The 57,671-nt window shown below is 40.1% G+C and carries 43 protein-coding genes and 2 pseudogenes (1 of these 45 running past the window's edge); 30 read left to right on the forward strand and 15 right to left on the reverse strand.

The window, feature by feature from the left end; all coding sequences use genetic code 11:
• On the reverse strand, positions 1-2,162 hold a 2,162-nt coding region (locus tag H5232_RS06715; protein ID WP_404936399.1), incomplete at its 3' end, for a two-component regulator propeller domain-containing protein.
• 222 nt (positions 2,163-2,384) lie between these two features.
• On the opposite strand from H5232_RS06715, the gene H5232_RS06720 reads away from it, so the two are divergent.
• From H5232_RS06720 to H5232_RS06730, 3 genes are all read left to right on the forward strand, one after another.
• Positions 2,385-2,963, forward strand: a complete 579-nt coding sequence (locus H5232_RS06720) for a hydrolase (RefSeq protein ID WP_259400106.1) — start codon at positions 2,385-2,387, stop codon at positions 2,961-2,963.
• 99 nt (positions 2,964-3,062) lie between these two features.
• On the forward strand, positions 3,063-5,219 hold the full coding sequence (locus tag H5232_RS06725; protein ID WP_182830682.1) for a TonB-dependent siderophore receptor: 2,157 nt from the start codon (positions 3,063-3,065) through the stop codon (positions 5,217-5,219).
• Positions 5,220-5,236: 17 nt separating this feature from the next.
• Positions 5,237-6,430, forward strand: coding sequence for a PepSY domain-containing protein (locus H5232_RS06730; protein WP_182830683.1), 1,194 nt, complete (start codon positions 5,237-5,239; stop codon positions 6,428-6,430).
• 13 nt (positions 6,431-6,443) lie between these two features.
• Here the strand turns inward: H5232_RS06730 and H5232_RS06735 are convergent, their stop codons facing one another.
• Positions 6,444-7,001, reverse strand: coding sequence for a TMEM165/GDT1 family protein (locus H5232_RS06735; protein WP_145236272.1), 558 nt, complete (start codon positions 6,999-7,001; stop codon positions 6,444-6,446).
• 686 nt (positions 7,002-7,687) lie between these two features.
• Here H5232_RS06735 and H5232_RS06740 point away from each other — a divergent pair.
• The 12 genes and pseudogenes from H5232_RS06740 to H5232_RS06795 all read left to right on the forward strand — a co-directional run bounded on the left by H5232_RS06740 (position 7,688) and on the right by H5232_RS06795 (position 24,794).
• Positions 7,688-8,407 carry a YwqG family protein gene (locus H5232_RS06740; protein ID WP_182739574.1) on the forward strand — a complete coding sequence of 240 codons (720 nt, stop codon included), beginning with the start codon at positions 7,688-7,690 and terminating at the stop codon, positions 8,405-8,407.
• Positions 8,408-8,618: 211 nt separating this feature from the next.
• A pseudogene (locus H5232_RS06745) lies at positions 8,619-9,243 on the forward strand (hypothetical protein).
• 292 nt (positions 9,244-9,535) lie between these two features.
• Positions 9,536-9,958: a DUF2262 domain-containing protein gene (locus H5232_RS06750; RefSeq protein WP_182739575.1), complete on the forward strand. Its 423-nt coding sequence runs from the start codon at positions 9,536-9,538 to the stop codon at positions 9,956-9,958.
• A 1,075-nt stretch (positions 9,959-11,033) separates the two neighbouring features.
• Positions 11,034-11,450 carry a hypothetical protein gene (locus H5232_RS06755; protein ID WP_220496059.1) on the forward strand — a complete coding sequence of 139 codons (417 nt, stop codon included), beginning with the start codon at positions 11,034-11,036 and terminating at the stop codon, positions 11,448-11,450.
• Positions 11,451-11,671: 221 nt separating this feature from the next.
• A complete protein-coding gene (locus H5232_RS06760) occupies positions 11,672-12,625 on the forward strand; it encodes a S66 peptidase family protein (RefSeq protein WP_182717807.1) in 954 nt (317 codons plus the stop codon).
• A gap of 458 nt (positions 12,626-13,083) precedes the next feature.
• Positions 13,084-13,710, forward strand: a complete 627-nt coding sequence (locus tag H5232_RS06765) for a YceI family protein (protein WP_259400107.1) — start codon at positions 13,084-13,086, stop codon at positions 13,708-13,710.
• Between the two features lie 529 nt (positions 13,711-14,239).
• On the forward strand, positions 14,240-16,354 hold the full coding sequence (locus tag H5232_RS06770; RefSeq protein WP_182717809.1) for an EAL domain-containing protein: 2,115 nt from the start codon (positions 14,240-14,242) through the stop codon (positions 16,352-16,354).
• Positions 16,345-17,265 carry a diguanylate cyclase gene (locus H5232_RS06775; protein ID WP_182830686.1) on the forward strand — a complete coding sequence of 307 codons (921 nt, stop codon included), beginning with the start codon at positions 16,345-16,347 and terminating at the stop codon, positions 17,263-17,265. The genes H5232_RS06770 and H5232_RS06775 overlap by 10 nt, the downstream gene beginning before the upstream one ends.
• Before the next feature lie 107 nt (positions 17,266-17,372).
• Positions 17,373-18,641 carry a PotD/PotF family extracellular solute-binding protein gene (locus H5232_RS06780; RefSeq protein WP_182717811.1) on the forward strand — a complete coding sequence of 423 codons (1,269 nt, stop codon included), beginning with the start codon at positions 17,373-17,375 and terminating at the stop codon, positions 18,639-18,641.
• Positions 18,642-18,650: 9 nt separating this feature from the next.
• Entirely contained in the window at positions 18,651-20,918 is a 2,268-nt protein-coding gene (locus H5232_RS06785; protein ID WP_182830687.1) for an ATP-binding protein, read from the forward strand.
• A 16-nt stretch (positions 20,919-20,934) separates the two neighbouring features.
• Positions 20,935-24,411, forward strand: a complete 3,477-nt coding sequence (locus tag H5232_RS06790) for an ATP-binding protein (protein WP_182830688.1) — start codon at positions 20,935-20,937, stop codon at positions 24,409-24,411.
• A 188-nt stretch (positions 24,412-24,599) separates the two neighbouring features.
• Positions 24,600-24,794 carry a (2Fe-2S)-binding protein gene (locus H5232_RS06795; protein ID WP_145236256.1) on the forward strand — a complete coding sequence of 65 codons (195 nt, stop codon included), beginning with the start codon at positions 24,600-24,602 and terminating at the stop codon, positions 24,792-24,794.
• A gap of 95 nt (positions 24,795-24,889) precedes the next feature.
• On the opposite strand, the gene bfr (H5232_RS06800) is transcribed toward H5232_RS06795, so the two are convergent.
• From bfr (H5232_RS06800) to H5232_RS06825, 6 genes are all read right to left on the reverse strand, one after another.
• Positions 24,890-25,354 carry a bacterioferritin gene (gene bfr / locus H5232_RS06800; protein WP_182739583.1) on the reverse strand — a complete coding sequence of 155 codons (465 nt, stop codon included), beginning with the start codon at positions 25,352-25,354 and terminating at the stop codon, positions 24,890-24,892.
• 10 nt (positions 25,355-25,364) lie between these two features.
• On the reverse strand, positions 25,365-25,838 hold the full coding sequence (gene bfr, locus H5232_RS06805; protein ID WP_149980077.1) for a bacterioferritin: 474 nt from the start codon (positions 25,836-25,838) through the stop codon (positions 25,365-25,367).
• 222 nt (positions 25,839-26,060) lie between these two features.
• On the reverse strand, positions 26,061-28,199 hold the full coding sequence (locus tag H5232_RS06810; protein ID WP_182830689.1) for a TonB-dependent receptor: 2,139 nt from the start codon (positions 28,197-28,199) through the stop codon (positions 26,061-26,063).
• 121 nt (positions 28,200-28,320) lie between these two features.
• Entirely contained in the window at positions 28,321-28,602 is a 282-nt protein-coding gene (locus H5232_RS06815; RefSeq protein WP_149980079.1) for a hypothetical protein, read from the reverse strand.
• Positions 28,603-28,891: 289 nt separating this feature from the next.
• Positions 28,892-29,965 (reverse strand): PepSY domain-containing protein, encoded by a 1,074-nt coding sequence (locus H5232_RS06820; RefSeq protein WP_182830699.1) that lies wholly within the window; start codon positions 29,963-29,965, stop codon positions 28,892-28,894.
• 112 nt (positions 29,966-30,077) lie between these two features.
• Positions 30,078-30,941, reverse strand: coding sequence for a cation diffusion facilitator family transporter (locus H5232_RS06825; RefSeq protein ID WP_182830690.1), 864 nt, complete (start codon positions 30,939-30,941; stop codon positions 30,078-30,080).
• Positions 30,942-31,107: 166 nt separating this feature from the next.
• On the opposite strand from H5232_RS06825, the gene H5232_RS06830 reads away from it, so the two are divergent.
• The 12 genes and pseudogenes from H5232_RS06830 (at position 31,108) to H5232_RS06885 (ending at position 47,318) form a co-directional block, all read left to right on the forward strand.
• The gene (locus H5232_RS06830) at positions 31,108-31,488 is read left to right on the forward strand and encodes a hypothetical protein (RefSeq protein ID WP_182830691.1); all 381 of its coding nucleotides are present in this window, start codon (positions 31,108-31,110) and stop codon (positions 31,486-31,488) included.
• Positions 31,489-31,541: 53 nt separating this feature from the next.
• Positions 31,542-32,801 (forward strand): TolC family protein, encoded by a 1,260-nt coding sequence (locus tag H5232_RS06835; RefSeq protein WP_182730856.1) that lies wholly within the window; start codon positions 31,542-31,544, stop codon positions 32,799-32,801.
• A complete protein-coding gene (locus H5232_RS06840; protein ID WP_182830692.1) occupies positions 32,798-34,018 on the forward strand; it encodes an efflux RND transporter periplasmic adaptor subunit in 1,221 nt (406 codons plus the stop codon). The genes H5232_RS06835 and H5232_RS06840 overlap by 4 nt, the downstream gene beginning before the upstream one ends.
• Before the next feature lie 11 nt (positions 34,019-34,029).
• Positions 34,030-37,169, forward strand: a pseudogene (locus H5232_RS06845) (efflux RND transporter permease subunit).
• Between the two features lie 108 nt (positions 37,170-37,277).
• The gene (locus tag H5232_RS06850; RefSeq protein WP_182830693.1) at positions 37,278-42,029 is read left to right on the forward strand and encodes a PAS domain-containing protein; all 4,752 of its coding nucleotides are present in this window, start codon (positions 37,278-37,280) and stop codon (positions 42,027-42,029) included.
• Between the two features lie 27 nt (positions 42,030-42,056).
• Complete coding sequence (locus tag H5232_RS06855) at positions 42,057-42,548, forward strand: GNAT family N-acetyltransferase (protein ID WP_149980086.1); 492 nt, start codon at positions 42,057-42,059, stop codon at positions 42,546-42,548.
• A gap of 89 nt (positions 42,549-42,637) precedes the next feature.
• Entirely contained in the window at positions 42,638-43,144 is a 507-nt protein-coding gene (locus tag H5232_RS06860; RefSeq protein WP_182717821.1) for a hypothetical protein, read from the forward strand.
• 30 nt (positions 43,145-43,174) lie between these two features.
• Positions 43,175-43,801 (forward strand): superoxide dismutase, encoded by a 627-nt coding sequence (locus H5232_RS06865; protein WP_149980088.1) that lies wholly within the window; start codon positions 43,175-43,177, stop codon positions 43,799-43,801.
• 78 nt (positions 43,802-43,879) lie between these two features.
• The gene (locus H5232_RS06870) at positions 43,880-45,241 is read left to right on the forward strand and encodes a DNA-3-methyladenine glycosylase 2 family protein (protein ID WP_182830694.1); all 1,362 of its coding nucleotides are present in this window, start codon (positions 43,880-43,882) and stop codon (positions 45,239-45,241) included.
• Complete coding sequence (locus H5232_RS06875; protein WP_149980090.1) at positions 45,238-45,711, forward strand: methylated-DNA--[protein]-cysteine S-methyltransferase; 474 nt, start codon at positions 45,238-45,240, stop codon at positions 45,709-45,711. Before H5232_RS06870 ends, H5232_RS06875 begins: the two co-directional genes overlap by 4 nt.
• Before the next feature lie 76 nt (positions 45,712-45,787).
• Positions 45,788-46,639 (forward strand): amino acid ABC transporter substrate-binding protein, encoded by an 852-nt coding sequence (locus H5232_RS06880; RefSeq protein WP_246175464.1) that lies wholly within the window; start codon positions 45,788-45,790, stop codon positions 46,637-46,639.
• Positions 46,640-46,727: 88 nt separating this feature from the next.
• Positions 46,728-47,318 carry a thymidine kinase gene (locus H5232_RS06885; RefSeq protein ID WP_145236208.1) on the forward strand — a complete coding sequence of 197 codons (591 nt, stop codon included), beginning with the start codon at positions 46,728-46,730 and terminating at the stop codon, positions 47,316-47,318.
• On the opposite strand, the gene ltaE is transcribed toward H5232_RS06885, so the two are convergent.
• Both ltaE and rlmF read right to left on the reverse strand, forming a co-directional pair.
• Positions 47,295-48,308, reverse strand: a complete 1,014-nt coding sequence (gene ltaE, locus H5232_RS06890) for a low-specificity L-threonine aldolase (RefSeq protein ID WP_182717824.1) — start codon at positions 48,306-48,308, stop codon at positions 47,295-47,297. The genes H5232_RS06885 and ltaE overlap by 24 nt on opposite strands.
• Entirely contained in the window at positions 48,305-49,252 is a 948-nt protein-coding gene (gene rlmF, locus H5232_RS06895) for a 23S rRNA (adenine(1618)-N(6))-methyltransferase RlmF (RefSeq protein ID WP_182717825.1), read from the reverse strand. Before rlmF ends, ltaE begins: the two co-directional genes overlap by 4 nt.
• Before the next feature lie 123 nt (positions 49,253-49,375).
• Here rlmF and H5232_RS06900 point away from each other — a divergent pair, with 123 nt between their 5' ends.
• Positions 49,376-50,290, forward strand: a complete 915-nt coding sequence (locus tag H5232_RS06900) for an alpha/beta hydrolase (protein ID WP_145236199.1) — start codon at positions 49,376-49,378, stop codon at positions 50,288-50,290.
• Here H5232_RS06900 and H5232_RS06905 read toward each other — a convergent pair.
• The 3 genes from H5232_RS06905 to H5232_RS06915 form a co-directional block, all read right to left on the reverse strand.
• Complete coding sequence (locus H5232_RS06905) at positions 50,244-51,698, reverse strand: sulfotransferase (protein WP_182739588.1); 1,455 nt, start codon at positions 51,696-51,698, stop codon at positions 50,244-50,246. The genes H5232_RS06900 and H5232_RS06905 overlap by 47 nt on opposite strands.
• 107 nt (positions 51,699-51,805) lie before the next feature.
• Positions 51,806-54,382, reverse strand: a complete 2,577-nt coding sequence (locus H5232_RS06910; RefSeq protein WP_182830695.1) for a TonB-dependent siderophore receptor — start codon at positions 54,380-54,382, stop codon at positions 51,806-51,808.
• A gap of 311 nt (positions 54,383-54,693) precedes the next feature.
• The gene (locus H5232_RS06915) at positions 54,694-54,876 is read right to left on the reverse strand and encodes an oxidoreductase-like domain-containing protein (protein ID WP_182739590.1); all 183 of its coding nucleotides are present in this window, start codon (positions 54,874-54,876) and stop codon (positions 54,694-54,696) included.
• A 153-nt stretch (positions 54,877-55,029) separates the two neighbouring features.
• On the opposite strand from H5232_RS06915, the gene H5232_RS06920 reads away from it, so the two are divergent.
• Complete coding sequence (locus tag H5232_RS06920; RefSeq protein WP_182739591.1) at positions 55,030-55,479, forward strand: hypothetical protein; 450 nt, start codon at positions 55,030-55,032, stop codon at positions 55,477-55,479.
• Positions 55,480-55,573: 94 nt separating this feature from the next.
• The gene (locus H5232_RS06925) at positions 55,574-56,935 is read left to right on the forward strand and encodes a M17 family metallopeptidase (protein WP_182830696.1); all 1,362 of its coding nucleotides are present in this window, start codon (positions 55,574-55,576) and stop codon (positions 56,933-56,935) included.
• A 20-nt stretch (positions 56,936-56,955) separates the two neighbouring features.
• On the opposite strand, the gene H5232_RS06930 is transcribed toward H5232_RS06925, so the two are convergent.
• Together H5232_RS06930 and H5232_RS06935 are read right to left on the reverse strand one after the other, a co-directional pair.
• The gene (locus tag H5232_RS06930) at positions 56,956-57,342 is read right to left on the reverse strand and encodes a VOC family protein (protein ID WP_145236314.1); all 387 of its coding nucleotides are present in this window, start codon (positions 57,340-57,342) and stop codon (positions 56,956-56,958) included.
• Between the two features lie 55 nt (positions 57,343-57,397).
• Positions 57,398-57,671 carry the final stretch of a ketoacyl-ACP synthase III gene (locus tag H5232_RS06935; RefSeq protein ID WP_145236180.1) on the reverse strand. 803 nt of this gene lie beyond the right edge of the window, so only the last 274 of its 1,077 coding nucleotides appear in the window; the start codon falls outside the window, past its right edge; its stop codon occupies positions 57,398-57,400.

Here is a 57,671-nt window from a genome sequence, read left to right on the forward strand (position 1 = left end):
AGCTTAGTAAAAAAAACTTTATTATTGTTTAGCTTGTCATAACTTAATTTATTGGGGCCGGTTAATGACACCTTATAGCGTGTTCTATCTACATTTTGAAAATCAAAGTTAGAAAAACTAACTTCTAAGCCCACATCTTCATCAGTTAGTTGTAAAGGCTGGTTGGCGTATTGCAATGGATGATAATTAAGTGTACGGGAGAGTAACGATATATCGGTGATTTCAGTCACTGTGCTGTCACGATCATTAGGGACAGATAAAAAGTCTTGCGGGGCAAGTGTTAGCACGCCACGGGTACTGCCAAAAGCTAAGCGGCCATCGTTTAGCTGAGTATGTGAGTCAATATTAAATTCATTCACAGTTAAGCCATCTTTAACAGTATATGCATTTAATTGCATTGAACTTAAGTCGAGTCGATAGAGGCCATTTTTACTGCTGATCCATAAAAAGCCAAATTGGTCGATTTGCAAGGCGACAATTGTTTTCGTTTTAATGCCATTACTGAGGTTTATACGGTGTTTTACTTCGTAACTGTTGGCGTCAAGACCAATTAGTCCTTCTTGAGAAGAGGCAAGCCAAAGGGTATTGTTATAATCGATCACCCAATCATCGATAGTGACATAATTTATTGGGTTATAATTTTCGACTTCGTAGATCAAGGTGAGTTTTTGGCTGGACTCATTATAACGATATAACGCGCCAGATACGCTGATCAAGTAGTCATCGGGTTTATGGGGCAATGGTTTTAAAAAAGCGTGCACATTGACGGGATCTAACTGCTCTTTGAGACCTTTAATTACGTTAGTCTGACCACTGTTTCCATCATACAGGAAATAATCATTCTCGCTAAAAAATGCAAAGGTATCAGTCGTGATTTGATGATATCCATAGCCTGGGCCGCTGTCGAGAATGGCTTGTGTATTGCCTTGCATTGGTAGAGCTATTTTTTGTTCGGTTTTTTTATCAAATAAAGCAAGACCATCATAGAGCAGTAACCACAAATAACGGTCTGGCTCATTTAAGTGCGCCGAGGCAATACCATACACAGCAAATTGGCCATAAAACGCTTTGCTGTCATCGCTGGCTAAGTAAGTTTTTTCGGTAGTCTCATCTAGGCGCATTTTGGCTAGGCCATTATCGGTGCCCAGCCACACGGCGTTATCGTCTTGGTAAACAGCAAGGATCACATTGCTGTGCAATTTATCATTACTGGTGATTTGAATATTGCCAAAACGCCTTGCTAAAGTGGACCAAGTAAAAACGCCTTGCGAGCGCGAGGCAAGCCACATAAGCCCTGTTTTATCAACCATCACATCTAAAATAGTGTTGTCGGTCATGTGAAATTTACTTTGATCAAAACGTAAAAGAAACTCATTGTGATCAGTATGGCGATGGTATTGATAAAGGCCATCCTCAGTGACTATAAATTCACCATAAGGGGTATTAACATAATCCCAAATATTATGTTCCGCGAGTAGCGTTTTTACGTTATTGAAGTCTAATAACTCATTGTTATTAAAAGCAATAGAATAAAATCCTTCGACTGTGCCAACCAGTAAACCAAGCTGCGAGTCGATGGATAAAAATTTGATATTGTTATTATCTGGATTGAGCTTGTCTTTGGCAACTAAAGGTATTTTAGTAATATGTTCATCAATTAATGATTTAGAGTACAACCCATCAGTGGTGGCAATATACAAAAAGTCATTATGAACAGTAATTGCGCGGACAGAATTATCATCTTTACTGATTGAAAACTCATGGGTATAGGTATTTTTTTGTGGATCAAAGGCATACACATGTTGATTAATGGCGTAATAAAACAGCTGCTGATGTTCGGCGATGGCAAAAATAGGAGAAAAGTGTTTATCTTCAGCGTTTAACTTACCTGAATAAATTTTACTAACTTTGAGTGTCACAGGATCTATAAGAAACGCACCAGAATACTCAGTTGATACAAAAATATCGCCGTTGTGTGTTTCGAACAATACAATAATTGAGAGTTGATCCAGTGAGTATTCACCAGAGAATATTTTTACCTCATAGCCATCAAACCGGTTTAAACCCTGTAATGTACCGATCCAAATAAATCCCAGTTTATCTTGCAGTGTGCTAGTTACGTGGCCTTGTGATAACCCTTCATCCGTGGATAAGCGTTGCAATTGCTGAGCATAGCTTTGAGCACTGGAATTAACACTAAACCAAGTGCATAAAATACTAAATAAGATGAAAAAAAAGTTTCTCAATCGCACTTAAGGTACTGCTCCCCTGAGATAAAGTGGTTGTTAGCCGTTAGTAAATATAGCATAACAATTTACAGTTGAATTAAAGAATTAGCTATATAAGATATACATTTGTATAACAAATCACTTATGCTGTTAGTTATGTTTAGATCACGGATGTTCACATTGCCTCATTCATTTAATGCTCACACCATGCAAAGTCTGCTGTTAGTTGTCGATATTCAAGACAAATTAAGTCCTGCGATGCCTCGTTATGAACAAGTAAAACAGGTCACAGTGCAATTAGTAAAAGCTGCACAATTGTTGCATATTCCTATTTTAGTCACTGAACAATATAAACAAGGGCTTGGCGAAACTGATCAGCAATTAAAAGCTCAGATTGGGCAAGCTGAGTTCTTTGATAAAACCCACTTTAGCGCGTGTAAAGAGGACGGTTTTTTAGAGCTTATTGCTAGCTATAAACGCCCGCAAATTATTGTAGTTGGTATGGAAGCGCATGTATGCGTATTACAAACTTGTTTAGATTTACTGGCGCAAGGTTATCAGATGTTTTTAGTCATGGATGCGGTTAGTTCGCGTAATGATCTGCACCGCGATTTAGCTATAGCTCAGCTAAGACAAGCAGGTGCTGTGATCAGCTGCGCTGAAAGTGTGATTTTTCAATGGACCGAAGTGGCAGCGACACCTGTATTTAAAGAGATTTTAAAGATTGTTAAATAAGCTTGGCAACAAGAAGAGAATAATTTCACTTCAGCATTGTAAATGATAGTGGTTTTTATTATCATGCCGTAAATTATTTTGATTGCTGTATAAATATCAATGAAACCTTCTTTAATAGCATTAGCCCTAAGTTCTATTACCATGACGCCTGTTGTCGTTGCTGCGCAAACAACAGCAGCAGGATCTGCAACTGATGAGTCTACTGTTGTAAAAAACGACATAGAAACCATTTCAGTCGTTGGACGAGCGTTTTCACTGTATCGCCCAACAGAATCAACGTTTGGTACTCGTACCGATACGCCGCTAGAGAAAATTCCACAGTCAATCCAGGTTATTCCGCAAGCGTTAATCAGCGATCAGGCTGCACGTCAAGTAACTGATCTGTACAGCAATATTGCGGGTGTTAATGGCTTTAGTTACTCAGGTGTTACGTTTCGTGGTTTTCGCCAAGATGAAATTTTATACGATGGTATAAAAGGTGACCCATTTAGTGGTTTTGCGGTACCACAGTTGTTTAATATTGAGCAAGTGGCTGTTTTAAAAGGCCCTAGTGGCGCTGTGTACGGCAGTGGTAACCCTGGCGGGATCATTAATTATATGACCAAAAAGCCCAGCTATGATAGTAAAACAACCGTTGCAGTTGAACTGGGTAATGATGATTTTTTTAGTGCCGCAGTCGAATCAACGGGCAGTGCCAATGACGCACAGACCCAAGCCTACCGTGTTGGTGTTTATAAAGATTCAGATAAACCATTTCGTGAAAATACCAGCGAAGATAATACTATTATTGATTTAGGCTATCGTTTTGATTTTAATAACGACACTAATCTGGTATTGCAATATACCCATGTTGATCAAGATTTAGGCGGCGCTAGATTACGTGGCGTGCCAGTGGATAAAAACGGTAACTTTATTGCCGACATAAGCTGGAATCATAATGAAGCAACGGATTATCAAACCGTTATTGCTGACGTGTTTCAAGCAAGTTTTCAGCACCAATTTAATGAGGTATTTCGCAGTGATATCACTGCGCGTTATTTTAGTAACGATGCCAATCAAAACTATCATGAGCCGCGTGGACTAAGTGACACAGATGGCGATGGAGTACTGGATTGGAGCGAGCGCGAATTTCGTGATCAACAACGCGAAAATACCGGGCTTAGTTTTACTGCCAATTTAATTGCTGACACTGAGCTTGCCGCTATGCAACATGTGATGCTGGTGGGTGTAGATTGGTATAAGCATGAGTTTGAATCTGCATATAGAACAGCTGTACAAGCCAGCAAAGGCGGCCCAGTGCCAGGGATCTCAATATTAAATCCTGTGTATGGACTGACTTCAAAAGATGATTATGATTTAGCAAACGTAACACCGCGTTTAGCAAGTACTGAGTCAACACGTATTGGCCTGTATGCACAAGACCAAGTTGATGTTACCGATAAATGGAATGTTACGGTTGGCTTACGGTACGATCGTTTTGAAGACACCGATGTGCTTAATAACACCGAGTTTTCAGACAGCGATGTGACGTATCGTATTGGCACAAGTTATAACTTAAACGATACCTTTTTCCCTTATGCGCTGTATGGCACAGGCTTTATGCCACAATCGGCCAGTAATCAAAATCAAGATGTAGGCGGGCCATTTAAACCAGAGCACAGCAATATTCGTGAACTTGGTTTACGTACTAAGTTACTTGATGACTCGTTGGCTGTGAATATGGCAACGTACCGCATTATCCGTAACAATATTTTACAAGCCAGCACTGAGTTATCAGACACCGGCGTTGATCAAATGGAAGCGTTAGGCGAAGTTGACAGCCGAGGCTTTGAACTTGAGATTGTTGGCGATGTCACCGAACGTTTAGTGATCACAGCAAGTTACGCATACAACGACACGCGTATTGTTGAGCAAAGTGAAAAATTTTCCGCGCAAGCAAAAGGCAGCGATAAATTTGCCAATGCGCCACAAAATACCGCAGGGTTGTGGACGCGTTATGAGTTACCGCAGTTGCACTCATCAATCGCGGCAGGTCTTGATTATGTTGATGAACAAGTCAGTTTAGACGGTGATAAAGTACAGCCGTATACCGTTTATAACATGGCTTGGAAGACTGAATATCAACAATGGGTTTGGCAGCTCTCAGTTAAAAACGTGTTTGATAAAGAGTATGCATCAAGTGGCTTTATAACTCGTGCTGGGCATTTCCCGGGGGAACCACGCCGCGTCTATTTGTCGGCTAAGTACACATTCTAAACTGACAATTTCGTACTATGAAAGCAAAGCAGTGGTTTAACTTACATGCTTGGGCAGGGCTCTTGGTTGGCAGCTTGTTATTGATAACGTGTTTATCTGGCACGTTGGCAACCTTGAGCCACGAAATTGAATATCTTAGTGATAGTAAATTTCGTGCTCTCTCGCATTCCCCTAATACTGACTTTGCTGCAATTGAGAATACACTTGCCCAGCGTTATCCTGGCAGCCAAATCATTAGCATATTGCGCCATCAGCAACCTTACTTAGCAACCGAAGTGTCGCTTAAGTGGCAGCAACAGTTTTTGTTTGTGTATGTTGATGGTGCGACGGGGCAATGGCTTGGCGAAGGTCAGTGGGGGCGAGTATCGCGCTTTTTACGTAACTGGCACATGAATCTATCGATGGGTTGGACAGGTAAGTTGATCGTCACGAGTTTAGCCATTCTCTTGGTTATTTTAGTGGTTACTAGTCCGATTGTTTATCGCCAGTGGTGGCGACATTTTTTAAAAAAGCCACGGCAATTAAAAACAACCAATCGTAGCAGCTGGGCTGATTGGCATAAATTACTGGGGCTTTGGAGTTACTGGTTTATTGTGGTCATGGCTATTACTGGCGTGTGGTACTTAGTTGAACACACCTTACAAACAGCCAAAATTGACCATTATATAACCCCCCCCGCAGAGGTTACGGATCTACAAACTGATGTCGCGCATCCGCCAGCGATAAGTGCCATGGTAAACGCGGCGCAATCAGCGTTTCCAAGTTTACATATTCGCGCTATACAATACCCAAGCAAAGCAAATAAACCGGTTTTGGTACTGGGCGATAATGATGACATTTTAGTACGTTTACGAGCTAATAAAGTGTATTTAGATCCAGCTTCAGCAGATGTACTGGCAATTCAAAAAGCCGCAGATTTACCTATTGTCGCGCGCATTAAAGATACCGCCGATCCTTTGCATTTTGGCAACTTTGCAGGGCTAGGTACGAAGTTAATTTGGGCTGTATTTGGTTTTTTTATGACCTGTATATGTATGGCTGGATTGTATATGAATTGGCTGAGAGTAAAGCGTAAGCAGCCTTCATTATTGCAATGGTTTGGTATCATGGGTGCAGTTAGTGTTTTATTAGTATGTTGTTCGCTACTTCTCACAACGCAAACATTTAGTGTACGCCAAGCACCAGCAAAACTATATTCGCCGGTGCTGTAACGTGCAGATAAAGTTAGCTAGTAACTAGGCCGTAACAACCCAAAGCAACAAACACTATTGCAGCAAGCATTCTTACTTTTGCCATTGGAATACGTTTTAGCAAGGCATTGCCAGCATAAATAACCGGCACATTGGCAAGTAACATACCTACAGTGGTTCCTATGGTTACCCACAACACTGATTGATACTGAGCGCCAAGCAATACTGTTGCTATTTGGGTTTTATCGCCAATTTCGGCAATGAAAAACAGCACCAAGGCAACTAAAAAAGCCCCGTATTGATCGTATTTATTGCTTACTTCTTCATCTTTATCTGGGATCAGTAGCCATAAGCCAACGACAATAAAACAGCCGTTCACAATCCAAGGCAGGTACGAAGAGGTAAAGCTTTGCGATAAATAATCGCCCAACCATGCAGACAAACCATGATTGATAATAGTAGCGACTAAAATACCTAAAATAAGTGCAGGTTTATTGGCAAAGCGGGCAGCTAACAACAGGGATAAAAGTTGCGTTTTATCGCCTATTTCAGCTAAAGCAACGGTGACGGTTGATGTGATAAATGTATCCATTTTACTTCTATAAGGCGGGAACATTAAACCAAGGTAAACGCCTATCTCCCGCCATGAGGATAGTGTTTACCCAGGTCTTGCCGATAATGCTTGCTACATTACAAACTTACCATGCACATGAGGTGCAATTATGTTGATAAGTTTACTTGCTGCGCTTTAAGTTAAAAGGCATCAAGCAGGCTACTCCCCCGAGAAGTGCGCACTTTGCCACATTTCTTTTTTAGAGTAAAGGTACAACAACAGGTTTTGTGGTGCGGCTGAGGGTGAACCCTGTAATTGAATATAAACGTATGCTTCACGCGCAGTACAGGAGCTAGAATACAATCAAGACTACAGCGAGTTTGAAAAAGACTACCAGTTCCCTGATATGCCTTTACCATCTATTGGCATCACAATTAATTTTTAAAGATGATAATCCTCTTACTCTAAGTGTGAGAGGGTTGAGCATCTGAAATATAAATTTAGCATTTTATGTGAAAGTCAGTTGTCGATTGAATCAAAATAGGAACTAGGCTATGGTTGAAGCATTAATCAAAATAAAATAAAAGCGAATAATTCTACAGGCTCGTTAGATAAACAAAAGCCCTTCAAGGGTTTGGATAGTGGGTTAAGTTAATAACCCGTTGAACATATACATAGACACGGAATGAACGCCGGTTGTGTTTGCGTTATAAAAGGAGAGTTGTTTGAACCCTAAAATTTTGGAAGACTTTATTAGCACTGATGAAGATTTTTCCCCTCATAAGGCTTATTTGGATTCGATCAGTAAATCCAGCGTTGATATTTTGTTTTTAGATGGTGTCGCCAGTGACTCTGGGAGTCGGTTTGGCGGTAATCCTCTGGTTGCAAAGGACTTTGTCTGGCCAGAACATAACGTTGGCGAATACCGGTTTTTAGGCCAGATTAATTTTTCTGAAATCCTCGATTGTCCTGAGCCGCTGCCCAAATCCGGTTTGCTATCACTCTTCTATGCTTATGATCACGACGGTGAAATTTTCTGGGGTGCTGAAGGATATGTGATCGCTTACTATTATCCGGATATTAATGATTTAGTTATGTTTGAGCAAGCAGCTGTACCGCAGGAGGCAAAGTTAATCCGTTTGGAAACCGGGCTGGAAATCCCCAAACATGAAGAGTTACGCAGTGACTGGCCTTTCGATACTAATCTTTTGTATGAACTGCCTTATCTAATAGGCCATCGCGAGAACTACATGCTGGGCTATCCGTCATTTTGTTCGCTTGCTTATGACCCGACCCCTGGTGATGAATGGCTTCCGCTGCTCACTCTGGCATCTCACGATGGGCTTGGCTGGTGTTGGCATGATGGGGATAAGCTTATGGTATTTATTGAGAAAGAAAAGCTTAAAAATGCCGACTTCAGCTGCCTGAAGACCGATGCTGGGTAGCCGCATAATTAAAGTCCACCTTATTAATACTGTTATAAAATAGGCTTTTTGGATTGCTCTGAAGTGACTATTTTTGTTTAAAGCGAGTGTAAACCGTTATCCGTGTTTAAAAATAACAAGGAAAAAATAACAAAGACATCCAGTTTAATTTTGTATTTTGTGAAACGAAGTACTAAGTTTTATTAAGTGCAAAAAATGAGCAGGGTGTCTTATTGAAATCGCAAGAAAGCGTCAAGTAAGTTTGGTTGATACAAAATATTATCACTGTATTTCACGTTGCGTACGGCGTGCATTTTTATGTGGCGAAGACCACTTTACCGGTCAATCCTACGGGCACCGCAGAGGGGGAGGGGGGATTTAGGTCACAAGCACTACTTGATGAAGCAGCATTAGCAGCCTGCATGGCATATGTTTATTTAAATCCGATTAGAGCTAAGATGGTAAAAACACCTGAAGAGTCAGGCCATATTAGTGTTAAAAAACGTTTAACATGCGCCAAAGATGGTAAGCAACCAAAACAACTACTTCGCTTTGCAGGTATACCACGTCAAATCATGCCAAAAGGGTTACCGTTTGAGCTTAAATCGTAGCTTGAATTCGTTGAGCTAACAGGACGTTGTATATGGTAAAGCAAGCGAGGGTATATTAAAAGTACACACTTACCTTTACTAGAAAGAGTCAATATTTCTCCAGAAAACTGGTTAGAACTCACCACGTAATTTACGCGCGTATTTCACGGCGCAGTAGGCAGGCTGTCTTCACAATAACGTTACGGTGAAAACTTAAATCGGAAGCGGCGTGCAAATATCAGTAATTGTAAAAAACTACTGGCATAGCGCTTGAATTACTCAGTAAAAAGTTAAAAACTGATGTCATTTTATGCATGTAATTTAGGTTTAAGAATGCTAATGACTTATTTAATGGATGAAGTAAAAGTAACCCTGTAGTAAAAGATAAATTCTTAACCTAAAAAGTAATTTTATTGTAACGGCTGTGTTTGTTCAATTAGAGTGACTGTCTTGTTTAGTTTCATTGAATCAAAATAGGAACTCGGCTATGGTTGATACATTAATAAAAATAAATTAAAAACGAGTTATTCTACAGGCTAGTTAAACGTCAGAGAGAGTTATGTACGAGAAAGCGTTAGATAATCTAGAAATGGATGAAAGAATTGAAGGTACCTACAAAGGTAGTTTCAATTTTAAAGGAGATGAAGTTCGCATTCATGTTGATCCAGATGGAGAGAAGTTAGAAGACACGATTACTCTGGCCAAAAGGATTCTTTCTTCTTTGGATGCATACGACAAGAAAGCCAGAGGCTACATAATAGAAAACAGCCTGCAATCGTACAATGAAGACTGGCGGGAAGATGATGAACCAATACTGACAGCCATGGAGTTCGATAAAAACCTGCGATTGGATGGAGTAAATTTCTTATCCTCTGATAGCGTTGATTTTTTCTACAGCGAAAATAACATGTTTGGAGGCCATTCATTAATTCCACAAATCTTTGATAGTGAGAACTTTGAATATTTGCAAATGTATGGGTAAAACGTTTAACACATATGAGCCTTAACACTATCAATAGGCACTAGTAGTCTTTTTGACCGTTTTATATAATGGCGGTCAACTCTAAATCAATAAACAAATTTGTTTACTTCGTCTGTCGATGCGGCTGTTAAGCAAGTAGCTTACGGCAAACACATATAAGGAGCGCTACGCAATAATATTTACATTATTAGCACTGCATTTGCTTATATTCTTCTAAAGCGCAGCGTTTCTGAACCTCTTTGTGAATAATTCAATTAAATATTTTTTGCACAAAGAGCAGAGAAAGAGAAGTAAATGAGAACTAACTTGAAGGCTAATATTAGCAGCGTAAAATACGATGCATTAATAAAGGTAAGCCCTTACATCTTAAAATAAGCCATTAAGCACCTGTAATACCTTCCAAAACGCCAATTAAAGCAACAGCAAATCCTCCTTTATATTTTATGTGAAAGTCAGTTGTCGATTGAATCAAAATAGGAACTAGGCTATGGTTGAAGCATTAATCAAAATAAAATAAAAGCGAGTAATTCTACAGGCTCGTTATGTTGGAGATCTTCGGGAGCCATAATATGAACTTGCCAAGTAAAAATGATTTTCCTGAAGGCTCCAGATTCTATATCAAAGAATTTGATGTACCACTAGTCCAGATACTAGACGGTAGTCTTTCTAAGTGGTTTAATTGGTTTGGCGGCAAGCCGAAAGAATACGCCCCAGACCTGGCAACAATTGGGAAGCAGAGTCATTTAGTGAGTGGCAGAAAATTGTGAAAGAATCACTTTAAACTATGAATTATATTCCGCCTAAAGCTATTGAGTGTTGGAGAGTCGATAATCCAGGGGGGGAATTATATGAAACCTCAATCATGGATAATTATACGGTGATATCGGCATATGGAAGGTATGCTCATTGCTCGGGATGTAAGATAGTTTCATGGCAAGAGTTTCTAAGTGGTGAATTGAATGAGCTCGGTACCAAAACAATGGGGAGTGAAGTATTAAATGAAATTCATCATAAATTACGCTCAATCACATAACAAAAAGCTGCAACATGACTCCGTAAGTTGGCGTTATGTGTCATGGTAGATATGGAAACACTTCAAGAAAAAAATAATAAATACGCTAAATACCACAGAAATGATTCTTGGGGTGTCTTTGTAGCATTTACAATCATGTCACCTTTATTATTCAGTTATGGATATGAATTTTTCTATTGGTTTCAGGGTGAAATAATTGAAGTTCCTCATCCCTCTTTTGTGTTAGTTGGAGCATTGTTTTATGGTGGTATAATGGTCGCAATGGTCGATATCATTATATTTCCCAAACTACTCAAAGTATTCTCGCTTATTGCGGTTATGTGCTGGTTTAGCTATTTTTGGGTTGTGCTTAATCTATCTTGGCTTGCTTTTGCACCCTTAGTTCCTGTTTTTATACTTTTACAAATTCAAATGCCAAGAATTAAAGCTAACTCAAACAAATGTGGCGATGACACATAACAAAGCAATAATGAAAGGGACGCAAAAAGCTTAGCCCGCGTCACTTCGTTCCTAATTTTAGCCAAGCTTTTCTGCGCCACATATTGCGGCTAGGAGCGACAAGCCGAAAGTATTGAGTTAGGAACTATTTATTGAAAGCTGTGAAGTTCGCTCAATTTTGATGTGCATGCTGTTTAGAGTATCTTGTAGGAGGTAAATTGATAATACCCAATAAGTTAAAAATGAATGATGAAGTTAGGATAATTGCGCCTTCAAGAAGTTTATCAATTATTGACCAAGAGACGCGAGAAATAGCAAACACAAGGTTTGAAGAGCTTGGCCTCAAATTGTCATTTTCAAAAAACTGTGAGTCGATAGATGATTTTTCGTCTTCATCTATAAAAGAAAGAATTGAAGATTTACATGAAGCATTCCTAGATAAAAAGGTAAAAGCTATCTTTACTGTTATCGGGGGCGATAATGTAAATCAATTACTAAAGTATATTGACTATAATATTGTTAAAAAAAATCCAAAAATTATATGTGGGTATTCTGATACTACAGCTTTATCAAATGCCTTATTTCATAAAACCGGACTAATAACTTACTCAGGGCCTGCATATTCAACTTTGGGGATGCTTAAAGGTATTGATTTTTCAATAAATTATATTAAAAAGTGTTTATTCTCAAGTGATCCTTATGAAGTTATAAACCCCGAACAATGGAGTGATGATTCATGGTTTTTAGATCAGGAAAAAAGAAGCTTTTATAAAGACAATGGCATAAAAGTTTTAAATCATGGTAAAGCTGAAGGAAAAATACTTGGAGGCAACCTTTGTACTTTAAATCTGCTTCAAGGAACTGAATTTATGCCTGACTTAACAAATTCTGTACTATTTCTTGAAGATGACGAGTTAACATCCCCTTCAAATTTTGACAGAGATCTGCAATCATTAATTCACCAAAAACATTTCGACAGAGTTAAAGGAATAGTCATTGGGAAATTTCAATTAAAGTCAGAAGTATCTGAAGACTTACTTAAAAAGATTATACAATCTAAACAAGAGTTAGAGTCAATTCCCGTGCTTTATAACTTAAACTTTGGACATACAACACCCCATATATGCTTTCCTATTGGTGGACTTGTGAAGATAGATACGAAAAGTCGTAAACAAATAACAATAGAAAAACATTAGGTAAAGAATACTCGAGTAATTAGCTCAATTTCATAATAATTAATGGTTGCGGGTTTAATATTAAGAGTAAAGGGATTGCATCGCCCTTGCTTGACTGACTGCTCATTGCAATTTTGAGTAGTTCGGCTTTGATCGAGAAGTAAACATTCGAGGGTTTTCGCATCGATTGCAGGTTTGTTGAGATAACGGACGCTTCAAAACGCTAATAATTAATCATCAATTATACCAAAGGGTTAAATTTCATTCGCTCAAACCCCGTAACTCAAGTTATGTAAAAACGATTGATTAATAGACGAAAAATAGGCGGCTTCACTCCATCATGAATATAAAAGAGAGGTTAAAATGGAAAATATAAGGCATTATATATTTTGATTTTATGAAAAATGACGTTTTATTTTACCTACACTCAACACATCACTAATGGCTTAACTACTATGAACTCAGCGTCAAAGAATACAATGCGAACATTTATACATTCGGTCTCAGTTATGTGTGCTGCGCTGTTACTGACAAGTTGTGTGAGTTGGATTGCACCAACTGTTAAATCTGAGTTGATAGCGCTTCAAGCGGGCGAATATCAGCTAGACAGTCAACATGCTGCATTAATATTTAAAATCCAACATTTAGGGTTATCAACCTATGTAGGGCGTTTTAATAAATTTGATGCACAACTCAACTTTGATCCTAATAACATGACTGCCGCGTCATTAAACGCAGTGGTGGATATTAGCTCTATTGATATTAATAATGCTGACTTAGCAGAAACCTTACAAAATGACACTTGGTTTAACAGTGAGCGCTTTGCTCAGGCATCATTTACTAGCAACACTGTTACAGTTATATCTGATAACAGTTTTAATTTCTCAGGTGATTTAACTCTTAGAGGTGTTACCAAACCTGTGACGTTTAAAGCCACATTTCACGGTGGAGCAGACAACTGGATTACAGGAAAATACACCATTGGTTTTAGCGCGGTCGGTCAAATCAAACGTTCTGACTTTGGCATGGACAGTTATATACCGATTGTTGGGGATCAAATTGACTTAGAAGTTTATGCGGAATTTATTAATGTTGGTAAGCAATAAGAAGTAAGTGATAGCTACTAAATCGTCAATCAGTGACATTTTCAGATAGAATATAATCCCTGAATGACCGCTAGGGCACTTTTGTGAAGTTTGTCTAAAAAGCGAAATACGGGCTAAATATTTTTAGCATGTGTTTCCATTTTGGTCGACTTTACTTGTGCCACATACCTGTCTTTTTCTGAGCAACAATAGGCCTTGATTGGATTGTTTTACCATGTGCGATGTCATTTACTCACCTCCCCCCTCTTGGTTTACTATCGATAGCGAGGTTAAAAAGCGCCAGATCTCTTACTTTATAAAATAGTTCTAGTTGTATTCGAATAGCTCATATTTGTTGAAGTTTGAGAAGCAACCTTTGTCCTACAGGCTTATTTTTATTCCAACCCTCTTTAGGATTATATAGTGATTTGAGTTGTTTCCACTTATGTGGATGATAATTCAATATATATTAAAACTGGGCTGTATCGCTTTTCATAGAGATTAGGACTATCTTTAATTATAGGCAAATTAGATTATGGAGAGCGTTTAAATGGCAGAGCTTTGTAAAATTCTCGTTATAGATGATGAAGAGATCAACACCTTGCAACTAGAGCATGTTCTGGACGATGTTGGGTTTATTTGTTCATGTAATAAAAGTGAGGATGCCATCGCTCTTATTGAAGAGTTTATACCAGATATACTTTTACTCGATCTAGAAATGCCCAATGTTAGTGGATTTGACATATTACTAGAAATACAAAAAAGACCTCATCTTGGTGATTTACGCGTTTTGATCATCACTTCTCATAATGATCCTGACATCGAGCAAAAAGCGCTTTCATTGGGAGCGATTGATTTCATATCTAAACCTTTGAATTTAACTTTATGTCGAATGAGGGTTGAAAACCATACAAAAATTCGAATTCAAGAAAAAACCATTCAGCGCACTAAAGCAGCTTTGGCTGCTGAAAAAGAGCACTTACGGATCACGTTAGACTCTATTGCTGATGGTGTTATTTCTACTGATGAGCATGCGTGTATAACTTACCTAAATCCAGTAGCGCAACGTCTAACCGGTTGGTCACAAATTGCGGCTAGAGGGCGACATATTGAAGAAGTAATGATACTTAGAGATGCCTCAACAAAAATACCTTCTATGAATCCTTTATCAGTTGCTCTGAAGGAAAATCGTCCTGTTGCTATGGCTATAAACACGCAGTTAATTAGCCGGCAAGGTATGCTGCACCGAGTCGAAGATAGTGCGGCTCCAATATTAGATAAGGATGGTAATAAGCGTGGTGCAGTAATGGTTTTTCAAGATGTTAGCGAAGTCCTTGCTATGTCAGTTCAAATGACTTATTTATCTCATCACGACCAACTAACTGCATTACCCAATCGCGTATTGCTTCATGACAGGTTAACTCAAGGAATAGCTAGAGCCTCATTTAATAATACTAAAGTGAGCCTGATGCTTCTTGACTTAGATAAATTTAAGTACATAAATGATGCTTTAGGACATCATATTGGTGATGAAATAATTGCCCATATAGGTCATAGCCTTGATAAATTTGCATGTAATGATATTACTGTTGCAAGAGTGGGCGGCGATGAATTTGCACTTGTTGTTCCCTATGAAAAAGACACATTCGGTCTTGAACCGCTTATTAGTCAAGTGCTAGATGTCATCGCTAAACCTTTCAGATTAGCTGATGAGCAACATGTCCTTTCAGCAAGCTTGGGGATAAGTGTGTATCCTGATGATGCATCAAGTGTAGAGGAAATGCTTCGTCATGCAGATTCAGCAATGTATAAAGCAAAACAAGAAGGCGCTAATAGCTATTATTATTTTAGTAATGATCTCCAAGTTGAAATGACTAAGCGTTTAAAAGTGGGTAATTGCTTACGCAACGCGCTAGATAACAATGATCTTGTTGTGCTTTATCAGCCAAAATATGACTTAGTGACTCACGACGTTATTGGTGCTGAAGGATTAGTGAGGCTAAAAGATGACACTGGAGAATTTATATCTCCACTTAATTTTATTGAATATGCCGAAGAATCAGGACTAATTTACCGTTTAGGTGAACAAGTTTTGGAGCAAAGTTGTATTGATGCTAAAAAGTGGCTTGATGCAGGATACCCAAAGAAAGTCGCTGTTAATATTTCAGCTAAACAATTCACTGGTATTTCGCTGGTTGATACGGTTGCATCGATATTAGAAAAAACTAAGCTACCAAGTCGTTATTTAGAGCTGGAGGTAACCGAATCAGCACTGATTGATAATTTCGAACAAACGATAAAGCAATTACAGGCGATCGCTGATATGGGGGTTAGCCTTGCGCTTGATGATTTTGGCACGGGGTATTCTAGTCTGTCATATTTGAGACTATTTCCTCTTGATGTGCTGAAGATTGATCAGTCTTTTGTGCGTGATATGATTAGTGACTCTCAATCGCTTGATATTGTTACTGCAATTATCGACTTGGCTAATTCATTAAGCCTACAGATCGTGGCGGAAGGTATTGAAACAAGCCAACAAAGAGATAAGCTACAATCTCTAGGCTGTGCCATTGGTCAGGGATACTTACTTGGTAAACCAATGCCCTTTTTAGAGATGATGGACGTGCTTACTCAAGCCAAAAATAAAGGAAATATATGCACCTAGCTCTTAAGCCATTAACGCAATGTAAAATATTAATAGTTGATGATGATGAAATAATTCGCTTTTCACTACAGGCTATCATGGAAGATTACTTTGAAGTCGAAACACTAGCTATGGGCTTACAAGCGTTAGATTATTGCAAATCCAATATCCCAGTTCTCATTTTACTTGATGTAAATTTGCCAGACATCAGTGGCTTAGATGTATGCAGAGCGTTAAAACAGGATATATTGTTTGCGCACGTTCCTATTGTATTTATTACTGCAACTTATGATACTGATTCTCAGAATGCTTGTTGGGAAGCTGGTGCAGCAGATTTTATTGATAAACCAGTAATTGCCTCAACGCTTATACATCGAACTACAAATCACGTAGAGAATAAGCTGCGCTTAGAAGTGTTGATGAAGTTGACTTATAAAGATTCTCTTACAGGACTTTATAATCGGCACTATCTAGACAAGGAAGTCAGTAATGCGCTGAAACAATCAGAGCGTGAAAAAAAGCCGTTTAGTGTGTTAATGACCGATATTGATCATTTTAAACTTTATAACGACCATTATGGTCACCTTCAAGGTGATATTTGTTTAAAACAAATTGCCGATGTGTTTGCCAATAGTTTAAAAAGGCCTCATGACGTAGCGATTAGATTTGGAGGTGAGGAGTTTCTGATTGTGCTGCCTTATACCGACATTGAAGGGATGTCGCACGTATGCAAACAAATAATTCTACAACTTAATGAGTCAAATATTGAGCATAGTCAATCATCCATTGGGCACGTTACTGTTAGTATTGGCGGAGTAACGTATGAGAAACAGGGCATAATGGAGCTTAATGAGTTGATCTCATTGGCTGACGAAGGACTATATTGCGCCAAGCGAGATGGCCGTAATTGCTATAAATTACAGGTTGTTTAATTTGGCTCCTTAGTAGTTTTAATTAATTATGAGATCTAATTTGCTGTTTTTTTTATTGTTTAGTCTATACTTTTTCTCTTAGGGACATTGGTATTGGATAAATAATAATGAGTTATTCACCTGATCGTAGACACTTCCTGCGTACAGTTGGTGCCGGGGCCGCTGTATCAACACTCGCATTCAAAGCGCCTTATGTATTTGCTAAAAAAGTAACAACTTTGCGCGTCATGGGCACTCACGTTACATTGCAAGAAGAGCTTCGGCAGCGAGCAATGCGAGAGCTAGGTATAAATTTACAATTTATACCTATGGGTAGTGCAGCTGTTTTACAAAAAGCTGCTGCGGATCCAACTTCTTTTGACCTTTATGAACAGTGGTCAGACTCAATAAATATCCTATGGCAAGCCGGTGCTATTCAACCAATAGACGTCGATAGGCTTGTCTACTGGAATGAAATAAATGACCTTACTAAAATAGGTAAAATAACCCCCTCGGCCAAACTAGGGGCAGGTGATGCACCAAACAAAATTTTATTTGTTCAAAATGATGGCTCATTAGCAAGTACACCTACAAAAAAAATAAGCTTTATGCCATATGTCCACAATGTTGACTCATTTGGCTATAACACAGATTACATCGAAAAGGGGCAAGCCTATGAAACTGAGTCTTGGTCTTGGTTGCTGGATGATAAAAATAAAGGAAAAGTGGCCCTTGTTAATGCACCAACAATAGGCATATTTGATGCTGCGCTTGCTGCTCAGGGCCAAGGTCTGATGACATTTAACGACATTGGCAACATGAGCATTGGCGAATTAGATAAATTGTTTGCAATTTTATTATCGAAAAAAAGGCAAGGCCACTTTTCTGGTTTCTGGACATCAGTACCGCAGTCAGTGGATTTTATGAAGACAAAGCGCGTTAATATCCAAAGTATGTTTTCACCGGGTGTGAGTGCCTGTAGAGGCCAAGGTATCCCTGTTGTCAATGCATCCCCGAAGGAAGGGTATCGTGCTTGGCATGGTGTTATGTGTTTATCTGCTAATACCTCGGGGCATGTAAAAGATGCGGCTTATGAATATATGAATTGGTGGCTATCTGGTTATCCTGGAGCCTTTATTGCTCGACAAGGTTACTATATATCTAACCCACAGCGTAGCCAGCCGTTAATGTCTAAGCCTGAGTGGGATTATTGGTACGAGGGAAAAGAAGCAACCACTGAGCTGATTGGAACGGATGGTAAAATTTCTGTACAAGCTGGCCAGACTCGCGATGGTGGAAGTTATATTAAACGTTTTTCAAATATAGCTGTGTGGAATACCGTAATGCAAAATTACGATTATAGTTTAGATAAATGGTATGAACTACTTAATGCTTAAGGACGTCGTTTGGTACATTTAATATCGCGTTCTATTGCAGCGAAAATGACATTAGCGTTAGCACTGGTGGTAATTACACTCAGTATCAGCTACATCGTCATGGATAAACGCTTAGAAGCAATTGATACATCGGTAAATAATATTACGGATATTAGTAGTCATGCCATTGGTATTTTACGAATAAACAAAGATATTGTTGAAATGCAACGTGATATTTCGGTCTATGGCGCATCAGGGAGTGATGCGGTATTTGCTAAGATTGAACAGAACTACCAAAGTATTGACCAGCGTTTAAAAGCAATAGATAAAAAAAATAATGAAGTTGACGATAAAATTTATATCGATGCCATGTCTGAACTCGTGCTTAGGTATGGTGATAATCTAAGCGTGCTAAAAAAGCGCTATAATATAAAAACAGCATTGATAGATACAGAGCTGCCACGTATTTATTTAGGCGCTGTTGCCCATTTAACAGGCTTACTACAACTGACCGCAGATTTAAAAGATAAGTTGTTAATTACGCAAAATATAAATATATGGCACACATTACACCACAATGCGCAGCTTTATTTAACTAAAAAGGACTATTCTAAGCGTCAACAAGTCATTAAGGCGCTGCAAAGTCTCTCAAGCTCCAAATTAGCTTTGCAAAAGCAGCAAAACAGGATCGAAAACCCAACAGTTCAGTTAGCTGTAGATTACCAGCAAGCTTTTACTAAAAGCGTCCAAGCAAATCGTAACTATTTAAGTCTAGTTAATGTTGTTATGGCGGGTGATGCCATTGAGTTTAGTGCATTAGCAAATACACTTAGAGAGCAGTCACTGTCACGTTTAATTACAATAAAAGAAACCGGCTCAGTTAGTATTTCAAAAACAGAGTATGTTTTACAGCTACTCGGAGTAGGCGCTATCTTGTATATCATTGGACTAGCGTTATTTTTTCACTTTCATATAGCACATGCTATTAAACTATTGACCAAAAGTTTTCAAAGCTTTCTTAATGGTGACCTATCGGCGCCCATTCACGATTTAACACGCAAAGATGAAATCGGTTTGTTAGCGGGTGCTGCAAATCGTTTCAGGGCGTTAAGTAAAGACTTTATTTCTGCAAAAAAAGCAGCGGAACATACTTCTAAGGTCAAATCTGAATTTTTGGCAAATATGAGTCATGAGATCCGCACTCCTATGAATGGAATTTTGGGGATGGCGCGACAGCTTGGCAATACCTCTTTGACAGATAAACAAGCAAGAATGTTAGAGATTATTCAGTCTTCAGGCGCCAGCCTGCTAGTTATCATCAATGATATTCTCGATTTGAGTAAAATTGAAGCCGCAAAAGTTGAGCTTGAAAACCAATCAATCGATTTACATAAAATGCTAGATGAGTTAAAGCTACTATTTAGTGAACAAGCAAATGCAAAACAAGTGCAGCTTTTTGTTTCATCGCCGACAGACGAAGAGAATATTATTTTTGCAGGAGATGAAACACGCATAAAGCAAGTACTTATAAATTTGTTAGGCAATGCCATTAAATTTACTGAAAGAGGAAGTGTTGCATTAAATGTAAATGTTCAGAAAGAGGCGAATAATGAGCTTATATTGTCGTTTGGTGTGTCGGACACTGGTATAGGTATATCACACGAGCATATTGAGACACTCTTTGAAGCTTTTTCACAGGCCGATACCTCGATTACACGCCGATTTGGCGGAACAGGCCTCGGTTTAGCTATTACCAGTAAGTTATTAGCGCTTATGGATGCACCTTTAAAGGTAGAAAGTGAGCTTGGTAAAGGCTCGCTTTTTTATTTTGAATTAAAGACTCAAAGGGGTGATAAACAAGCGAGTCGACAACATGAAAATACTAAATTACCAGCACCGCAAGAGATTGATCTATCTAACTTAAACGTATTAGTTGTTGAGGACAATGAGATTAATCAAATTGTTATTGAAGCGCTTTTGAAAGAGTTTAATATCACTTGTATCAATATAGCCGGTGATGGTGAGCAGGCGATTGCACAGTGCGAAATGTGTGCATTTGATATTATTTTTATGGATATGCAAATGCCTGTTCTTGATGGGCCTCAAGCAACACTTAAAATTAGAACGATGCCAGCTTTTTTAACAACACCGATAATAGCTTTAACTGCAAATGTACTAGGTAGCGATAAGCAGCGTTGTTTTGAATCTGGTATGGATGATTTTATCGGCAAACCAATAAGTTATGAGTGTTTAAGAGCGGTACTATTAAAGTGGTGTAATCCCCTAACTAAGCATTAGTAACAAAGGGCTAAAGATGAATATTTCCATGAAAGCAAATAAGTCAGTTGTATCTTCAAAGACGTTTCTTAGGTGGATCACGTTCTTTTTTGGTCTGTTGTTGGTTTTGGCGGTTTTACTATTTGAAACGCATGTAAAAAAAGATGTGTTAACGCAAATAGACAGCGAGTTTTCAACAACAAATCAGCGATTAAGGGAGGTGGTGACTTCATTTATATCTCGATCAAAATCAGATATTAGTTTTTTACACTCTACACCGCCGATTTCAGGGTTACCAAGAGCCCATTATAATAATGGTATAGACCCATATGATGGAACCACTTATAAACAGTGGAAAGAGCGATTAGAAACTATCTTTATTGGCTTTATGGAAAATAATTTAAATATTGAGCAATTGCGTGTTATTGCCGTTACCGCAACAGGAGAAGAGCTTATTCGTGTGCAGCGCCGAGGTGCTTCAGTTGAGGCTGTACCCGATTATTCGTTACAACCCAAAAGTGGGGAGCTGTATTTTTTACCGAGTTCGCAGCTTGAAGCTAAGCAAATATATTTATCGCCTATGTCGTTGAATCGCGAGTTTGGAGAAGTGACATTTCCATATAAGCCGATGTTACGGTTTTCTATCCCTATTTACAGTGAAGAAGGTAAGCGTTTTGCTTTCTTAATTATGAACGTTAGCGCAAATACCTTAATTGAAAAATTAACAACCACAGTGTTTGACTATTCTCAGCTTATAATTAGCAGCTCTGAAGGCGACTTTTTATATCACCCTATCGAAAAGTATCGATTTACAAGAGATTTAGCACCGAACATCACATGGGATACGCTATATGAGCAGTCGATCCAATATCAAGGACTTTATCGTGTGGATTCGAAGCAAAAAGTGGGCGAACAATACTATATGTTTTCCGATACAGTTCAAATGCGACCAGGGAAAAAGTTTAGTTATATTGATTTAAGTACTGTCGTTCCAAAGCTGTATATCGATAATATGATTAGTGATAAACGGCTTTTGACTTATGGGTTTTTATTGGTAATCATCTTTTTTACTGCAATACTGCTTATTACTTTTTATCGAAATGCAACCAAAAGCCAGGTGCTAGCTGAAGCACGTAGAGAGTCATCAGCCATTGTCGATGGTTCAATTGATGCCATTGTTGGATTAAATCTTCAAAGTGAACTAACCAGCCTTAACTTTAGTGCAGAGCGATTATTATCAACGTCTAAATCTTTATCTATAGGTATGCATACTAATGAATTGATATTACTCCAACAGCTGCCGATAGATAAGTATATTGCTGATTTGGAAAACTCGAAATCACAAATCAAAGATGAACGGTCCGTAGAGGTAAATGGGCAATCTTACTTTTTTGCTATTTCTGTAAGCCCGGTATTTTCTGAGCAGTTTGCACTCAATGGCCTTGCACTTATTATTAGGGATATTAGTAAAGAAAAAGCGGCCGAAGTTAAGGTAAAACGTTTGAACTCAGAGCTTGAGTCAAAAGTTAGAAACAGAACGAAAGACCTTGCTGAAGCGAAAGAGCAGGCTGTCATAAATAGTGATATTAAAAGCGCATATATTTCTAATATCAGCCATGAACTAAGAACCCCACTTAATGGTGTGATTGGAACATTAAATATTTTAAAGCGTGAAGAATTACCAGAAAAATCACGTAGGTTGATTAGTCTGATGGAGTTAAGTGCCACTAATTTAAACTTGTTGATAAACGATATATTGGATTTGTCTAAGATTGAAGCGGGTAAATTTGAATTAAACTTAAAAACATTTAATCCCAAATATTTGATTGAAGGCTTAGTTGAATCGTGCGCCATATTAGCCTTTGATAAAGAGCTTGAGGTTTATCTTGATACACGAGGTTTAAATTGCCAGCGAGCTGTATCAGACCCATTAAGGTTAACCCAAATAATCAATAATTTAATTAATAATGCGATTAAATTTACAGAGCGTGGTTTCATAAAGATCAAAGTTGAATCAGAAAAGATTGAGGATCAAAAACACAAATTACTCATTAGCGTTCAAGACACCGGCGAAGGCATTGAATATAGTGCCCAGCAGCATCTGTTTAATGCATTTAACCAAGCTGATAGCTCTATAACCGCTGAGTCTGGCGGTACGGGACTCGGATTATCAATATGTAAAAAGTTATGCCTGATGATGGGGGGCGATATAAAAGTGAACTCGGTCCCACTTAAGGGCAGTACGTTTAGTTTTGAGATAATAATTGATAGTGAAAGTAGTGAGAATACACCACAGAACAAGCATTATTTGTCTAAAAAAGTCTTAGTTATTAATAATAATAAAGAATCTCAAGAGCTATTAGGGCAGTTAATTCGTCATGAAGGGGGCGAGGTCGAGTACTCAAATTTTGAAGATTTAGCAGATATAACTGCTGAACCTTATGACATTATTTTCTTAGATGCAGAAGACAATAAAAGTGGTGAGTTAGAACAAATAATTGATGGCTTCATGCACCATAATTCAAACATTAAAATTGTTGTGTTACACAAACCCGGATCGCCATTACCTAAAGGTATTTCAAGTAAGGTCACCACAATTAGTAAACCATTCACACAAAGTGATTTACTAAGAGCGACTGGATTAACTCTGAGTAAGGTTGATCAATTGCAGTTACTTACAGTAGAAGCAAGCGAAAACAGTAATATACCAGTACGAACTTTAGAGCAAATTGATGGGTGTAGTATATTAATTGTTGATGATAATGAGATAAATATCGCAGTAGCAGTTGGATCACTTGAGTTTTTACCAATTTATGTAAAAACAGCAAGTAACGGTGAGCAAGCAATAGAAGCGTTAAAATTTAGTCGCATAGAAGGCAAGCCAATACGTTGTATTTTGATGGATTGTCAAATGCCTATCTTAAATGGTTACCAAGCTTGTGAGAAAATTCGTGCAGGAGATGCCGGTAATGAGTTTATAAATATACCTATTATTGCTATGACAGCTAACGCCATGATGGGCGAAAAAGAAAAGTGTTTATCGGTTGGCATGAACGACTATATTAGTAAGCCTATTCAAGCAAATGAGGCGCAAGCTAAAGTAATAGAGTGGGCATTATCTAATTACGAAAAAAATGAACATCCGGTCACTGAAATTTTGGCTGAAAAAGAAGTGTTATGGGATCATGGTGCTGCACTTTCTCGTTTACTTAACAAAGAAGCTTTGCTTATTAAAATTTGTACTATGTTTATTAAAACAGCACCTGAAAAATTTAACCAACTAACAGAATTTGTCGATGATCATAATTATGAACAAGTTCGTCAAGTTGCGCATTCTCTTAAAGGTTTATGTGGTGAGATAAGCGCCGACAGGTTAAGAAGTTTGTTTGCAGAGATTGAATTACAAGCAAGCAAGGGGCAACTAGATATTGAAAAAGAGTTTTCACTTCTGGAAAAGCTGCTTCCTGCGTTATTGAATGACATGAATGAGTGGCTAGAAGAAAATAACAGTTAGATATGAGTTATTTCATGAAGTGGCACATATCAGCCTCTTAAGTTTTAACCGGATTGCGGTGATCATCTAAAACTATATGAAATTAAGCAAATAAAAATAATTCTCAATTTTATGCGATTATTAATTGCGAACTGTTTACGTTTAGATTAATATACAAGCTCGAATGTAATTGAGAGTGGTTTGTATTCATGTATATCTGTTTATGTCACGGTGTGACAGATAAAAAAATTGAACAAACAATCGACGAAGGTGCGACTACAATGCGCGAGCTTTCTAAAGAGCTTAAAGTCGGTAGCCAGTGCGGCAAATGCTGCGGCTGTACTAAAAAGATCCTCAATCGTAAACTTATCCAAATCGCTGATATTACTGAGCAAGTGGCGTAGCTATTGCTGGTAATTGTTTAATCTCAGTGACATTTATTTGTATTATAAAAACTAAAAAAGCAGCCTAAGCTGCTTTTTTTGATATTAACCAAACGTTACATTTGCGACTGCAGGTAGTTTTCAATACCGGTGCTTTTAATTAACTGTTGTTGCGTTTCTAGCCAGTCAATTTGCTCTTCTTGCTCAGATAAAATGTTATCGAGCGCTTCGCGGCTAATATAATCTTTTTTACTTTCAGCAAGTTTGATCGCATCTTTTAGATCAACCAATGAATCTAGTTCAAAACTCATGTTGCAAGCAATCATTTCTTCGCTGTTTTCGCCAATGCGTAAACGGCCAAGATCTTGAAGATTAGGTAAGCCTTCTAAAAATAAAATACGCTCAATTAAACGGTCAGCGTTTTTCATTTTTTGAATCGAGGTTTTGTAATCAGCTTTGTCTAATACGCTAAAACCAAAATCTTTAAACATACGGGCATGCAAAAAGTATTGATTAATGGCAACTAATTCATTTGCCAGTATTTTATTTAATGCAACAAGAACGTCTTTATCGCCTTTCATAATTTAGCTCCTATTCGCCCATTTGTGATTGGTGATAGTTTTGGCTACCAATTTTATCAATCAAACCAAGTTGTTGTTCAAGCCAGTAAACATGATCTTCTTCGGTATCGAATAATAGCTTTTCAAGGATCTCACGTGACTGATAGTCTTTTTCTTGCTCACAGACTGCAATTACTTCTTTAACACATTCAACGACTTCAAGCTCTAGGGTTAAGTCATTTTGCATCATTGATTTAACATCATGACCAATAATAAGATCACGGCGTTTGGTCATGTTTGGTACGCCTTCGAGGAATAAAATACGCTTAATTAACCAATCAGCGTGATCTTTTTCTTCTTCCATTTCATGATTAAGGCGTACATAAAGTTTATCTAAACCCCAATCATCGTACATACGTGAGTGGATAAAATATTGATCGATTGCTGCAAGTTCATTTGCAAGCAATGTGTTAAAGCTGTCGATAACTTTTTGATTACCTTTCATAACGGCCTACCTTGAAATTCATAATTGCGACAAGTTTAGTGTAAAATCACAAAATTGCAAGTATTTTCCTTTTAAATCATATGGTTAATATTGCGTGTGATTCTCGTTTAAGTTTGCATTGTTGGTTGCTTTGTGAACAGATTGCTATTTATATTTAAGGTTAAAGATGAAATTAAGAAAGGCTCGTTCATTGCACCGCGCAATGAACGAGTTTAATGATGCTTAAAATTTATATTTAACGCCAACAGTTGCTGTTGTTCCTAAACCTTTGATGTTGTAGCCGCCGAATGTATATGACTGAGCACGGGCTGGAAAGTAATCTTCGTTAAATAAGTTCTCGATACCTGCAAACCCTTGCCAGTTATCAGCAAATTGGTATTGGCCAGTTAAGTTAAAAATATTATAATTTTCGACAGGGCCCTGATCGCCCACATATTTGCCATCGTCATTTGCTGCAAAGCGTTTTCTATCGCCGACATACAGGTAACTTAATGTTAGTGACATAGTATCACTAGGTTGCCAGTTTAGGTTAGCTGTCGCTTTTGGTGGGCTGATCTGTTTAGAACCTAAATAAACATCTGCTTCGGTGTTTTTACCTTCAACATAGCTATACGTTGCCAGTAATTTTAGGTTTGCAGAAATTGTATAATCTACCAGTGTTTCGTAGCCCCAAATTTCCTGTGGTGCTCGCACTGGTTCATATACGCCGGTCACTTCATTAAATTTATTGGTTGTGCCAAGTTCAGAGGTACTACGATATGCGGCAACTTCAATACGTACATTATCAAATTGTGAATTAAAACCAATTTCATAGTTGTCGATGATCGAGGCTTCAGTTTGGATCTGTCCAATATCGTTTACCGTGGCAGCACGTAACAGACGGCCAATATCTGAAATATCGGAGCCTTGTGAGTAGCTTAAAAATGGGCTGAATTTTTCATCAAGGTTGTACTTAATACCAACATTATAGGTTGTCGCATCGTAATCTATAGTGTCGCCTTTAACGTTAATAGGTACTGAGCACTGAGTTGGCGTTTTACATAGTTTAAGTGTGCGGTAATCGTCTACAGTTAAATCAATGCTTTCTTTGCGAACACCGGCTTTGACAATAAGGTCATCAGCAATCACCCATTTGGTTTGTAAAAAGCCAGCAACACTTTGCATATCCATTTCTGGAACCCAGATACGGCCATCAACAAGTGGCTGCGAAGTCACATCGGTTAATGCATCGATACCATAAATAAATGAGGCTTCGATAGAATCAAAATCTATTAGGGTATTAAATGTTGCGCGTGCGCCTTTTTTCTCAGATCTTATAATTGACTGGCCGCCGTCATAATTTTCGTCTTGATTAGCAAGATTGGGGGAGAAGAAAAACACGTTTTCTATATCTTGCATATAAAGATCTAAGGTCATTTGGGTGTTATCAAATAGCGCGTAGTCTATGTACTTTAGGGTGATATTTTCGTTGCCTTCGGGGCCTTGTGGTTTACCTTGTTTTTGTAATTCAGGTGGTACATGGATTGCGTAGGTTTTTTCGCCTAAGCTGATATCGCCAGCAACATCGCCAAGGTCAGTTTTTTGCTGCGAACTGAAGTAGTTATAACTAAATTGTAGCTGTTTTTCGTCATCAAAATCATAGCCCAATTTAGTAAAGTAGTTTTGTGTAACTGCGTCAGATAAACCATATTGTAAACCGAGTATGTCACCCAGGGCATCGCGTTGTACGCCATTTTCTTCATAGCTGGCAGTAACTAAATAGCTAAATTTGTCAGCACGGCCATTAATGGCTGCTGATAGCCTTGCACCGGCACTTTCCTCAAGTTTTACCGCACTAAAGCGACTCGATAAACTTATTTCACCTTCGGTTTTACCATCACTTTTTGCTTGTTTAGTGATGTAATTAATAATACCACCTGATGCACCGTTACCGTAAATAGAGGTGGCACCTTTGATCACCTCAATGCGGCCGATAGCACTTGGGTCGAGGCTCTTTATACCTAAAGAGCCATTACGCAGTGGGGTTGATTGCGGCACGCCGTCAATCATTATAAGTGGTGCACGACCACGCAGCGTTTGCCCGGTATTACTCGAACTACCTGTATCAGGAGCAAGGCCCGGCACCATTTGCGCAAGTAAGCTTTGTAGCTCTGGATTTACTTTTAAATGCTCTTCGATTTGCTGTTGATTGATAATAGTAATTGATGCGGGAACCTCATCAATGCTTTCAAAAACACGGCTACCAGAGACAACCACACGCTCCATTTGTGCATCGGTTAATTGGTTTTTATTGATTGCTTCATCGGCAAAAGTGGCAGTGCTTACAGCGAGGGCTAATAAAGTGAAAGAGGTTTTAAACATGAAGATCCTTTACGACTATGTAATTATGAGATATTGCTGTTTTTATTGGCGCAATAATAAGTGTAAAGAAGTGTAAAGGCAAGGGTATTGATAGTTATTATCAATTGCATTTTGTTTTTTGCTATTCAAAAAAGTTAAACATCAGCATTATGCTTGCAAAAAATGCCAACCAAAGCGGCGCACTTGCTTGATATTTTCCGACATTAAAAAGTTGATAACAAAAACCAATAAGCAGTAGTAGCTCAATAAGTAGCTGGAGTGGAAAACCCACAAAGGCATAAATGATTCCTATCACTGAGAGAAAGCTATTACCTGATAGTTTGCTCAAGGTGCCAGTAAAAAACTCGGCTGCTATAAAAAAGCACAAGTGGTTGATTATAAATAATAATAGAACACTTTTCATAGCTCTCGTCCTTAAGCTTTTTTCCTGATGCGCTAATAAGTGATTAATTCCATGTAATTGGTACGATTAATTTTAGGAGCTAAAATAGGAAAAATAAAGCAACGTCACTTGTTTAAAGTATGAGTTGCCACAAGGCAAAAAGTACATTTACATCGAGTCAGGAACGGCAGTTATTTGAAAGGTAAGGGTGGCATGAGTTGATCTGACAGTGTTACTGGTGGTGTGAACTTAAAGTTATTGTTCAACATCACCAGTGCGAGCTGATTTATTAAAACGTTATAATGCTGAGTTATCTATAATGGCGCTTATACCAAAAGTAACCCCCGCTGATAGTAAAAAAAGCAGGCAGTAGTGCAACCAATAGCCATAACATTTGCACCAAAAAACCGGCAAAATCGCCAATATGAAATTTGTATTTAAAATTCCACGCGCGAGTTGTAAGGTTGGCCTTTGAGGCATCGTAAGATTGCAGGACTTGACCGGTGTATTGATCGGCCCATACCCAACTATAAGCATGACTTTCATCAGGGTTTCTTACTCTAAGTGCAACTGGGTCGCTGGCTTTTTTAGGCAAATAGATACGAAATAATTCAGCCTCAGGAAATACAGCTAATGCGTTTTGTATAGCCACTGCAAAGTTATCGCCATTGATTATATTTGGCACCTCGAGTTCCGGCGCTTTAGGGCGTGCCTCTACATTATTTTGTGTTACAAACTCAAGCACTGCTTTGGTCTCGTCTTTCCAGTGAAATGCCATACCAGTAAAGGCAATTAAAATAAGAGGGATAAACAGATACATGCCAATCACTGTATGGAGTTGGTAAAGCAAAATACGTAATTTAGCCTTGGGTTTTATTACTAAACGTTTTAGGCGATTTTTAGGTTTAAGCCACATGTATACGCCAACGAATATATTGATAATAAAAATTAACGCACAGATAGAGACCCAATTGCGCAGCGGCTTTTTGCCATCTGCATCTTGGTATAATAGCCAACGATGAACGGCCATGGTAAAGCCATACACTGTACTGTAATAATCATATTTGAGCAGTACTTGTCCGGTATATGGGTTAACGCTGATATAGTTTTTATCAGCAAGCTGGGCTTGCCATGCAACAGTGGGCTGCTGCTCTGGCATAAGTAAAGTGACATTTTGTTTGGAGTGAACAGCCAGCGTATTGATAAGCACCGGATAGGCCAGTGGTGTTGATTGCGGGGTTACTGTCCAATATTGCGGATTAATGATTTGCTGAATGTCTTTTGCGTAAATTAAAATAGCGCCGGTGATGCTTAAACAGATCAAAAACAGCCCACTAACTAATGTCAGTATTAAATGAGTACGGCGTAACCACAGCTTTAACAACACAGATATCCTATGATATTTATAAAAATAAAGATGCGATGATAAATGAGAACGCGAGCTGTTTTCAATAAAAATCCGATTAAATGCAATTATGAGTTCGCATCATGGTTTGTTATTGTGGCTGTTTATATTCAATAATACATTGCTCAATAGCAAATTCATGGTGTAAATAGTCTTTAATTGCGTCAATATCAAGTGGCTGTGTAGCTATGATCACCAGTTCACAACAGGTTGTTTTCTCATCAATTTGCCAGGCTTTAATGCTGTGTACTTGGCTAATTGTAAAGTGCTTTTGTAACGCATTAGTGATTGCTTCACGATTAAAGTTATTGGGCGCAGCTTGCATAAGAATTTTGCAACTTTCAATCAGTAGTAATACCCCGTGATAAATTACATATGCCGAAATGAATACTGTGGCAATCAAATCAACAATATACCATTGATAGAGAATAATTAAGGTACCAGCCACAATTACCACGATCGAGGCCATAGCATCAGACACATTATGAATAAATGCAGCGCGAATATTCATGCTATTTTTTGCCCCCGCACGAAAGGTCAACACCGCCGTCGCAACATCAATTACTAGTGCTAATGCTGCCACCCACACTACAATCCAGCCATCGATTGGGGTTGGGTTAAAATAGCTGTCAATGGCTTCTAGTATTAAAAATCCACCAATAATGATTAAGGTGCTGCTGTTTAACAATGTGGCTAAAATTTCTGCACGTTTATAACCAAAATGATAGTGCTCGTTAGCGGGTTTATTACCAATTCTACGGGCGATTAATGTGATAAAAATAGCCGCTGCATCACTGAGATTATGCAATGCATCGGCAATTAAAGACAGACTGCCAGAGATGAGACCGCCAACAACTTGGGCAATAGTAAGTAGCACATTGATAAAAACAGCGAAGCCTAGCTGACGATCACTTTGGTCGTCATTGTGATGACTATGAGAATGTTGATGAGCCATATTGAGTATTGCCTAAGTTGTTATTATATTGATACTACAATACTAAATGAGCATTGCTGAATTAGCCAGCGGCATAAAGTTGGCATCTGTCGCGAGCGGTTAAGCACTTTTCAGTAACGAAAAGATGTGTTAAGTTAGCTTGGAAATCGTTCAAAGGATATATTGCTTGAAGCAATTAGTGTTGTTAGTTTTAGCGTTTGTACTACTTCAGCCTGTGCTGGATAGTTTTGACGTGGCTGATCATAACACTGCTATTAATGTAACCTCGCAATTATTATATCAACAAAGTCAATTAGACGAACACTGCTCTGTCAATAACGATCATGATATTCACCAACTGCAACATCAGCAATTAAGCCAAGCCTTAGCTGATAACGCCGATGATGCGCATTGTCATGTATGTCATATCCCCGCATTTTTTACTGAGCCGTGGCAGCAGCATGTCAATTTACCAAGCTACGACATTATTAGTTTGAACGCCCCTGCATTTAATTCGCGTCTGCTTATTCCTGATCTACGCCCTCCAATTACTCACTCACTAAGTTAATTTTTAGCTGGCCAACATCATGGTCACCGATTTATTTAGTAAGAGTATATGTTATGAATTTATACAAACCATTTGGGTTTGCTTGTCTGTGTGCGACTGTATTAGCTGCACCACCCGCATTGGCTGCGCCAACGCATAATACCGCCGATTTAACCTGGTTGTTGTTGCAATTAAAACAACACCCAAATTTACAGGCTGATTTTCAGCAGCTGCAAAGTGCCACTGCATCTGTGCGAGCCGCAGGGCAATCTCTATATAATCCAAACCTTGAGTCGAGTATTGAAAAAGAAGGCGATGCTAATAATTTTAGTATTGGGCTGAGCCAAACATTTGATATTAATGATCAACAACAGGCACAACACAGTGCGGCGCTACTTACACTGGTTGCACAGCAGCAGCGTTTGCAATTAACGTATTTACAATTAGTTGAACAAACCCTGATTGCGCTTATTAATTGGCGCAGTAGTAAAGCAGCTTTTCAGTTAGCGCAACAGCAAGAGCAGCAATTAGAGCGTTTAGTTACCGTGGTTAAGCGCCGTCGAGCGGCCGGAGAAGTCGGGTTGCTGGATGAACAATTAGCATTGTACTCACTATCAGAAATATTGAATCAAACCGCCCAACAAGCCAGTGCTTATGCAGATGCTAAATTAGCTGTGCAGGCACTGTTACCAACGTGGCACGAAGATGGACAGCTGACACCTGAACAGTTACTCAGTGGTATTAAACTCACTACAGATACTGAAAATGTGGTCCAACATCCACAACTTTTGCTGGTGAAATCACAATGGCAACAACAGCGTCAGCAAGTAAAGGTGATCAAAGCAGAGCGAGCCGTCAAACCAACCATTGGGCTTGTAGCAGGTAAAAATGGTGATGATAACCTTGTCTCTGTGAGTTTTTCTATGCCGCTGAATATAGTGAATAATTTTAGCGATGAATACCAAGCTGCAGAATTTATGGTGATGTCAAAAGAAGCCGAATATCAAGCTTTAAAGCGCACTATGACGTTTCAAGCGCAAGCCAGTAAAGAGGTGATGCAAGCGTACGCTCAGCGCGTTAAGCGTTGGCAGTCGATTAACCAAGCAAATGCAGATAGCAGCCTTACGTTGATAGAGCAACAATGGCAAAGCGGTGATATAAGTACCGCTGAGTACCTAACCATGCGCCAACAGCGTATTTCAGGATTACTTGCTGGCATTGAAATTGTTCAGCAAAGCCAACTGGCGAGTGTGAATTGGTTAACGCAAAGTGGTCAACTTAGCCATTATATTTCTACCTTTACGGATCCCCTAACTGATGGAGCTGCACTATGACGCGCTTAAAAATTATTCTTTCTGCTCTGCTATTTATTTTTAGCAATTTAGGGCAGGCAACCACTGTTGCACAACAAAAGTTTGATGATACAAAAACAGGTCATCAACACAGTGAAGAAGCACCGCACGCTCATACACCAGATGCAGCCCTTGATCATAGTGCTACCACAGCAGTACAACAGAGTGAGAATGTTGAACATGATCAAGCCGGCGGGGTACGTTTAACCCCGACACAAATGCGTTTAGCAAATGTGCAGATCAGCCCATTAGTGAAGCGCACTTATCAAGCGCAGTTGTATGCCCCTGGTGAAATCAAAGCTAATGGTTATAGCAGTTATGTGTTGTCGCCACGGGTAGATTCAATTGTGGTGAAACGTCACGCAACCTTAGGACAACATATTCAAGTAGGCGCACCGTTAGTGACTTTATTTAGTGCCGAGGTCGCCAGTGCACAAACCACTTATCGATTAGCTAAAGCACAGTGGCAGCGGGTGCAAAAAATGGGCAAAGGTACGGTGAGCGAAAAACGCTTACTCACAGCCAAGGCCGAATATGAAGTGGCTCACAGTCAACTTGTGGCGTTTGGTTTATCGGCTAAAGCAATTGCGCAAAGTGCGGTCAGCCCAGCCGATAAACTGGGGGAGTACACATTATTTGCTGGTACGTCAGGGGCTGTGCTCAGTGATAATTTTGCACAAGGGCAGCGGGTCGATGCGGGAATTGAACTGATGCTGATTGCTGATGAAAGTCTACTGTGGGTTGAAGCGCAATTGTCGGCAAATCAAACCATTAATATTGATACAGGGACAATAGCGCAAGTGAAAGTGAATCAATTCACATACCCAGCCAAGGTGATCCAAGAAGCACACACTATAGATCAGATCACTCGTTCACGGATTGTGCGTTTAAGTGTACAAAACAGCCAGCATCAATTACACCCAGGGATGTTTAGTGACGTGTATTTTGAATTTTCAACTGAGCAACAAGTGTTGGCAGTACCAGAGCAAGCTCTACTTAGGAACCCAGATGGTGATTGGGCGGTATATGTGCAAGATGAAGACGGTGAACTTATAGCAACTGAAATTGAACGTGGCCGACGGTTTGGTCAGCTTCGTGAAATTAAAGGATTAGCTGAGGGCACTAAAGTCGTTACTCAAGGAGCATTTTTTGTCGCATCAGAACTAGCTAAAGGCGGTTTTGATCCGCACAACCATTAGGAGCTAACACTATGTTTAATAATATAATAGATAGTGCGATTGCTAATCGACTACTGGTTTTGCTGACTCTTTGTGTATTCATTGTCACCAGTGTTGTGGTGATCCCAAAACTCAACCTTGATGCTTTTCCAGATGTTACCAATGTGCAAGTGGCTGTTAATACCGAAGCACCAGGTTTGGCTGCCGTTGAAGTTGAGCAGCTGATCACTTACCCAATTGAAGCGGTCATGTATGCATTACCTGATGTAGAGCAAGTTCGTTCGATTTCTAAAACGGGGCTTTCTGGTGTTACCGTGGTGTTTAAAGAAGGGGTGGATATCTATTTTGCCCGCCAACTGGTATTTGAGCGTTTGCAAGCAGCGAAAGAACTGATCCCGGACGGGATTGGCTTGCCAGAAATGGGCCCGAATACGTCAGGGCTCGGGCAGGTTTACCAATACTTATTAGCGGCATCACCTGAGTCTGGCTTGGATAGTATGGCGCTGCGCAGCTTAACGATTGGATTGTGAAGTTACTCATCTTACCCGTTGATGGGGTTACCGAAGTACTGTCGTTCGGTGGTGATGTGCGTCAATATCAAGTAAATCTTAACCCAAATAAGTTATTAGCTTATCAGCTCGAGCAACAACAAGTGGTAACTGCACTGGAAGAAAACAACACCAATGTAGGTGGCTGGTATATGAACCGCGGCCAAGAGCAGTTAGTTATTCGTGGAACAGGTTGGTTTAATGCCGGCACACTAGGGCTGCAAGAAATAGCACAAACGCCATTGAAAACCATCAATGGCACAGTGATCACCATTGCCGATGTGGCAGAGGTGACGCTTGGCAGTGAAATTCGCCAAGGTGCCGCTACGATGAGTAAAAAAGATGGTCAAGGTAATGTGCAATCATTAGGTGAAGTGGTGACAGGGGTGGTATTAAAACGCATTGGTGCAAATACCAAGCAAACCATTGATGGTATTAGCGCGCGGATTGCGATGATCAATCAAGCACTACCAGAGGGGGTGACGTTTGAACCGTTATATGACCAAGCTGATTTGATCACCAAAGCGGTTGATACTGTGGTAGATGCCTTGCTATTAGCGTTTGTATTTATTGTGGTTGTGCTGGCGTTGTTTTTAATGAATTTACGCGCCACATTATTGGTTTTATTGTCTATACCAATCTCCATTAGTATGGCTTTATGTGTCATGTCGTGGTTAGGGCTCTCGGCTAATTTGATGTCACTCGGTGGTATTGCTGTGGCAATTGGTATGCTGGTGGATGGCTCTGTGGTGATGGTGGAAAATATTTTTCGTCACTTAACTAACAATACTCATGCTGATCACTCACCGGCTAAATTGATTTCTATGGCGGCTAAAGAAGTTGCCAGGCCGGTATTTTTTGCTGCACTAATTATTTTAGTCGTGTTTATGCCGCTGTTTAGTTTTGAAGGTGTAGAAGCTAAATTATTCCAGCCAATGGCTATAAGTATCATGTTAGCCATTATTTCTGCTGTGATTGTTGCGCTAGTAATCGTGCCAGCAATGGCAGTGTATTTATTTTCTAAAGGTGTCACAGTTAGGCGCAGTGTATTACTTGAACCGTTAGATAAAACTTATCAAACATGTTTACGCTGGGCAATGAACGCACGTAAAACGGTGATCTCGCTGGCGGGAATATTAGTGATGATTGCTGGTATCTTATTGCCGCAACTAGGCACTGAGTTTGTGCCAGAGCTTGAAGAAGGCACTATTAACTTACGGGTAACACTGGCACCTTCGGCAAGCTTGGATACAGCATTAATGGTCGCTCCTAAGTTGGAAGCGATATTATTGGCCTTTCCTGAAGTTGAGTATGCACTTAGCCGAATTGGTCGCCCAGAAGTCGGGGGGGATCCAGAGCCAGTTAATAATATTGAAATTTACTTAGGTTTAAAGCCAGTGAGTGAATGGCAATCAGCTGCTAATCGTGCACAACTGCAAGTGTTAATGGAACAAAAATTAGCGCAGTTTCCTGGTTTATTGTTTAACTTTTCACAGCCGATAGCCACGCGGGTGGATGAGCTACTCTCAGGGGTGAAAGCGCAACTAGCGATTAAGCTGTTTGGTGCTGATTTAGATGTGTTAGTCGCTAAAGGGCAGCAAATTGAGCAAGCTGTAAAAGGTGTTGCTGGCGCTAAAGATGTGGCAATGGAACAAATTGCTGGTGAAGCACAATTAGTGATAAAACCGAACCGCTTAGCACTTTCTCGCTATGGTTTATCTGTGGGGGATTTAATGTCGATAGTGCAAGATGGCATTGGCGGCACTGCGGCAGGGCAAATTATTAATGCCAATGAGCGGTATGATATTTATGTGCGCATTGGGGCAGAGTTTCGTGACAGCCCAGAAGCCATTGCAGACCTGCGTTTATTATCACCGACAGGTGCCGTGGTTAGGGTTGGGGATGTCGCAACGGTTAATATTGAATCTGGTCCGCCACAAGTGCGCCGTGATGACGTTCAGCGCCGAGTAGTGATCCAAGCCAATGTACAAGGGCGCGATATGGGCTCAGTCGTCGCGGATATTCGCCTTGCCATAGCTGAGCAAGTTGATTTACCGTCAGGTTATAGCATTAGTATTGGCGGTCAATTTGAAAACCAACAACGTGCGCAGCAGCGTTTATCTATCGTGGTACCTATTTCGCTGGCTTTGATTGCATTACTTTTGTATTTTGCATTTGGCTCGATAGGCCAAGCATTGCTGATTTTAGTCAATGTGCCGTTAGCTGTTATTGGTGGTGTGGTTGCACTTTACGTATCAGGGCAATATTTATCAGTGCCAAGCTCTGTGGGTTTTATTACCTTGTTTGGGGTAGCTGTGCTTAACGGCGTGGTGATGGTTGAGAGTATTAATAATCGCGTTAAAGCGGGAGATAGTCTACAAAGCGCAGCATTTAATGGCGCACTATCTCGGCTGCGACCCGTACTAATGACGGCGTTAACCTCAGCGCTTGGTTTGATACCCATGTTGATATCAACAGGGATCGGCGCTGAAATTCAAAAACCATTAGCAACAGTTATTGTTGGCGGATTATTTACCGCAACCTTTCTTACCTTATTTGTATTGCCGGTACTCTACACTCAATTTAGTCAGCAGTTTTACCGTGTCAACGGGAATAAAAACTAGCTCTACTGCAGTACCTTACACAAGGCGCATAAACTTGCGTCTTGTGCTATTTAGTGCATTAATATAAGTAAGTTTCTAAAACAATAAAAAGTTGATTATGGAAATACAATGCTGAATGGCCTGTTAAAAAATAAAAGCCAATCTATACGGACGAAACTGATTGTTACTTTTATTGTCATTGCGCTAGCACCATTATTTTTAATGTCTTGGTTTAGTCTTCAACATGTAAGCAACTCCCTTGAAAAAAGCGCCCAAACTGAACTTGGTGAATTAAGCAGTATTGGTAAGCAATTTGCGAATATTTGGTTTGCAGATCACATTAAAGACCTATACCTATTAAATGATCAACTAAGTCATAGCCAGCTAAATAAACGGCTACTGATTGATGAGTTTGTTGATCGATATGATTTTGTCAATGAAATTCATATTATCTTCGACCCCTCAAATACCCCAAATCCAGTTAATAACAGTGCGTTTTCAGCCTTAAATCGTGATCAGTTAATTGCGATGCTAGCGGCTATTGAGCAAGGGCAAAAAAGTGTATTTATATCTTCAATGGGGGCTGAAACACATCATTTTGTGGCGTTACCTATGATAGACGAGCAACGCGGACTTTATGCAATAGTATTAGCGAATATAAATTTTCAAGGCTTGCTCGATAATTTAGAGCATATTCATAATAATAATGAGGAACTAACTTTCTTTATTGTGAAAGCAGGTGAAATCAAAGGTGCCCAATTGCACCCGAGTGTATTACCAAAAGCTGATTATTTTACTAATGTGGCAAATACTGAACAGGTTTTTACCTATCGAAAAATAGATGACACATTACACTATGCCATTTTAACGGACTTGAATTTTGCAAACGCCACAGGCTGGCAGCTATTGGTTGAAAAGCCTGCAGCCGTTATGTTGCAAGGTGCCAGTGACTATAAGTTTGCAGCTGTGGTTGCTAATGCTTTTGCATTTTTAGTGATCTTAATTCTATCGTGGTGGTTTGGACGACGTTTATCTCGCCCGTTCATTAGTCTTGCCAATGCCAGCGCTGAAATAACCCGAGGTGAGCGCAACAATATTCCTATTCTGGAAGACAGTAGTGAATTACATCAGCTGTCGATTGATCTAGAACACTTAGTTAGTAGCAAGGTACAACAGCAAGAACGGCTAGAGCATCAAAGCACAGCGCTTCAACTTGCCTTAAAACAGTTAGCGGAACAAAAAAGCGCACTTGATGAACATGCAATTGTTGCTGTGACTGATATCAAGGGCACGATCACCTTTGTTAATAAGAAATTTTGTGAGATCAGCGGTTACTGCGAAAGTGAATTGTTAGGAAAAAATCACCGTATTTTAAATTCAGGGACTCATCCTAAAGATTTTTTTAAAGGCATGTATAAAACCTTAATCGCAGGCAATGTATGGCATGCGCAAATCTGTAATCGAGCAAAAAATGGTAACTTTTATTGGGTCGATACCACCGTAGCGCCTTTTTTAGATGAGCATGGGCAACCGCAAAGTTATATTGCTATACGCACAGACATTACCGCATTGAAATTACAAGAATTTGAACTCGAACAGCATAAAACACAATTGCAATTAGTGCTGGACAGCACTGCAGTAGGGATCTGGGACTGGTATGTAGATACTGGCAAAGCATATTTTAATAACCGCTGGGCGAGTATTATCGGTTATAAATTAGAAGAACTACAACCAACTGATTTTAATACATGGAACAAATATACTCATCCAGATGATCTTGTTACTTCAGGGCAGCTTTTAGAGCAGCATTTTGCGGGTGAGAGCGATTATTATGTCTGCGAAGTTCGTATGTTGCATCGTCTCGGACATTGGGTGTGGGTACTGACCACAGGACGTATCGTTGAGCGCAATAGTGATGGCTCTGCAAAACGAATGATAGGTACTCACCTTGATATTACAGAGCGAAAAGAAACCGAAGCACAATTGCAATTGAGTCGCGACCGATTTGTGTCTCTGGTCGGCAATATTCCAGGCATTGTGTATCGATGTAAATACGATGCCCAATGGAGCATGCTCTACCTGAGTGAACAAACAAAAGTTATTACCGGCTATGAACCAAGTGATTTAGTTGATAATCATAAGCTGAGCTTTATTGAATTAATTCACCCTGATGATGTCTCAAGCGTGGCTGAGAAAGTGAGAGTCGATGTTGATGCTCGTCAGCCATGGTCATTAGAATATCGTTTGGTCGCTTCTGATGGCAGTATTCATTGGGTACATGAAAAAGGTCAAGCAGTGTATGATCAGGCTGGCAACGTATTGTATTTAGATGGTTTTATTCATGATATAACCGAGCGTTATCATACTCAATCGACACTTTATCGCCAACAAAGTTTACTTGAAGCAATGAGTAAACAAGGCCAAATTGGTGCCTGGGAAGTGGATTTAGAAGCACAGACAATGTATTGGTCCGATGAAGTCAAAGCAATTCATGAAGTCGCTGACGACTACCAGCCAGTAATAGGGCAAGCTCTTGATTTTTATAAGCAAGGTGAACATCGTGATAAAATTAGCGAACTGTTTGAAGATGCAGTTATTAATGGTAATAGCTGGGAAATTGAGTTAATCCTTGTCACAGCGTTAGGCAATGAAAGGTGGGTTAAGTCGATAGGGCAAGTTGAATTTAAAAATGAACGTTGCGTGCGTGTGTATGGTTCATTTCAAAATATTGATACTTATAAACATCTCGAATTAGAGAGTAAAAAAGCCAACCAATATAATAAAAACCTAGCGAGTTTAACCGTCTCACCTGAGTTATTGGCAGGTAATTTCGATGTAGTAAAAAATTTAGTGACGCAGTCAATGTGTGATGTACTTGATGTGCAACGCTCAGCAGTGTGGGTGTTTGATGAAGCTAGCGATGAAATGACGTGCGTGAGTTTATTTATCGATGATCAAGGTTTTGTTGAGCAGCCTTTAGTGCTTAAAGCGAGTGAATTTCCCGCTTATTACCAAGCAATATTTGCACAAGGTTTAGTGGCAATTAATGATGTTAATAGCCATCCTGCAACCGCCGAATTGATTGACACTTACACAACACCATTAAATATTAATTCGATGCTCGATGCCGTTATATCTACCGGTGAGGGTATATTAGGAGTGCTCTGTGCGGAAAGTGTCGGTAGCTATCGCTGTTGGAGCCAAAATGAAGAAACCTACTTACGCTCTTTAGCTACCTTAGTGGGCAGCGTGTTAATGTCGCAAAGGCGTAAGCAAACCGCCCAAGAGCTGAAAATTGCATTAGTCAAAGCCAATGCTGCTGCAACAGCAAAAAGTCAATTTTTAGCAACCATGAGTCATGAAATTCGTACCCCAATGAATGGGGTGTTGGGTATGCTTGAGCTGATCGAACTTGAAGCGTTGACCAAGCCGGTGCGAACGAAAGTCGCGATAGCAAAAAATAGCGCGCATTCTTTATTGTCGGTGATCAATGATATTTTAGATTTTTCGAAAGTTGAAGCCGGTAAAATCGAGTTAGAAAGTATCAACTTCAATGTCTGTAATTTACTCGGAGAGGTGGCGGAATCTCAAGCCCTTGCGGCGCAAGATAAAGATATCGAAATCATTATTGATTTAGTGGCTGTGACACCGGTGCAATTTAAAGGCGATCCGGGGCGTATTCGCCAAGTGCTGACCAATTTACTGAGTAACGCTGTTAAGTTTACTGCGCAAGGTGAAGTAGTGATCCGCGCATCAGTAACTCCTATTGAACAACAATATCAGCTCAGTATTAGTGTAAAAGACTCTGGCATCGGAATTGATCTAACCAAGCAAGAAGATTTATTCAGCCCATTTTCGCAAGTAGATGCCTCGACTACGCGTGAATATGGCGGCACTGGATTAGGTTTGGCGATTAGTAAACAATTGTGTGAGTTAATGGGTGGAGAAGTAACGTTAGTCAGTGAGGTAGGGCATGGTTGTGAGTTTACCGCGACAGTGATGCTAGAGGCGGGAAGTGACACTGAGCGTAGTATACCGACCATAGATATGACCAAGCTCACTATATTGGTGGTTGATGATAACGAAACCAATCGGATTGTGATAAGCCAACAGCTTGCTCATTGGGGTGCAAAAGTTGAGCTTGCTTGTAATGCAGCACAAGCCTTGCAGTTATGTAAAAAGCGCCTTGCAGATAAACTTAATTTGTATGATATTGCCGTGTTGGATATGCAAATGCCAGGAATGGATGGCTTAGCACTGTGTCGAAAATTAAAAGCCGATGATGATTTTAAAGCAATGCCATTAGTAATGATGACCAGTATTGCTGGCATGGAAGGAGTACAACGTTTTAGCGATGCAGGGTTCCAAGCGTATTTTCCAAAACCTATCACTACGGCAGATTTGATCAGTGCCATGGCGGTGATCGCTCACGGTGGTGGTAGCGCCGATTTACCTTTAGTGACATCAAGTTATATATCCTCACTGCGTAGTGATCAGCATAGAGCAAATAGCCATATTTTATTGGTTGAAGACAATCCGATTAACCAGCAAGTATCTAAACTAATGTTAAGTAAACTGAATTTTACCGTAACGCTAGCGGAGAATGGTCAGCAAGCCCTTGATATTTTAGCGAAAGTACCTGCAGAACACTTTAATTTAGTGCTCATGGACTGCCAAATGCCGGTGCTGGATGGATTTGACGCTACTCGCGCAATTCGTGCCGGTGAGGCGGGTGCTAAACATCAACAGATCACAATTATTGCACTCACAGCCAATGCAATGGATGAAGACAAACAGCTGTGTTTAGCGTCTGGAATGGATGACTACTTGGCTAAACCAATTCAACTACAAATATTAAAAGATAAACTAGATCAGTATTAAACAATGCAGTAATAAATAAGAGAGCTTATGACAGACCAAAAAACGATTACCTTAAGAGATGCGCAGCCTTCGGATGCTGCTACTATTTTGCATTTTATTACCGAATTGGCAATTTATGAAAAAGAGCCCGATGCGGTTAAAACCGATGAACAGGCGATTTTAAAAACCCTGTTTAGTGAAGGTGCAACAGCGCATAGTTTGATTTGTTTTGAAGGCGATACGCCAATTGGCTTTGCGGTGTACTTTTACAATTATTCGACTTGGCTTGGCAAGAATGGCTTGTACCTTGAAGACTTATATGTCAGCCCAGATAGCCGAGGTAATGGTGCGGGTAAACTGATTATGCAACATTTGGCACGCCAAGCTATCGCAAAAGATTGTGGCCGTTTTGAATGGGTGGTACTTGACTGGAATCAACCTGCGATCGATTTTTACAATAGTATGGGGGCAGAGCCACAAAATGAGTGGATCATTTATCGGCTTACAGGACAAGCATTAATTGATTTTGCCGAGAAATAAAAATACGTAATATAAATAAAAATCATTTGCATTAAGTTGTTTGACTGTGTAAATTAATCACATCATTTAATTTTGTGCAGGTGATTTTTATGTCACACCCACAGTTTCACAGCAGCAATAAATTGTCTCAGGTTGAGCAAGTATTAAGTCCTTGGCAAGCCAACATCATTGCTGGAAATACAGCGTTTGAACGCGGTGCTTTAATTGAAGCTCGCGATAAATACACGACAGCACACACCCTCTCAGCTCGTTTATTAAGCCAATTTAGCCAAGCAAAAATATGCCAGTCAGTTATTAGCGCAATTGAACATTGCTGCCCCGCATTCGTTGTTGCCGCTCATAATTTAGCGGATACATATCGAGCCATGAACCAAGCAGAGCAAGCGTGTCAGTGTTTGTGTGATGTGCATATAAGTTTAAGTCATTTGCTCCAGCATCCATGCGATACGGTGCGTACAGTGGTTGTGCACCATCATCACAAAACCTACACAGAGTTAGTACAGTTTGCCAAATTGCACAGTCATTACCCGCAATTAATAGAACAAATCAATCAGACGTTAAGTTACACCCCAGATCAAACTGCCACTGTGCATTGATCACTTATCTTAATCCGACAAGGAACAATTATGGCGTTTACATTACCCCCATTACCATATGAGTACGATGCGTTAGAGCCACATTTAGATGCTAAAACTATGGAGATCCACCATACTTTGCATCATCAAACATATATCAATAAAGCCAATGCGGCACTTGAAAATACCCAGTATAGTGATACTGATGTACATGAGTTACTCGCAAAGATTGACACGTTGCCAACTGAGCTGCAAAAAGTAGTGCAAGAGCATGGTGGCGGACATGCAAACCATTCATTGTTTTGGACAGTAATGAGCCCCAATGGTGGGGATCAGCCAAAAGGGAGCTTATTAGATGCGATCACAGAGCAGCTTGGCGGCTTTGATAACTTTAAAGAGTCATTTACAGCGGCAGCTGTTAGTCGCTTCGGCAGTGGCTGGGCGTGGCTAAGTGTTAATAAAGATAACCAGCTTGTGGTGGAAAGTAGTTTAAATCAAGATAGTCCATTAATGCACGGCAACACGCCGATTTTAGGTTTAGATGTGTGGGAGCACGCCTATTATCTGAAATACCAAAACCGCCGCCCGGAGTATATCGCAGCATTTTATAATGTTATTAATTGGGCTGAAGTTGAGCGTCGTTATTTAGCTGCTACCAGTAAATCAATCAGCGAATAAAGGTTGAGTGCCGAAAATGGCTAGTAAACTGTGTTTTTTCACGTACTCTATTAGCAGATGTATAGTTAAGAGCACCTTATGGATACTAGCCATTGGCAACTTGCCAGACAAAGCCGCGACCATCGTTTTGATGGACTCTTTTTCATCGGTGTTAAAAGCACCGGTATTTATTGTCGGCCAATTTGTCCTGCCCCTACTGCAAAAGAGCAAAACGTAGAGTACTTTCAATATGCGCACAATGCTGCCCAGGCTGGATTTCGCCCGTGCATTCGTTGTCGTCCAGATAGCGCCCCTGGAAGTAGCGCATGGCAAGGAACAAAAACCACAGCGCTGCGAGCCAAACAGCTGATAGACAGTGACTTAACAACGCAACATAGCTGTGAACAGTTAGCTGAGCGACTCGGCGTGAGTAGCCGCTATTTAAGGCAGTTATTTCAGCAACATTTTGGTATCTCAGTAACTCAGTATCGGTTATTTAATCAATGTCATTTTGCTAAAAAACTGCTGCAAGAAACTAATTTATCGGTATCTCAAGTTGCTTTTGCAGCGGGCTTTAATAGTATTCGTCGCTTTAATGATGCGTTTTTACAGCAGTTACATATTTGCCCGTCAAAAATGCGTGGTGAGCGCAGCACAACACGTGCGATGTTGACGCTTAAATTACCTTTTCGGCCCCCTTATAATTGGACTGCGTTACAGCAATTTTTAGCTACGCGGTTAATTTCACCTCTTGAGTGGCTTGGCGAGACATATTATGGTCGCAGCTTTAAAAATCAGCATTGCCAAGGTCAGTTTACGGCTGAGTTTGTAGAGCACAAACATCACTTTTTAGTCAGCATTGATATTGATCAGCCGCGCTTTTTACAGCCTATTTTAAGTGAAATTCGCAGGGTGCTCGATTTAGATGCCGATACTGCGCAAATCGAACAACACCTAGCAACTCAACTTCAAGGGGCAATTGTGTTAACCCAAGGATTGCGGTTACCGGGTATTTGGTCGGTATTTGAGGCTGGTATTCGTGCGGTACTTGGCCAACAAGTAAGTGTAACTGCCGCGCATAACTTAGTGACTCAGCTGGTGGATGAACTGGGCGAACAAGATGGCGAGCGAGTGTATTTTCCAACCCCTGAGGTAGTGGCAAACAGTGAGCTGGCATTTTTTAAAATGCCTCAAGCGAGAAAGAATGCGCTGCGTAATTTAGCGCAGTTTTGCGCCGATAACCCTGATTGTCATCAGCTTGATCAATGGCTGCCACTCAAAGGGATTGGACCTTGGACAGTAAACTATGCAAAATTACGCGGCCAAAGTCAGCCCGATATTTTATTAGCGGGAGATTTAGGCGTAAAGAAAGCCCAAGCGGGGGCAAAACCATTTAATGATGAGATGTGCGCGCCATTTCGCTCCTATTTAACCTTTCAACTATGGCAGCAGCTAACATGACTATTATCCAAACCCGCATACCCAGCCCAATTGATGAGATTATTATTCAAGGTAACCAACACGGGGTCAGTTATGTGGGCTTTTATCCAGTTATAGAGTGCTCAGAAACCCCATTTTCAGATGTTGAGCAGCCACATATTTTAAATTGTGCTGCGCAGCTTAATGACTACTTTGCAGGCAAGCGAACAACCTTTGATGTCACTCTAGCCACCCATGGCACTGCTTTTCAACAAGCGGTATGGCAAGCGCTCACCGCGGTGCCATTTGGACAAACACAGAGTTATTCAGATATTGCTCATGCACTCAATAATCCCAAGGCAGTTCGCGCAGTGGGGGCTGCTAATGGTAAAAACCCAATCAGTATTATTGTGCCGTGTCACCGTATTATTGGTGCCAATGGTAAATTGACCGGCTATGCGGGTGGGCTAGAGCGCAAGCAGTGGTTACTTGAGCACGAAGGGATCATCTAAATTTTTTGGTTTAGTTACTAAACAATTCATTTTTTCGGTCTACACTTTAGATGAAACGTCTAGGGAGCAAGATAAAATGAAACAAAATAAACGTGTTAGGGATAATTTATTGGCGTTATTGGTACTCAGTAGCGGGTGTAGTTTGCTATCAACAGCGGCAATTGCTAACTCAACTGAACTAATTTTTTGTTATGAAGATAAAACTGTCGCGCCGATGTTTTTAGCGCAAAGCAATGAAATGTTAGGTACTCAACCAGAAGCATCGCTAGAAATCCTACAAAATCTTGATAATACACTTTCACAACTGTCTATTCGTTATCAGCGTAAAGCTTGGCTAAGTTGTTTAAATGATCTGCGTACAAATAAAGTGAATGCGGTTATTGCTACCTATCGACCTGAACGAACTGAATTTGCCCAATACCCAATGGATGGAACTCAGCAACTGGATCCGCGTTTTGCAGTGAGTGAATTTGGCAGTTGTCTCATCGGCGGAAAAAAATTTCACCAGCAATGGCAAAGCCGCGAAGTATTTCAGACCAGGGCTTTTACATTAGCTATTGCGAACGGTTATGACTTAGGCAAGGTATTACATCAAGAGCCTTTTTTTGTTCAACATACTTCCTCAGTCGAAAAAGCCGTTGAGTTGATCGACCGTGGAGTCGTTGATGCTACGCTTGACGTGTGCCAAGTTGGCGATCGGAAAGTATCAAACTTCCGGTATAAAACAGCCCAAGTACAAGCCATTTATCCTCCACTTGAAAAAGCCCAAGGCTATTTGCTTTTCTCTAAGCAGTTTTATCAACAGCATAAGGCGCTTAGTCAACGTATTTGGCAAACCATCGCTGCACAAGATAATGCCAAGCTGTATGTTGAATATTTAGATAAAACTAATCACGAAGCTAGGGTCGTCAGTAGCAGGCACCGTTGAGTTATAGTTCTATAACACGGGTAAAAAAGGTGATGTTCAATCAAGATTAAGGTAGCATTAGCGCACTTTTTTCAGGGTAGGCATTTTCATGGCTCAGCTGTACTTTTATTATTCTGCAATGAACGCAGGTAAATCTACCACGCTTTTACAATCGGCATTTAACTATCGCGAACGCGGCATGGAGCCCGTTATTTTAACGGCTGCATTGGATGATCGTGCTGGTGTTGGTAAGGTATCTTCTCGAATTGGTTTACAAGCTGATGCACATATTTTTGATGCTGACAAAGATGTTTTTGAACTGATCAAACAGCTTAATAGTGAACAAAAACGTCATTGTGTGCTGGTGGATGAATGTCAATTTTTATCACGTCAGCAAGTAATGCAACTGACCGATGTGGTGGATGAATTAGGCATTCCGGTGTTGTGCTATGGCTTGCGTAATGACTTTAGAGGCGAGTTATTTAGCGGCTCGCAGTACTTACTAGCGTGGGCTGATAAACTGGTTGAACTTAAAACGGTGTGTCATTGCGGTCGCAAAGCGAACCATGTATTGCGTACGGATGAGCAAGGCAAAGCGATTGCCGATGGTAATCAAGTGGAAATTGGCGGCAACGACCGTTATGTGTCGGTGTGCCGCAAACACTATAAAGCTGCGTTAAACATGCAGCGCCGAAGTTAACGCTGCTATAAATTGATCAATATCGGCTCGAGTGATCTGTAAATGAGTTACTAAACGCAAAGTTTTGCTTGGGCTGAATACTATCCCTTGTGCTTTTAGTTGCTGTGCAATGGCATTAATATCAACACTATCAGCAACATTTGCATAGACCATATTGGTTGTATCGCGCGACAAGTCAACGTTAAAGCCTTCAATGGCACTGAGCTGCTGCGCTAAGTAACGCGCATTGCTGTGATCGTCGGCTAAACGGCTAACATTGTGCTCAAGTGCATAGTGGCCAGCGGCTGCCAGCATACCAGCTTGGCGCATAGCGCCGCCAAGTACTTTACGCCAACGCCTTGCTTTATTGATCAGTTCAACAGAGCCAAGTAGTAATGAGCCTACTGGTGCGCCTAAGCCTTTTGATAAGCAAATAGACACGGAGTCAAAGTGTTTAGTTATCTCGGTAATATCTACCCTAAGCGCAACCGCAGCGTTATAAACGCGAGCACCATCCAAATGCAGTGCTAATTGATGGCTGTGAGTGAACTCACGCGCTTGGGCTAAATAACTTAATGGCAGCACTTTACCGCCAATGGTGTTTTCTAAACTGAGTAAGCGGGTATTAGCAAAGTGAAAGTCTTTGGGTTTGATAGCGGCGCGTATTTTGTCAAAGCAGAGGCTGCCATCATTTTCATTCTCGATAGGTTGCGGTTGGATTGATCCAAGCACTGCCGCGCCACCGCCTTCAAATTTATAATTGTGTGCATTTTGCCCACAAATATATTCATCACCACGTTCGCAATGAGCCATTAACGCTAATAAGTTTGCTTGGGTGCCGGAGCTACAAAACAATGCACTGGCAAAGCCATGACGCTGTGCTGCAACGCTTTCTAATTTATTAATACTGGGATCATCACCATATACATCATCACCTAAAGGGGCATTGAACATAATTTCGCGCATTTTAGCGCAGGGCTTAGTGACAGTATCAGAACGAAAATCAATCATGATATCTCCGGTTGTGTAAATTGCTGGCTGATCTCTTGGCGAGTTTGTTGATCAAAATAACTCCACGCAATAAAGCGACTCACTTTTTGCCCTTGCGCCATTTCAATGATTTTAACTTCAGCCACAGGGTGTGTTTTTAATTGTGCTTGTAACGTGGCTAAGTTTTCTTTTTTTGAAACTAAAGAGGTAAACCACATACACTGCTCAGCAAATAGGGCACTTTCATCGATCATGGTACAAATGAATTGCGCTTCGCCACCTTCACACCAAAGCTCATTATGTTGCCCGCCAAAATTTAAAGCCGATTTAGGGGCTTTGCCTAAGTTTTTCCATTTCCGCTCGCTACTTTGAGCTGCTTGTTGTTCACTGGCATGAAAAGGAGGGTTACACAATGTAATATGAAAAAGCTCTTTTGCATTTATTACCCCCTGAAAAATATGCTGCGACTGCTTTTGTAGCTTGACGGTAATTTTGCGATTATTAAATTGTACGATTTGTTTGGCTAATTTTACAGCGCTCGGATCTATATCTGAGCCTGTGACGCTCCAGTTATATTCATGGCTTGCTAGTAACGGGTAAATTATGTTCGCACCAGTACCTATATCCAGCACTTTAACTTGTCTGCCTTGAGGTATAACGCCTTGATTATCGTTTGCTAGTAAATCGGCCAAGTAGTGAATGTAATCAACGCGTCCTGGAATCGGTGGGCAAAGGTTGTGTTCAGGTATATCCCAAAAATCAACGTTATAGTACGCTTGCAAAAGTGCTTGATTAAGCGTTTTTACTGCTTTGTTATCACTAAAATCAATACTTTTAGTACCATTGGGAGTAAGCACGATATATGGTTTTAAAGTGGGCACTTGAATACTTAGGTAGTCTAAATCATAGCCTTCGTTATGGCGATTTCGAGGGTGTAGTTTTGATTTTAATGGTGTTGATTTCATAACAAATAATTAGCTTAACAAACAAAAAAATTATTTTACCAGAGAAACACATTGACGTGTGATCTTGTTTAAATTACTGGTAGGATGAGTTGCGGTTCATAACAATGACAACAAGGAACTGAAATGGCGATCGTACAAGAATCAGTATTTATTAAACTAACTGAGCTACAAACATTACATTTGCGCCGCATAGCAGATAACAGCAAAGCCGCTGGGCCAGCTGTGTTGTTTATGCATGGTGCTGTTGAAAATGGCAAAATATTTTATACGCATTCGAATAAGGGTTTAGCCCCTTTTTTAGCTGAGCAAGGATATGTGTGTTATGTGGCTGATCTACGAGGTCGTGGTGACAGCAAACCGGCTATCTCAAAGCATGCTCACTATGGCCAAACCGAAGCTATTATTGAAGATATTCCCGCTTTTATTGCTAAAATTACCGAGCGTGAAGGTAGACCACCAGCGTATTGGGTAGCCCATTCGTGGGGTGGTGTATTAATGAACAGTGTGTTTGCGCGTTTCCCACAGTATATCAATGATGTAAAAGCATGTGCTTACTTTGGTACTAAACGCTCGCTTTATAATCATCATCCACAAAAATACCTTCAAGGAAATTTGATTTGGTATTTTTTAGCGCCAATACTGGCTAAAAAACATGGTTATTTACCCGCCAAAAGACTCAAGTGGGGCAGTGATGATGAAACTAAAAAGTCGCATTATCAAAGTATGCAATGGGCTAAACGTAAACCATGGTTAGATAGCGACGACGGGTTTGATTACGCGCAAGCTGTGGCTGGCTTAAGTTTGCCACCGACCTTACACATAGGGGGGGTGAAAGACAAAGCGCTTGCACAACAAATTGATATTGAAAAATTTATTGCCGAGTCAGGTACTGGTATTCAACACCTGCAAATGTACGGGAAAAAACACGGCCATCAATATGATTACGATCATATTAATATGTTAACGCACGCCAGTGCTAAAGCAGATCAATTTAAGGATCTAGTGACGTGGTTTGAGCGTCATTCAGCAACGCCCTGAGTGGCGTTTCAAAACGTTTCCAGTGTTCTATTGCACGGTTATGTAGCGGTTTTCGTACAGCTGCTTTGCTAAGCGTGGTAACTGGTTTTTTTGATTTATAAAAGTCTAAACATTGTGCTTCAAATGCGGTACCTAAAAATGTAAATACGCTTTTTAACGTATCGCGCGGCTCGCTGATCAGTTGCTCATAATGAACATCTAAGATAGCCGAAGGTATTGCTTGTTGCCAATGCGTCATCAAACCTTGGTATAAATCATAGTAACGTTTAAATTCAGATAATGAGCAAAAATAAGGTTCATTTTCTGCAAAGTAATTACTATAAACGGACCAAGCTGTGGCATTAAAATCGCGCTGCAAGTTAATAAACTTAGCATTTGGAAACAATAAATAGATAAGCCCTAACGATTGATAATTAGCGGGCAATTTGTTGATCATAAACGCGCGAATAGGTTTTGCTTGTTTTAACCGTGCGGTATAAAGAGCCCGCGCTTGCTCAATCAGTTGCGGTGTTAGTGCGCTGATACATTCAGGGTAGGGCAACTTGGTTTGTTGTTCTATGAATGCAACAACTTGCGAGCTAATACAGCGATCTTCCCCAAGGCTTGCAAATTCACTATGTGAAGCTAACATTTGTTCTAATAATGTTGAGCCACTGCGTGGCATGCCAATAATAAAAACGGGCGTAACAGTACCAGTAAATCCAGGCTTGATAGTGGCAAATAAACTTTTTGGGTTATAACGCATAATACTTTGATAAAACGGCGTTAATTGTTCAGTGTTGAAGCTACTCAATTGCAGCTGCAATTTATTGGCTAGTTTATAATAATTTACAGCTTGTTCTATATCATTGAGTTGATCATAACTTTTTGCCAAGGCGTAATAACAAACCATTTTTAAACGTAAATTATTGGTTTGTGTGAGTAAATGATGCAAGTTACTGATGTAGTTATGCTGTTGATCAAAGCGGCCAAGTTGTACCAGTTCAAATAAAATATAAGCAGTGACAGGATATAAACCAATACTTAGTGCTTGTGCAAAGGTGGTGTGTGCTTTATCTAATTCGCCATGGGTTAAATAATGTTGTGCGAGATAATAGTGTGGCTCTGGGTTATGACTAGCAATGCTTTTTGCGTACTCCAGTACGGTTAATGCATCATTTGGCGAATTAACGCCATTAAATGCATCCGCTAACGCGTGCAGTGGCTCCAACATATTAGGCAGACGTTCACAGCTTCTTTGTAATAAATAAACTGCAGCATCAAAGCGCTCTAAGCGCAGGGCAATACGGCCCAAACCAAATAGTGCCTCGCCATTTTGGGGATCACTTTCAAGCAAGGTTTTATAGTGAAACTCCGCTTCTTGGAGTTTGTTTTCGGCAAGTAGTTGGTTAGCTTTTTTTAGCAACATGCATCACTTTTTTTATTTTTTAGTTACTAGATTTATTATTTGGGTATAGCACGAAAAAGGCGAAATGTCTTGAGCATTTCGCCTATCTTTTCAACGCTTAATTATGATCAAAACGTATAAGTTGCTTTGACATAATAGAAGCCGCCGTTAATACCATATGGCGAAGTTTCATAGTATTTACCACCCCAGTTATTATTAGGTGCCACGGTAAAATCAAGTTTCTCTGCTTCTTGGTCGAGCAGGTTTTGTGCGCCGACTGAGAAACTAATCGAATCATTCAAAAAGTAAGTTACTTCAGCGTCTAGCGTAATTGCCGCATCTGCTGTTTTTGCTGTTTCGTCATAATCTACATGCACACCTTGGTATTCACCAAAATAATTTGCACGAGTAAACATTGAGAAACTTTCCCATTGTTGTGACCAACTAAGCGTACCACGGTGGTTTGGTAAGTCATTCTCTAAACGGCTTACTTTAAACGGCCCAGTAATATCAGTTGAACGGGTAACCTCAGTTTCATTCCAGTTGTAGGCTAAACTAAATGTTGAGCTACCGCCGAGTAAATCTGTGGCATAGTTTGCTACAAAGTCTATACCTTGAGTTGTTGTATCAAAGTCATTAGTAAAGAAGCTTACTTGCGCTAAGCTTTGCACGTTTGGCACACCAGCGGCTTCAAGCGTATCTTTATCAGCTTGGCTCAGCTCGATTTTTTCAGATTGACTAATACGGTCATCAACTTGGATATTGTAATAATCGATGGTTAGGAATACTTCACCGATGGTGTATACCGCGCCAAAGGTATAACTTTGCGACTCTTCAGGCTCAAGCTCTGTACCGCCTAACTGTACTGCAATTGGATTGGTCGGTGGTAGTAAAGCGGAGTCAACCAGTACGCCACTGCTTAGGTTTGTTTGCACGTTACTGACATTGGCTTGGCCAACAGTCGGCGCGCGAAAGCCTGAACTGATTGAACCACGCACGTTTAAATCATCGGTTAAGTGATATTGAGCCATTAATTTATAATTAACCGTAGAGCCAAAGGTATCATAATCTTCATAACGTAGTGCTAACCCCATTAAAAACTCTTCGGTGAACGGAGCTTCAATATCAACATAAGCGGCGTAGTTACGACGAGTATATTCACCAGCGTCAGATGGTTTAAAGCCAGGGAAACCATTTGAACCGATACCAAAACCTTGATCCGTTAGCGGGCCTGCTGTAAATGATGCTACATCACCAGAGGTAACTGTAAATGTTTCCTCGTGCCATTCAAGGCCACCGGCTATGTTCACATCGTATGCTAGATCAAAATCAAAGCCTTTTGATAAATCAAAATTAAAGTTTTTCTCTAATTGTGAGTATTTACCTGGGCTAAAATCACGCGGACTATCAGGACCTAATGACGCATTAATAGTGTCGTAGATAAAGTAACGAGATTCATTAAAGCCGACCGTACCACTTAAATCGTAGTATGCACCTTCTAACATACCACCAGTGAACTCGCCTTTAGTTCCTATCGTAAGCGAGGTATCTGTGATGTTACCGCCAAAATTAGGTGTAAAACCACCAGGTAAAATTTCATTGAAGGCAAAACAGTCTGGATTATTAGCTACTTGGTTGATGTAAACTGGATTATCTAATACGTTGTCATCAATCATGATGTTAGTAGGGCAGTTACCACTCATATCGCCAGTTAAATCGCCAACTAATAATGTTTCACCACCATCGTTTGAATAGGCCCCAGGGCGAGTGTGAGGATTACGATAATAAAAACCACCGCGTACATCACGCTCTGAATAGTTACCAAACATATAAAATTCGGAGTTTTTAGTCAGCTCAAGGCCGACATTACCAAAAATAGAGATATCGTCATCAACTTCTGGTGCGCCCCATACCTGTGTGATCGGAGCAATGTCAGGAACACCAGCTGCGATAAGGGCCGTAGCATCGGCACGTTGTACTGAGCGGCTAGTAGCGTCAGCCGTTTTGTATTGGAAACTTAAATTTGCGAAGCCATTGTCGGTAAATGGTAGACCAATGTTACCGGAAATCTGTGTTGTATCACCGTCGCCTTCATAGTACTGACCTTGGCGTACTTCGAAACTGCCGCCTTCTGAGGCATCTTTAAGTACAAAGTTGATAACCCCAGCAATCGCATCTGAGCCGTACTGAGCGGCTGCGCCATCTCTAAGTACTTCAACTTGTTTTAGGGCGATACTTGGAATAACTGAAATGTCTGCGCCTTGTGCGCCATCGTTTATGCCGCCACCTAAAAAGGCAATAACAGAGGCACGATGACGACGTTTACCATTGAGTAATATCAATGTACTGTCAGAAGGTAGGCCACGTAAGTTAGCTGGACGAACCAAAGATGCTGCGTCACTAATAGGCATCGAATGCACGTTTAATGATGGAATTGCGCCTTTTAATAGCTCGAGCATATCCGTATTACCTGATTTACCAAGTTCTTCACCACCGATGATATCGATAGGTACTGGTGAATCACCAATAGAACGCGGTGCAGAGCGAGTTCCCACTACGGCAATTTTTTCTACATTTTTATTTACTTTAGTGACTTCAGCTTGCTCATCTGCTGCTAAGGCAGATCCTGAAATAAATAAGCCTGCGGTAGTTGTTGTTAATGCAAGTTTAACGGCATGATTTAATAAATTATTTTTAAATTTCATTCTAATTTCCCCAGTTAGAATTATTGTAATTTCGTAACTATATGATTTTTAAAAAGCCAAATAGTCTATTAAAGTTATACAACTTGTTAAATAATTGTGCAAGGTGTTAAATAGTTTGGTTTTTTTTATGTTTTCTATAGAGGAAATTCGAGATTTACTTACCTACATGAAAAATAATGATATTTTTAAGGCGGGGATTAGAAATTAAGCATTTAATGTAATTTTTATTGTAAAATAAATCAGAAAAAAAATAATAATTTTGTAAATAGAAGTTTTTAGACTGGAAACTGTTCAGTAAAGTTCAATGGTAATTATTGGTTATCAGTTTGTTCAGGATTTTGTTGTCGCCAAGCTTTTAACGCTTCTCGGTATTCATCCCAAACACATGGGCAACAACTGCCACCACCACAGCACTGATCAGCAGCCGGTCTGGTTGGTTTTGTGTCGTCAACTCGGTTTGCTATATCGGCTGTGTTTTGCGGTATTTTATTCATTACTTATAGGTTTAATAATATGGGCCGTTTATTGGCCAGTGATTATACTTAATCATGGCTTTTTTACTAGCTGAGAAATAATCTGGATCTGTTAATCGGTGATTGTATTAAATTATGCTTTGTGAAGTGTTAAGGCTATGTGAGAATAGCGTTATGCGACTATATAAAGTTATTCATCGTGCCCCAATTCGAGTGGCAAAAATTACTACAAAACGCCAACAGTTGCGTTTCAAGCGCGCTATGGTAGCACTTAAAATTGCACTGGCGCAGGAAAAGCAAGAAACCAAAGAAATGCTCACAATTTATCGTCGCTACACCCAAGGAGATGTGAGTAAAGAGGATCTGCAAAAAGCGAATGCCCAGTTTGTTGATATTCTCAAAGGATTGGGTTTAGGTGTTTTTGCTGTTTTACCTTTTGCACCTGTGACTATTCCACTGGTTGTTAAGTTGGGTCAATGGGTTGGGGTTGATGTACTGCCAAGTTCATTTAACATCAATAAATCACTTAAAGATATTGACCAGCAGATCGCTGATGAAGAGCTGCAACACCACCACGCTGAAAAAACGGCAAAGTCAGACGTAAAACCACCTGTAAAAAAATAATGCCATGCAGTTTAAAGGATAGTCTTTGTGCTATACCTTTTATGCTGAGTTATTGATATGCTTGATCATCATATAATTTTAAACGAGTCATTTAATGAGTACATTAATTCGTCATAGTTCTACGGGTATTCCTTTATCTTTTATTGTTAAAAATGACTTAGCTACATGGCAAGCACAGCAGCCAATTTTTTTACAAAACTGGCTAAATAGCTGTGATTTTGCAAAACAAGGTTTAGCCTTGGTGGTCAATCCACAAAGTGGAGCGCTAAGTCAGGTGTATTGTTTAGTTAATAGCGTTGATGACTTTTGGCTCGCGGGTGAATTAGCCAGCAAACTGCCAGCAGGAATTTACCAAGTTCAAGAGTGTGAACAACAATTAGAACAGATTGCTCTGGGTTTTATACTTGGTGGTTATGAATTTAGCGAATATAAAGCCAAAGGTGCTGTAAAAGCACAATTAGCAATAGCCGATGAAGCATTGTTTGCGCGTATTACACGCCAAGCAAATGCGATTAACTTAGTTAGAGATCTAGTTAATACGCCTGCCGCAGACATGATTCCACAGCACTTATCACAAGTGATGGCTGATTTAGCACACACTTACAATGGTCAATTCAATGAATGGATAGGGGATGAATTATTAGAACAAAACTATCCAACTATCCACATGGTAGGCCGCGCCAGTGAAAATAAACCGCGTTTACTTGATTTACACTGGGGCGCTGCAGACGCTCCTTTGATCACCTTAGTCGGTAAAGGTGTTTGTTTTGACTCTGGTGGTTTAGATCTTAAACCAAGCTCAGGTATGCGCAATATGAAAAAAGACATGGGCGGCGCAGCTCATGTAATTGGTTTAGCGCAGTTAATTATGGCGGCAAATTTACCAATTCGTTTACGCGTGTTGGTACCCGCTGTTGAGAATGCGGTATCGCGCAATGCATTTCGCCCTGGCGATGTAATTAAAACACGTAAAGGGATTATGGTCGAAATCGATAACACCGACGCAGAGGGGCGTTTAGTGTTATGTGATGCACTCACGGAAGCACAAAATGACAATCCTGAGTTGATCATTGATTTTGCAACCTTAACCGGTGCTTGTCGTATTGCGTTAGGCACTGAGTTACCAGGGTTTTTCTCAACTGAGCGTGATGTTGCCAATGGCATTATTGACGCCGGTATTGCAGTAAGCGATCCCGTTTGGCAATTACCGCTTTTTGAGCAATATAAAAGTTTATTAAAAAGTGATGTTGCTGATATGGCTAACTGTGCAAGTACCCCATTCGGCGGCGCAATTACTGCCGCACTTTATTTAAAAGAATTTGTAGAGCCAACCACACCATGGGTACATTTTGATGTAATGGCATGGAATATCCGCTCATTACCTGGTCGTCCAGTCGGTGGTGAAGCACTCGGTATTCGTGCCGTATTTAACTACTTACAAAGTCGTTTTAAATAAATTTATTGAGCTTTGTGAGGTTATGCCTCATAAAGCTCAAGCGGTAACCCATCAGGATCTGCAAAAAAGGTAAATTGTTTACCTGTGTATTCATCAGTTCGAATCTCTTCTACTGCCACACCTTGGCTTTGCAAATACACTTTACTTTGCTCAATATTGGCCACTTTAAATGCTAAATGTCGTAAACCTTGTGCTTCTGGGTAACTAGGTCGCTTTGGTGCATTATCAAATGAAAATAGCTCTATTTGGCTACCATCAGGCAAGGCTAAATCTAATTTGTATGAGTGGCGATGTTGGCGAAAATGCTCTGCAATTATCGGCAGCTGTAAGATCTGATGATAAAAATGTTTTGAGCGGGTGTAATCGCTGCATATAATTGCAGCGTGGTGAATTCCTAGCAATTGCATCATTTTTAGCTATCTGTGGTAAATGGCGCAGTATAGCTGCGCCATATTGAGTATGTTATTGATCACTGCCTTTGCAAGCTGCTACTGCGGGGGCCACTAACTCTAAACCGGTTTTATCACACGGTGGTAGTGCTGCATCGCTAACGCTGATTGGCGTGACGCGTTCGCCCCATTTTATGTAGCTAGCAGCCCAAGTTAATCCGGCACCAAATGCTGCAGACATGATATTAGCATGTGGTTTAATTAATCCTTGCTCAACAGCTTCGCATAATGCGATTGCAATAGTTGCTGCCGATGTATTGCCGTATTCGCCAATGTTAACCATTACT

The organism is Pseudoalteromonas sp. SG41-5, assembly GCF_014164495.1.
In the GTDB taxonomy this organism is placed as follows: domain Bacteria; phylum Pseudomonadota; class Gammaproteobacteria; order Enterobacterales; family Alteromonadaceae; genus Pseudoalteromonas; species Pseudoalteromonas rhizosphaerae.

Excerpts from the sequence above, each read along its gene's own strand:
- H5232_RS06720 (WP_259400106.1), top strand. The coding sequence starts at position 2,385 with ATGTTTAGATCACGGATGTTCACATTGCCTCATTCATTTAATGCTCAC.
- H5232_RS06725 (WP_182830682.1), top strand. The coding sequence starts at position 3,063 with ATGAAACCTTCTTTAATAGCATTAGCCCTAAGTTCTATTACCATGACG.
- H5232_RS06730 (WP_182830683.1), top strand. The coding sequence starts at position 5,237 with ATGAAAGCAAAGCAGTGGTTTAACTTACATGCTTGGGCAGGGCTCTTG.
- H5232_RS06735 (WP_145236272.1), bottom strand. The coding sequence starts at position 7,001 with ATGGATACATTTATCACATCAACCGTCACCGTTGCTTTAGCTGAAATA.
- H5232_RS06750 (WP_182739575.1), top strand. The coding sequence starts at position 9,536 with ATGTACGAGAAAGCGTTAGATAATCTAGAAATGGATGAAAGAATTGAA.
- H5232_RS06755 (WP_220496059.1), top strand. The coding sequence starts at position 11,034 with ATGGTAGATATGGAAACACTTCAAGAAAAAAATAATAAATACGCTAAA.
- H5232_RS06760 (WP_182717807.1), top strand. The coding sequence starts at position 11,672 with ATGAATGATGAAGTTAGGATAATTGCGCCTTCAAGAAGTTTATCAATT.
- H5232_RS06765 (WP_259400107.1), top strand. The coding sequence starts at position 13,084 with ATGCGAACATTTATACATTCGGTCTCAGTTATGTGTGCTGCGCTGTTA.
- H5232_RS06770 (WP_182717809.1), top strand. The coding sequence starts at position 14,240 with ATGGCAGAGCTTTGTAAAATTCTCGTTATAGATGATGAAGAGATCAAC.
- H5232_RS06775 (WP_182830686.1), top strand. The coding sequence starts at position 16,345 with ATGCACCTAGCTCTTAAGCCATTAACGCAATGTAAAATATTAATAGTT.
- H5232_RS06780 (WP_182717811.1), top strand. The coding sequence starts at position 17,373 with ATGAGTTATTCACCTGATCGTAGACACTTCCTGCGTACAGTTGGTGCC.
- H5232_RS06790 (WP_182830688.1), top strand. The coding sequence starts at position 20,935 with ATGAATATTTCCATGAAAGCAAATAAGTCAGTTGTATCTTCAAAGACG.
- H5232_RS06795 (WP_145236256.1), top strand. The coding sequence starts at position 24,600 with ATGTATATCTGTTTATGTCACGGTGTGACAGATAAAAAAATTGAACAA.
- bfr (WP_182739583.1), bottom strand. The coding sequence starts at position 25,354 with ATGAAAGGCGATAAAGACGTTCTTGTTGCATTAAATAAAATACTGGCA.
- bfr (WP_149980077.1), bottom strand. The coding sequence starts at position 25,838 with ATGAAAGGTAATCAAAAAGTTATCGACAGCTTTAACACATTGCTTGCA.
- H5232_RS06810 (WP_182830689.1), bottom strand. The coding sequence starts at position 28,199 with ATGTTTAAAACCTCTTTCACTTTATTAGCCCTCGCTGTAAGCACTGCC.
- H5232_RS06815 (WP_149980079.1), bottom strand. The coding sequence starts at position 28,602 with ATGAAAAGTGTTCTATTATTATTTATAATCAACCACTTGTGCTTTTTT.
- H5232_RS06825 (WP_182830690.1), bottom strand. The coding sequence starts at position 30,941 with ATGGCTCATCAACATTCTCATAGTCATCACAATGACGACCAAAGTGAT.
- H5232_RS06835 (WP_182730856.1), top strand. The coding sequence starts at position 31,542 with ATGAATTTATACAAACCATTTGGGTTTGCTTGTCTGTGTGCGACTGTA.
- H5232_RS06840 (WP_182830692.1), top strand. The coding sequence starts at position 32,798 with ATGACGCGCTTAAAAATTATTCTTTCTGCTCTGCTATTTATTTTTAGC.
- H5232_RS06850 (WP_182830693.1), top strand. The coding sequence starts at position 37,278 with ATGCTGAATGGCCTGTTAAAAAATAAAAGCCAATCTATACGGACGAAA.
- H5232_RS06855 (WP_149980086.1), top strand. The coding sequence starts at position 42,057 with ATGACAGACCAAAAAACGATTACCTTAAGAGATGCGCAGCCTTCGGAT.
- H5232_RS06860 (WP_182717821.1), top strand. The coding sequence starts at position 42,638 with ATGTCACACCCACAGTTTCACAGCAGCAATAAATTGTCTCAGGTTGAG.
- H5232_RS06865 (WP_149980088.1), top strand. The coding sequence starts at position 43,175 with ATGGCGTTTACATTACCCCCATTACCATATGAGTACGATGCGTTAGAG.
- H5232_RS06870 (WP_182830694.1), top strand. The coding sequence starts at position 43,880 with ATGGATACTAGCCATTGGCAACTTGCCAGACAAAGCCGCGACCATCGT.
- H5232_RS06875 (WP_149980090.1), top strand. The coding sequence starts at position 45,238 with ATGACTATTATCCAAACCCGCATACCCAGCCCAATTGATGAGATTATT.
- H5232_RS06880 (WP_246175464.1), top strand. The coding sequence starts at position 45,788 with ATGAAACAAAATAAACGTGTTAGGGATAATTTATTGGCGTTATTGGTA.
- H5232_RS06885 (WP_145236208.1), top strand. The coding sequence starts at position 46,728 with ATGGCTCAGCTGTACTTTTATTATTCTGCAATGAACGCAGGTAAATCT.
- ltaE (WP_182717824.1), bottom strand. The coding sequence starts at position 48,308 with ATGATTGATTTTCGTTCTGATACTGTCACTAAGCCCTGCGCTAAAATG.
- rlmF (WP_182717825.1), bottom strand. The coding sequence starts at position 49,252 with ATGAAATCAACACCATTAAAATCAAAACTACACCCTCGAAATCGCCAT.
- H5232_RS06900 (WP_145236199.1), top strand. The coding sequence starts at position 49,376 with ATGGCGATCGTACAAGAATCAGTATTTATTAAACTAACTGAGCTACAA.
- H5232_RS06905 (WP_182739588.1), bottom strand. The coding sequence starts at position 51,698 with ATGTTGCTAAAAAAAGCTAACCAACTACTTGCCGAAAACAAACTCCAA.
- H5232_RS06910 (WP_182830695.1), bottom strand. The coding sequence starts at position 54,382 with ATGAAATTTAAAAATAATTTATTAAATCATGCCGTTAAACTTGCATTA.
- H5232_RS06915 (WP_182739590.1), bottom strand. The coding sequence starts at position 54,876 with ATGAATAAAATACCGCAAAACACAGCCGATATAGCAAACCGAGTTGAC.
- H5232_RS06920 (WP_182739591.1), top strand. The coding sequence starts at position 55,030 with ATGCGACTATATAAAGTTATTCATCGTGCCCCAATTCGAGTGGCAAAA.
- H5232_RS06925 (WP_182830696.1), top strand. The coding sequence starts at position 55,574 with ATGAGTACATTAATTCGTCATAGTTCTACGGGTATTCCTTTATCTTTT.
- H5232_RS06930 (WP_145236314.1), bottom strand. The coding sequence starts at position 57,342 with ATGCAATTGCTAGGAATTCACCACGCTGCAATTATATGCAGCGATTAC.